The sequence below is a fragment of the Streptomyces sp. genome (assembly GCF_035644915.1).
Classification (GTDB): Bacteria; Actinomycetota; Actinomycetes; order Streptomycetales; family Streptomycetaceae; genus Streptomyces.
Genome location: NZ_DASQNP010000183.1, coordinates 1 through 57,068 on the forward strand (window position 1 = coordinate 1; position 57,068 = coordinate 57,068).

Genomic DNA, 57,068 nt, shown 5'->3' on the forward strand with positions numbered 1-57,068 from the left:
CGTGTGGACCGTGGTGACGTGCGGGGACACACTGGCGTCGGCCATCAGGCGGTCGACGGCACGGCGCTGGTCGGGCAGGACGAGGGTGACGACGCTGCCGGACTCGCCGGCGCGGGCCGTACGGCCGCCGCGGTGCAGGTAGTCCTTGTGGTCGGCGGGCGGGTCCACGTTGACGACCAGGTCGAGGCCGTCGATGTGGATGCCGCGGGCGGCCACGTCGGTGGCCACCAGGGTGGTGGCGTGCCCGGCCTTGAACTGCTCCAGCGTGCGGTTGCGCTGGGCCTGGGACTTCCCGCCGTGCAGCGCGGCGGCCCGTACGCCGCCGGCCAGCAGGCGCCGGGTCAGGCGGTCGGCGGAGCGCTTGGTGTGCACGAACATGATCACGCGACCGTCGCGTGCGGCGATGCGCGCGGTGGTGGAGTGCTTGTCCTCGGCGGTCACCCGCAGGATGTGGTGCTCCATCGTGGTGACGGCGCCCGCCGGGGGGTCCACCGAGTGGACCACCGGGTCGGACAGGAACCGCCGTACCAGCCGGTCCACGTCACGGTCCAAGGTGGCGGAGAACAGCATCCGCTGCCCGTCGGCGCGCACCCGCGCCAGCAGGGCGGTGACCTGCGGCAGGAATCCCATGTCGGCCATCCGGTCGGCCTCGTCCAGCACGGTGGTGCGCACCCGGTCCAGCCGGCAGTGGCGGCGTTCGACCAGGTCCTCGAGCCGCCCGGGGGTTGCGACGACCACCTCGGCGCCGTCCCGGAGGGCGGCGGCCTGGCGGCCGATGGACAGGCCGCCCACGACCGTGGCCAGCCGCAGGCGTACGGCCCGGGCGTAGGGAGCGAGGGCGTCGGTGACCTGCTGGGCCAGCTCCCGGGTGGGCACGAGCACCAGGGCCAGGGGGCGGCCCGGTTCGGCGCGGTGGCCGGCGGTACGGGCGAGCAGGGCCAGCCCGAAGGCGAGGGTCTTGCCCGATCCGGTGCGCCCGCGGCCCAGGACGTCGCGGCCGGCCAGTGAGTCGGGCAGGGTGGCCGCCTGGATGGGGAACGGCACGGTGACGCCCTCCCGGCCGAGCGCCTCCAACAGGGGAGCGGGCAGCCCCAGTTCGGCGAACGAGGTGGCCGGCGGCGCGCCCGGGGTGCCGGCCGGCGCCGTGAGCCCGTCGAGTGACGGGCCGCTTCCGCGGCCGTGGGCCGGAACGCGGGCCGGGCCCCCGGAGCGGGACGGGCGGCGGCGGGGGGAGCGGGTCGGGGAACTCATGGGGGAAAACCTTCCTCGGAGGGCACGTAACCGAGGAAGACCCCGCGGGCGCAGCCGGGTGGGGAATCGTGGGAACGAGCCGGTGAAAAGACGCGGGTGCCGCCACCGCGGTGCGGTGGGGAAAACGCGCGGCCGACGGACGGCCGTGGATGTCGCGCCGCGGTGGGCGGATGCGGTGACAGGGCGAAAGGATGACAGCGGGAAAGGGTGCCGGGGCGACAGAACGGGCCGGGGCCCGCACCCCTGGGTGCGGGCCCCGGCCTGTGTGGTGCTCCGTGGCGCTGTGCGCCCGGGACCGTCGCGGCGTCAGGCCGGGACGATGTTCTCCGCCTGCGGGCCCTTCTGGCCCTGCGTGACGTCGAAGCTCACCTTCTGGCCCTCCTGGAGCTCGCGGAAGCCCTGGGTGGCGATGTTCGAGTAGTGGGCGAAGACGTCGGCGCCGCCGCCGTCCTGCTCGATGAAGCCGAAGCCCTTTTCGCTGTTGAACCACTTCACGGTGCCAGTAGCCATGTTTCTCTCCTCCATACAGGGGCAGTACCGGAAATCCGCACTGTGCGGATTTCCACGTCGCCGCAATGAGACCCCACCGGAAGAGCCGGACAAACAAAAGGCGCCTGAAGGTCACAAACCGTCAGGCGCACACAAAGTTCATGGGTACCAAAACTGCAACTGGAACTACCGTAACACACCTGTCGTCCCGGCGGACGGTCCGGGAGGATCGAGGAGGCAGCGGCCCCGTGCCCTCCGGTCGGGGCCGGTGTGTGCCATGCTGGCCGTACCGGGCACCACTCCTTCTCATCCCGTCGAGGTCCCATGCGCTGTGTCATCGCCGGCTATCCCTTCGATCTGACCGCGAGTGAGGTGGAGCAGGCGATGAGCGGCGTCGCGCCCGAGGCCGTCACGGGCCAGTCCGTCCGCATCGCCCGGCGCACCTATCCCGCCAAGCAGGTGGGCGCGGTGCTCACCGGCCAGGACCGGCGCGACTTCACCGCCGCCGAGGTCGTCCGCGCGATGAGGCGCCTCGGCTTCACCTGCAACCCGGAGTCCGCGTCCGGTCGGACCTGACCGGACGCGGACGCGTCCGCCGCGGCCCGGGTCACCACCGGGGGATCGTGGGGTCGTAGCCGGGGTCGAGGCGGCACCGGTAGCCGGTGTCGTCGCGCCGCTCGCGACCGGACTCCAGGTACGCCTGGTGGCGCTCCGCCAGTGCCTCACGGTCCAGTTCGACGCCCAGTCCCGGCCCGTCGGGCACCGGGACGCTGCCGTCCACGAAGCGCAGTGCGCCGGGGACGACCACGTCGTCCTCGTGGTTCCACGGGTAGTGGGTGTCGCAGGCGTAGGTGAGGTTCGGGGTGGCGGCCGCGACATGGGTCATGGCCGCCAGGCTGATGCCCAGGTGGGAGTTGGAGTGCATGGACATCCCCAGCCCGAACGCCTCGCAGACGGCGCCCAGTTCGCGGGTGCGGCGCAGCCCGCCCCAGTAGTGGTGGTCGGAGAGGATCACCTGCACCGCGTTGCGTTCCACGGCGGGCCGGACGGTCTCGAAGGAGACGACGCACATGTTGGTGGCCAGCGGCATGTTCGCGGTCGCGGCGACGGACGCCAGGCCGTCGAACCCGGGCGTGGGGTCCTCCAGGTACTCCAGGACGCCGTCCAGTTCCCGCGCGACGCGGCGCGAGGTCTCCGGCGTCCAGGCGTAGTTGGGGTCGATCCGCAGCGGCCGGCCGGGGAACGCCTCGGCGAGCGCCCGGATGGCGGCGATCTCCTCGTCGGGCGGGAAGACGCCGGCCTTGAGTTTCAGGGAGCGGAAGCCGTACAGGTCCACCATCCGCCGGGCCTGGGCGACGATGCCCTCGGGGTCCAGGGCCTCCCCCCACTCGTCGGGGACGGGGCCGCGGCCGTCCTGCGCCGGGTGCTCGGCCCACTTGTAGAACAGGTACGCGCTGTAGGGCACGGCGTCGCGGACGGCCCCGCCCAGCAGGTCGCAGACCGGCCGTCCGGTGATCTTCCCCTGGGCGTCCAGGCAGGCGACCTCGATCGCGGAGAAGACCCCGGCCCGGGCGGTGGTGGGCACCGGCCCGCCGGGGCCGCCGAGCGCGGCGTCGACGGCCCGGCCGATGGCGGTGGTGGCGAAGACGTCCATGCCCAGGACGGCCTCGCGGGCCACCGCCAGCCGTTCCAGGTGCTCCTTGTCGCCGGGGCTCTCGCCGAGGCCGATCACGCCGTCGTCGGTCACCAGCTCCAGCACGCACCGCAGCGCCAGCGGCTCGTGCACCCCGGTGGAGTTGAGCAGGGGCGGGTCCCGGAAGGCGATCGGGGTGATGATCAGGTCGCGTATCGTCATGCGGTCACCGTCCTCGGGCCGTGGTCCACCAGTTCCTCCTGTCCGTCCGGAGCTCCGGCGGGCGTCGGGGCCGGCCGGCGAGGACCTCGCGGCCGTCCGCTCCGCGGGTCCCGGTTCCCCGGGCAACCGCCGCATGGGCGCCGTCTTCACGTACATGAACGTGCTTCAGCTTCGTAAACGCTGGCGGGAACCCTAGGAGGGGCGGCGGGGAGCGTCAAGACAGCGCAACGGCCGGTCCTCTGCGGCTCCTGCCGGGTGCTCCGGAGGACCGGCGGGTTCACACATGCGGACTTCCATGCGGCGTCCCGGCGTGGTGTCGCCGGCGCGGGACATGCGAGCCGGGCATGCGAAGGGGCCGCCCGGCCGGTGCCGGGCGGCCCCTTCCCGCGTACGCGCCCCCAGGGACAGCCTCACGCGGTGTCACGCGGTGTCAGGCGGTGTGCAGTCGCAGGCCGTACACCGACAGGATCTCGTTGACCGGCTGGAACCAGGTCTCGCCGCCGCTGGAGCAGTTGCCCCAGCCGCCGGAGGTCACGCCCTGGGCCTGGTCACCGCTGATGAACGAGCCGCCCGAGTCGCCGGGCTCGGCGCAGACGCTGGTCTTGGTCATCTGGTGGACGGCGCCCTGGCTGTAGTTGACCGTCTCGTTCTTGGCCAGCACCTGGCCGCAGTGCCACTGGGTGGTGGAGCCGGAGCGGCAGATCGAGGCGCCGACCGGGGCCTCGGCCGAGCCGCGCACCAGCACGTCGGGCGTCTTGCCCCAGCCCAGCACCACCGGGACGGTCCACCAGCCGTGGCCGGTGCTCACGAAGGCGTAGTCGTTGCCGGGGAAGGACGAGCCCTGGAACTGCCCCATCTGCGAGCCGTCCCAGCCGCGCACCGAGTCCCCGGTCCGGCCGCAGTGACCGGCGGTGACGAAGCCGCCGTGCACCGAGAAGCCGATGGAGCAGCGGGCGTTGCCGGTGTAGTACGGGTCGCCGCCGACGACGCCCGCGGCGAAGGTGGACGGCGCCTCGGCGGCCGTCTCGCGCACCGTCACCGGTCCGGCCTGCCGCGCGTCGTCCAGGAAGGAGCGCACGGCACCGTCGCGCTCGGTGCCCTTGACGAGGTTGACCACCACGCTGTTGGTGCGGGGGTCGACGTGCCAGCTGCTCACCCCGGCCGGGGCGTCCTTCCGCTCGGCCCGGGCGTCCAGCCGGGCCTTGGCGGCGTCCAGCTCCTTCGCGCTGTGCTCGACGATCCGGGTGGCGGCGCCCGTCGCCCGGACGGCCGCGGCCTTCTCCCGGCTGGTCACGCCGACGACCAGCTTGCCGGTCTTGGCGTCGAACCAGGAACCGCCGAAGGTGCTGCCCGCGGCCCGCTTGGCCCGCGGCGCCACCTCGGTGGCCGTCGCCTCCTGCCGCAGCCGCTCGCGGGCCTGGCTCTCGGTCAGTCCCAGGTCGCGCTCCATGGCGTCCACCAGGGCCTGGGCGGGGGCGGGTGCGTCACCGGTGGGGGCGGGGCTCGCCATGGCCGAGGAGATCCCGGTTCCCGCGGCTGTCAGGGTGCCCAGTACGAGCAGCGCGGACAGGCCCGCGCGCACACCGATCTTGCGTGGCATGACGGTGGTGTTCTCCTTACTGTCGCTCGCCCCGGTGGGAGCGAGGTGGGGTCGGCAGTGGAGACATGAGAACGCTCTCAGGTCTAGTCCAGGGACTCTAAAGGTCTCCCGTCGCCATGTCCATACCAATGAAGACGCTTGATCGCGGACTCCCCGGGCCGCCCTTCCGTCCGGCACGTCCGGCACGTCCGGCACGGTCGGCGCGGCCGGACGGCCCGGGGACGGGTGCCCTCAGCCGTCGGTGCGCACCTCGGAGCGGTCCCCGCCCCAGAGGGTGTGGTACGTCCCCTCCCGGTCGGTGCGCCGGTAGGTGTGGGCGCCGAAGTAGTCGCGCTGGGCCTGGGTGAGGGCGGCGGGCAGCCGCTCGGCCCGCAGGGCGTCGTACGAGGCCAGCGCGGCGGAGAAGCCGGGGGCGGGGACGCCGTACCGGGCGGCGGTGGCCACCACCGTCCGCCACGCCGACTGCGCCTCGCCGATCTCCTTGGCGAACTCCGCGTCGGCCAGCAGGGTGGGCAGCCCGGGGTCGGCGGCGTAGGCGGCGCGGACGCGGTCCAGGAACGCGGCCCGGATGATGCAGCCGCCGCGCCAGATGGCGGCCACGGCCCCCAGGTCGATGCCCCAGCCGTACTCCTGGCTCGCCGCCTGCATCATGTTCCAGCCCTGGGCGTAGGAAGTGATCTTCGACGCGTACAGCGCGTGCTCGACCTGCTCGGCGAAGCGCACGGCGTCCCGTTCGTCGAGTTCCTGGTGGCGCGGCCCCGGCAGCGCCCCGGCGGCCCCGCGCAGCTCGGTGTGGCCGGACAGGGAACGGGCGAAGACCGCCTCGGCGATGCCGGAGACCGGCACGCCCAGGTCCAGGGCGGTCTGGACGGTCCAGCGGCCGGTGCCCTTCTGCTCCGCCCGGTCGGCGACGACGTCGACGAAGGGCCGCCCGGTGGCCGCGTCGGTGTGGGCCAGGACCTCGGCGGTGATCTGGATCAGGTAGGAGTCCAGGCGGCCGGTGTTCCAGGTGCGGAAGGTCTCCGCGATGCGGGCCGGCTCGTACCCGGCGACCTCGCGCAGCAGGTGGTACGCCTCGGCGATGAGCTGCATGTCGGCGTACTCGATGCCGTTGTGCACCATCTTCACGAAGTGCCCCGCGCCGTCGGGCCCGATGTGCGTGGTGCAGGGCGTGCCGTCGGCGGCCTTCGCGGCGATGCTCTCCAGCAGCGGGCGGAGCGCGGCGTAGGACTCGGCCGACCCGCCGGGCATGATGCTCGGCCCGTTCAGGGCGCCCTCCTCACCGCCGGAGATGCCCGCGCCGACGAAGTGGATGCCGCGTTCGCGCAGGTCACGCTCGCGTCGGCGGGTGTCGGCGAAGTGGGCGTTGCCGCCGTCGACGATGATGTCGCCCTCCTCCAGCAGCGGGGCGAACTCCTCGATGACGGCGTCGGTCGGCCCGCCCGCCTTGACCATCACCACCAGGCGGCGGGGCCGCTCCAGGGCGGCCACGAACTCCTCCGCCGTCTCGGCGGGGACGAAGGAGCCCTCGTGGCCGAACCGCTCCACCAGGGCCCGCGTCCTGGCGGTGGTGCGGTTGTGCACGGCGACGGTGTAGCCGCGGCGGGCGAAGTTGCGGGCCAGATTGCTGCCCATGACGGCCAGACCGGTGACGCCGATCCGGGCCGGCTGTGCCGGGTTGCTCATGGCGTGACTCCTGGGAACGGGAGAAGGGGGAACGGGGGAACGTCGGTCGTCCGGTTGTACGGCCGTGATCTCCGATGCTCTCTCGTTCCGGCGCTTCCCGGGAGCGCGAACCGCCCGCCGGCCCGGGGCGTACGTCATCGGCGGGGGACGTCCGCCGCCACCCGGGGGCCGGACCCCGGGCGGCGGGAGGGCCGTCTCCCGCCCCGGAACCGACACCCGCCCGGCCCCGGCCCCGGCGGGTGTGGCCGCCCGCCGCCCCGGGAAGACGGCAACGGCGACCAGGCCGACCGGCGGGAGGGAGCGGGCGTGTTCGACGGCTTCGCACTGGAGCACATCGACGTGGGGGAGGCGACCTTGAGGGTGCGGCACGGCGGCTCGGGACCGCCCCTGCTGCTGCTCCACGGCCATCCGCGCACCCACGCCACCTGGCACCGCGTCGCGCCCCTGCTCGCCGGCGAGCACACCGTGGTCTGCCCCGACCTGCGCGGCTACGGGCAGTCCTCCAAGCCGCCCACCACCGAGGACCACGCGCCGTACGCCAAACGCGCCATGGCCCGCGACTGCCTGGCCCTGATGCGGCACCTGGGGCACGAGCGCTTCGCCGTCTTCGGGCACGACCGCGGCTCCTGCGTCGCCTACCGGCTCGCGCTGGACGCACCCGAAGCGGTGACCCGGCTCGCGGTGGGCGACTGCATCCCCGTCAGCGAACACCTGGCCCGCTGCGACGAGCGCTTCGCCCGCGCCTGGTACCACTGGTTCTTCTTCGCCGTCCCCGACAAGCCCGAGCGGGCGATCCTCGCCGACCCCGCCGCCTGGTACGGCGGCTCGGCGGAGAAGATGGGCGCCGAGGCGTGGGAGGACTACCAGAAGGCCATCCACGACCCGGCGACGGTGCGCGCCATGCTGGAGGACTACCGGGCCGGCCTGACGGTGGACCGCCGCCACGAGGAGGCCGACCGGGCGGCGGGCCGCCGGATCACCTGCCCGACGCTGGTGCTGTGGTCGGAGCGGGACGACCTGGGCGACCTGTACCCGGACATCCCCGGGATCTGGAGCGCCTGGGCGGACGACGTGACCTGCGGCACGATCGACAGCGGCCACCACATGGCCGAGGAGGCCCCCGAGCAGCTCGCCGGGGCGCTGCGGGACTTCCTCGCCCCGGAGCGCGCGGGCCGGGCCTGAGCAGCCCGGACGCCCCGCCCGCGGCGCCTCACTTCGCGTCCGCGTAGCACTCGACCACGGACGTGGTGAACGGGAAGCGCACCGGCGTCTCGCCGAAGGCGGTACGTCCCGCGCGGTCGCCCGCCGCGCGGACCGCCGCCACCACCGCGTCCGCCTCTCCGGCCGGGCAGTGCACGATCACCTCGTCGTGCTGGAAGAACGCCAGTTCGGCCCGCAGGCCGGCCAGGGACTGGCGCAGCGCCGCCAGCACCAGCAGCATCCAGTCGGCCCCGCTGCCCTGCACCACGAAGTTGCGGGTGAAACGGCCCCGGGCCCGGGCGCGGGCCGCCGCGCCGGCCCTCGCGCCCCCCTCGGCCGCGTCCGCCCCCTCCGGGGCGATCCCGCCGTCCTCCCCGGCCCCGCCGTCCGCGTCCGGCGCGGCGGCCGGCGGGCAGGTGCGCCCCAGCCAGGTGCGCACCAGACGGCCCTCCTCGCCGGCCCGCGCCGCCTCGTCCACGTACGCCACCGCCGCCGGGAAGCGGCGCCGCAGATCCGCCAGGTGCCGCAGGCCGTCGCCCGAGGTCTGCCCGTACACCGCGCCCAGCAGCGCCAGCTTGGCCCGCTGCCGGTCGCCGCCGAACGCCCGGTCGGAGAGCACCGAGTACAGGTCCCGGCCGCTGCCGGCCACCTCCATCAGCCCCCGGTCGCGGGAGATCGCGGCCAGCACCCGCGGCTCCATCTGGTCGGCGTCGGCGACCACCAGCCGCCACCCCGGATCGGCCACCACCGCGCGCCGCACCACCTTGGGGATCTGCAGCGCGCCCCCGCCGTTGCTGGTCCAGCGGCCCGAGACCGTGCCGCCGGGCACGTACTCGGGGTGGAAGCGCCCGTCGCGCACCCACGAGCGCAGCCAGGACCAGCCGTGCGCGGTGTACAGCCGGTACAGCGTCTTGTAGCGCAGCAGCGGGGCGACGGCCGGATGGTCGATCTTCCGCAACTCCCACGCCCGGGTCGAGGACAGCCGGATCCCGGCCCGGGCGAACGCCCTGATGACGTCCGCGGGCAGCTCGGGCCGCACCCGCACCCCCGGCCCGAAGGCGCGCGAGACCTCCTCGGCCAGCTCCGCCAGCCGCCGGGGCTCCCCGCCGCCCGGATACCGCTCGCCGAGCAGCTCGTCCAGCAGCTCGCGGTGCACGTCGGCGCGCCAGGGCACCCCCGCCCGGCCCATCTCCACCGCCACCAGCGTCCCCGCCGACTCCGCCGCCAGCAGCAGCCGCATCCGCTCCGGGTGCTCGGCCGCCTCTGTGCGCCTGACCTGCTCGGCGTAGACCTCCAGCAGCGCCCGGAGCGGGTCCGTCCCCGACGGCAGCGGCACCGGGCCCGGCGCGAACAGCGAGGGCTGGGGGTCGGCCGCGGGCAGCGGCGGATCGGCCGGCACCGGCCGCCGGTGCAGCCGCGCCCACGCCGCGGCCAGCGACCGCGGTTCGCCCCACCGCCCCTCGTGCCCCAGCAGCAGCGCCTCGGCCGCCTCGACGTCGTGGCACCGCTCCACCCGCACCCCGGCGTCCAGCAGCCGCGGATACACCTCGGCCGTCGACCGCCACACCCACCGGGTGACCTCCGGCCGTGCCCCGACGGCCCGCGCCAGGTCCGGTTCGGTCACCACCGGCCCGGCCGCGCGGCCCCGCTCGTCCAGCGGGCACAGCCGGGCCGCGCCCTCGGCGGTCACCGCCACCGCCCACCGCACGGGGCGGCCCCGCTCCCGATCCCGAACACCCCGCATGGGGCGAGTGTCGCAGCGGGCACCGACAACCGCGGACGGACACGGCCGGGCCACCGGGAGTGACCCGCGTCCGGCCCGGCCCTCCCACCTGCCCTCCCGCCGGTCTCACACCGTGACGCCGGGCCGCAGATCGGGCATACTCCAATCGCCACAGTCGCTGGTCAGCCGCCCTCGTGACCCGAGGAGGCCGCGTCGGCTGGGCGACCACACTCCGGCGGCGCCGCCCCAACCCGGCCGCCCGCCGCCGCAGCGCCCGACAGGGGTGCCCGAGAGGGAGGAGAGCGTCGCGATGTCCGAATACGGCCCCCAGCCGGTGGAACGCCGGATGCCCACCGAGGAGGCACGGGACCTCCTCGCCTTGGTGCGCGAACTGGCCCAGCGCGAGATCCGGCCGACGGCGGCCGAAGAGGAGGAGGCCGGCCGCTTCCCCCGCGAGATCTTCACCCTCCTGTCGGAGTCCGGGCTGCTCTCGCTGCCCTACAGCGAGGAGTTCGGCGGCGGCGACCAGCCGTACGAGGTGTACCTGCAGGTCCTGGAGGAGCTGGCCGCGGCCCGCCTCACCGTGGGGCTCGGCGTCAGCGTCCACACCCTCGCCTGCCACGCCCTGGCCCACTTCGGCTCCAAGGAGCAGTGCGTCGAGCACCTGCCGGGCATGTTCTCCGGCGGGCTGCTGGGCGCCTACTGCCTGTCCGAGCCCTCCTCCGGCTCCGACGCCGCCTCGCTGCGCACCCGGGCCGTGCGGGACGGGGACCACTGGATCATCGACGGCACCAAGGCGTGGATCACCCACGGGGGCGTCGCCGACTTCTACACCGTCATGGCCCGCACCGGCGGCGAGGGCCCCCGGGGCATCACCGCCTTCCTCGTCCCCGGCGACGCCGAGGGGCTGAGCGCCGCCGCCCCCGAGCGCAAGATGGGCCTGAACGGCTCGCCGACCGCCCAGGTCCACCTCGACGGGGTCCGCGTCCCCGACAGCCGCCGCATCGGCGAGGAGGGGCAGGGCTTCGCCATCGCCCTGGACGCGCTCAACTCCGGCCGCCTGGGCATCGCCGCCTGCGCCATCGGGGTCGCCCAGGCCGCCCTGGACGAGGCCCTGGCCTACACCGCCGGACGCGAGCAGTTCGGCCGTCCCGTCGCCGACTTCCAGGGCGTGCGCTTCATGCTCGCCGACATGGCCACCCAGATCGAGGCCGGCCGCGCCCTGTACCTGGCCGCGGCCCGGCTGCGCGACGCCGGGCAGCCGTTCGCCCGGCAGGCCGCGATGGCCAAGATGTTCTGCACGGACACCGCCATGCGGGTCACCACCGACGCGGTCCAGCTCCTGGGCGGCTACGGCTACACCCGCGACTACCCGGTCGAGCGCCTGATGCGGGAGGCGAAGGTGCTGCAGATCGTGGAGGGCACCAACCAGATCCAGCGGATGGTCGTCGCCCGCCACCTGGTGGGGCCCGAGAGCCGCTGAACGGCCCCGGACGCGGCGGCTCCCCGTGCGGGGGAGTCGCCGCGCCGCGCACCGGGCCTAAGCCCCCGCCCGCACCATCCGCGGCACAGGCGCGGCACACCCTCCGTACGGGCGGGGGTCAGGGCCCGGCGTTTTCCGGGGGAGGGAGGGCCGGGCCGGGGCCTCAGCCCGTCTTCACCTTCTTGCCGTCCTCGGTCACGGCGTGCCAGACGCCGCCCTGTCCGTGCCCGTTGGTGTCGCCCGGCTCGGTGTCGCCGGTGAACCAGTACAGCGGCCAGCAGTCGATGGCGAGCTGCTCGGTGCCGTCGGGACGCTCGTAGGTGCTGAGCAGCTCGGGATCGACGCCCTCGACCAGGGCCTTGTCGACGGGCTTGGCGGGCTTCCACGTCTCCAGGCACTCGCCGGTGCAGTTGGACTTCATCGGCCAGGCGGAGTCCTTGTCGAACCGGTAGAGCGTCCTGCCCCGGGCGTCCACCAGGATCCCGCCGAGCCGCGGATCGTCGGCGACCGAGAGCTGGGCGCCGTTCGTGCCGCCACTCCCGGCCGGGTCCTGCGCCTCGCCGGCTTCGGCACCGTCCTGGCCGGCCTTCCCGCCGTCGGCGGCCAGGGCGTGCCAGGTGCCGCCGATGCCGTGGCCCTTGGTGTCGCCGGGCTCGGCGTCCTTCGCGTAGCGGTACACCGGCCGGCCGCCCAGGGTGAGCTGGGTGCTGCCGTCGGAGCGCTCGACCGAGCCCAGCAGCTCGGGGTCGATCCCGGTGGTGGCCGCGACGTCGTCGGCCGGCACCGGCGGCCAGGCCGTGGCGCAGTCGCCGTCGCAGGCGGACGTGGGCGGGTCGGCGGAGTCCTCGTCGAACCGGTAGAGCGTCCAGCCCTTGCCGTCGGTGACGACCTCGCCCAGCCCGGGGTCCTCGCGCAGGGCCAGCGTCCCGGCCGGGCCGCCGCGGTCCGCGCTCCGGCCGGCCTGCTCGGTGCCGCCGCTGCCGCCGTCCCCGTAGCCGCCGGTGTACCCCGGCGCGGCCGGCGAGTTGTCGCCCGCGGGCTGGACCGTGCCGTCCTGCTGCGAGGAGGCCTGGCCGCTGCCGCAGCCCGACGCCACCAGCACCACCGCGACCACCGCGCCCGCCGCCGCGTACCGCCGATTCCTCATGACCACTCCTTCGCATCGGTCCGGCGGCCTTCCGCCGTTGTCGCGGGGAGGTACGGGAAGCGGTCGGGCGGCACTCAGAACCCGCGGAAATTGTCATCCCGGGACAAACCCGGGACGGGGCCGGCCCTCAGCCTTCCGTGTCCTCCGCGCGCTCCCGGGGACCGCGCCCCAGGCGGTCGATGCGGGCGAGGACGTCGGCGAAGTGGCCGTCGATCGCCTCGGCGGCGCGGTCGGGGTCGCGGGCGCGCAGCGCCTCCACCACCCGGCGGTGCTGCCGCACCACCTGGTCGTGGTCGGTCTCGGGCTTGCCGAGTTCGTGCTCGAGCTGCCGGTAGACGTCCCAGAAGAGGGCGATGAGCTGGAGGACCACGGCGTTCCCCAGCGGCTCGTACAGCAGCTCGTGGAAACGGCGGTCGTGTCCGGCCCGGCCCTCGGCCCCGTCGGCGGCGAGCGCCGCCAGTTCGAGGTCCAGCCGGTCCAGGTGGGCCTCGGTCAGTTCGGCCGCGGCACGGCGTATCAGCCCGCCCTCCAGCAGGGCGCGCACCTCCACGATGTCGCGCAGGGCCTGGTGGTCCCGGCGCTTGACGGCCAGCCGGGTGTGGAAGAGCAGGCCGGGCGCCAGCGACCGCAGCTCGGGGGTGCCCACGTAGGTGCCGTAGCCGTGGCGGATGTCGACGATCCCGAGCGCCTGGAGGCCCTTGAGCGCCTCGCGCACCGAGTTGCGGCTGACGCCGAGCGCGCGCATCAGCTCCTGCTCGGCGGGGAGCGCGTCGCCCGCGTCGAGGTCCAGGGCCATGATCAGCTCGACGAGCTGGTCCTGCACCGTCGGCCGGCGCTCGCGGCGCACCGTGAGCAGGGGGTTGTGGGGCGAGGGCATGGGGTCTATGTTACGCCTGCCCCTAGGACGTCCTACGTCCTACGTCCTGCCTCTGCCGCGCCGCTCGGAGGAGAGCCGCATGACCCCGCCGAACACCCCGCCGGGCACCCCCTCGGACACCCCGCCGGACGCCGCGCCGGACGCCGCGCCGCGCCGGTGGCGCGAGGAGCTGTCCGCGCAGGACTGGAAGGCGTTCACCGCCGCGTGGCTCGGCTACGCCATGGACGGCTTCGACTTCGTCCTCATCACCCTGGTGCTGACCGAGATCGCGCAGGACTTCGGCCTGTCTCCCGTCGCCGCCGCCACGCTGGTCTCGGCGGCCTTCGTCTCCCGCTGGTTCGGCGGCCTGGCCATCGGCGCCCTCGGCGACCGCCTGGGCCGCCGTCCGGCCATGGTGCTGAGCATCACCCTGTACGCCGTCGGTTCCGCGCTGTGCGGGTTCGCCTGGGACTACTGGTCGCTGTTCGTGTTCCGCATGGTCGTCGGCCTGGGGATGGCCGGCGAGTACACCGCCAGCGCCACCTATGTGATCGAGAGCTGGCCGCGGCGGCTGCGCAACACCGCCAGCGGCCTGCTGCTGTCCGGCTATCCGCTCGGCACCGTGCTCGCGGCCGAGTGCTACGCCTGGGTGGTCCCGCACACCAACTGGCGGGTGTTGTTCTGGATCGGCATCGTCCCCGTCGTCCTCGCCGTCTACCTGCGCAAACGGCTCCCCGAGGCGAAGGACTGGCAGGAGGCGTACGGCGCGGGGGAGCGGCCGGTCGGCGCCACCGGCCTGCTGTTCTCCGGCCGTCGGGCCGCCTGGAACCTGCCGCTGTGCGGGGTGGCCGCGCTCGGCGTCTTCCTGGTGCTGCGCGACCAGTCGGTGGCCGTCACGCTGCTGCTGGTCGCCGTCGTCGCGGCGTGCTTCGTGGCGCTGGCGGTGCAGTTCGCCGGGCGGCTGTGGCCGGTGCTGGTGGCCCTGATGGTCACCGTCTTCTGCGCCTTCCTCTACTCGTGGCCGCTGCAGTCGCTGCTGCCCACCTACCTCAAGACCGAACTGCACTACGACCCCGGCGAGGTCTCCGACGCCCTGCTGTACGCGGGGGTCGGCTACGCCGCGGGCAGCGTGCTCGCCGGCCTGCTCGGCGACCGCTTCGGCACCCGCCGCGCCTACGCCGGCATGCTGGTCGCCTCGCTGGTGGTGGTCTGGCCGGTGTTCGCGCTCGACGGGGACGACACCCTGGCGCTGTGGGTGCTGCTGTTCCTGCTGCTGGCCACCGGCCAGGGCGCCTCGGGCATCCTGCCGAAGTACGTCTCCGAGCACTACCCGATCCGGTTCCGCGCCGCGGGGCTGGGCTTCAGCTACAACGTCGGCGCGCTGGGCGGTGCCGCCGCGCCCGTGCTGGGCACCCGGCTCGCCGAGCCGCTCGGCCTCGGCACGGCGATCGCGGTCCTGGCGCTCGGCCTGACCGCCGTGGTGGTGCTGCTGGTGGGCCTGGACGTGCCCGCCCGCATCCAGCGCCGGGCCGACGCCCGCCGCGCCGGGCCGCCGCCCCGTTCGTCCCGGCCGCCGGAACCGAGGAATCCGGAACCGGGGGACCCGGAACCGAGGGAGAAGGTCTGATGTTCCGCGGAGTCATCCCTCCCCTGTGCACCCCGCTGACCGACGACGGCGAGGTCGACACCGCCTCGCTGGAGCGCCTGTGCGGCTTCCTGCTGGACGCGGGGGTCCACGGCCTGTTCGTGTGCGGCTCCACCGGGGAGGTCTCCCAGCTCACCGACCAGGCCCGGGCCACCGCCGTACGCACCGTCGTGGGCACCGCCGCCGGCCAGGTCCCCGTCCTGGCCGGCGCCATCGACACCGCCACCGAACGCGTCCTGGCCCACGCGCGCGCCGCCCAGGCCCTGGGCGCCGACGCGGTGGTGGCCACCGCCCCCTTCTACGTGGGCGTCACCGCACCCGAGGTGCGCGCCCACTACCGCCGGCTGGCCGCGGCCCTGGACGTCCCCCTGGTCGCCTACGACATCCCCGCCAACGTCGGACGCAAGCTGCCCGTCGAGGTACTGGCCGAACTCGCCCACGACGCGGCCATCGGCGCCGTCAAGGACTCCAGCGGCGACCTGGAGTCCTTCCAGCGCCTCCTGGACGCCACCCGCGGGACCGGCGTCGACTGCCTGACCGGCTCGGAGAACCTCGCGGACCTGGCCCTGCTGCGCGGTGCCCACGGCGTCGTCCCCGGCCTGGGCAACGTCGACCCCCACGGCTACCTGCGCCTGCACCGGGCGGCGCGGGCCGGTGACTGGGCCGCCGCACGCGACGAACAGCGGCGGCTGGTCCGGCTGTTCGCCATCACCACCGTCGCCGACCCCGCCCGCGTCGGCCCCATCTCGGCGGCCCTGGGCGCCTTCAAGACGGCCCTCGTCCTGCGCGGCGTCATCGACCGCCCCCACACCCTGCCCCCGCTGCTGCCCCTGACCGGGGCCGAGACCGAACGGATCGCCGCCCACCTCGCCACCGCCGGCCTCCTGCCGGATGCGCGGGCGCAGGCGGAGGCGGAGACACCGAGCTGACCCGCGCGGCGCGCGGAGACGCCCCCCACGGAGGAGGACCGACCATGCCCGTCCACCGACGGCACTTCGCCGCCCTGCCGCTGGCCGCGGCCGGCGCGGCGCTCACCGCCCGTACCGCACACGCCGCCGGACCGGGCCGGGGACGGGAGGAGGGCACCGTCGCCCCGTCCTCCGTCCCCTTCGTCTCCGGCACCGAGGGGTACGACACCTTCCGCATCCCGGCCGTCGTGCGCACCCGGCGCGGCACCCTGGTCGCCTTCGCCGAGGGCCGTGCGGCCTCCGGCGGCGACACCGGCGAGATCGACGTCGTCGCCAGGCGCTCCACCGACGGCGGTCGCACTTGGGGGCCGCTGTACGTGGTGAAGGGGGGCGACGGCGACACCCACGGCAACCCCGCCCCGGTCGTGGACCCGCGCACCGGCCGCATCACCCTGCTGACCTGCCGCAACGCCGCCGCCGTCACCGAGCGGCAGATCATGGCCGGCGAGGCGACGGCCGAGCAGACCCGGCGGGTGTTCGTCCAGCACAGCGACGACGACGGCCGCACCTGGTCGGCGCCCGCCGAGATCACCGCCGACGTCAAGCGGCCCGACTGGCGCTGGTACGCGACCGGCCCCGGCCACGCCCTGGCGCTGACCGCCGGTCCGTACCGGGGCCGTCTGGTCGTCCCCGCCAACCACTCCGCCGCGCCGCCGCCCGGCTCGCCCGACACCGGCACCGAGGCCAGGTACTACGGCGGGCACTGCTGCTACAGCGACGACGGCGGCCGCACCTGGCGCATCGGCTTCGTCGACGGCACACCGGACGGGGAGGTCAACGCCAACGAGAGCACCGCCGCCCAACTGCCGGACGGCCGGGTCTACTTCAACGCCCGCGACCAGAACGGCACCGCGGAGGGCACGCGCTGCGACGCCCACAGCACCGACGGCGGCCGCACCCTGACCGGCCCCTACCGGCCGCAGCCCGCCCTCGTCGGCCCCGTCGTCCAGGGCAGCGTCCTGCAGCCGGCGGGCGGGCCGCTGCTCTACGCCGGCCCCGCCGACCCCGCCGCCCGCGCCCGGATGACGATCCGGGCCAGCACCGACGGCGGCGTCCACTGGACCGCCGTCCACGAGGTGTCGGCGCTGCCCGCCGCCTACAGCGACCTGGTGCAGGTCGACCGGCACACGGTCGGCCTGCTCTACGAGACCGGCGAGGCCAGGCCGTACGAGACCATCGGCTTCGTCCGCGTCCCGCTGCGCGCGCTGCGGCCGGCCGGCTGACGGGCCGCGGCGCGCGGTGCCGCCGTCAGTCCTGGATGCGCAGCGCCAGGGCGGGGCAGCGGCGCACCGCGCGCAGCGCCTGCTGCCGCAGGTGCCCGGGCACGGGGGAGGCGGCCTTCGCCGGGTAGCCGTCGGAGCCCAGCCGGATCACGTCGGGCACGATGTCGGCGCAGAGCCCGTGCCCCTGGCACAGCGTCCAGTCCACGACCAGCTTCTCCGGGCTCTCCTCCGGCTCCGGCCGGGAGGCCCCGCCGCCCCCGGGGGGAAGGGCGGGGAGCGGAAGGGAGCCGGTCTCCGGCGGCAGCGGCAGCACGCCGGCCACCGGCCGCCCGCAGCCCCGGCCGAGCGCGTGGTCGCCGAACTCCTCGGGGAAGGCGTCCAGTGCCGACTTCACGAAGCGGCCGGTGCCGTCGGGGTGGCTGCACGCGCCGCGCCCGGCGACGGTGGCGATGCGCGACCGCACGGCGTCCAGCGCGGCCGGGCCGCCGCCGTTCGCCACCTCGGTGAGGGCGTCGGCGAGCGAGGGCAGCCCCAGGAAGCAGGGCCCGCACTGGCCGGCGGACTCCCGCGCCATCCAGTGCGCCACCCGCGCCGTCTCGCCGACCGGGCAGGTGGTCTCGGGCAGCGGCAGCACCGCGCCCGCGCCGAGCACCGCGCCGAAGGAGGCCAGGGACTCCCGGGAGACCGTCACCGACCAGGCGGCCTCCGGCCCCAGCCAGGTGCCGTGGTAGCCGCCGACGAGCACGCCCTGGCCGACGTCCAGGCCGCACAGCCGCAGGACGTAGGGCAGGGGCACGCCGGTCGGCGTCTCCACGACCACGGACCCGGCCACCGTCAGCAGGACGGTGCCGGGCTCGGCGGGCAGCCCGGCCGAGCGGTACTCCAGCGCGCCGAGGCGGGCGGCGACGGCGAGCTGGGCGAAGGTCTCGGTGTTGGAGAACAGGGTGGGCAGACCGCCCAGCCCGCTGTCGCTGGAGCGGATCCGGCGGCCCGAGGGCAGGGCGGAGCCCTGGCCGATGCCGCTGATCATGGCGCTGCTCTCCCCGGTGACGAACCGCTCGGGCAGCAGGGAGACCCGCACCCTGGGGGAGGCGGGGCCGCGTTCGTCGACGGCCGCCTGGACCGACCGCCGGACGTCCGTCCGCGTCACCCCGATCCACACGCCCTCCGCGTCCAGGGCCGTGGCGGCCAGGACGGCGCCGTCGACGACCAGGTGCGGGGCCTGGAGGAGCAGCGCGGTGTCCTTCAGGCAACTGGGCTCCCCCTCGCTGCCGTTGACCACGACGACCGAGCGGCCGTCCCGGCGCCGGGCGGACTCGACGACGGCCCGCAGCTTGCGGGCGAAGGGGAAGCCCGCCCCGCCGCGTCCGCGCAGGTCGATGTTCTCGGCGAGCTCCACCAGCTCCTGGGCGCGCATCCGCGGCAGCGAGCCGTGCTGGGTCAGGTGCGCGACGCGGTCCAGCCGGGCCGCCTCGTGCAGCCCCGCCAGCAGACGCGGCGGTCCCACCGAGGCGAGCGCGGCGACCGGTCCGGTCACGTCTCCCTCCCGTCCCTCCCGCGGACGGCGGCCGTGGTGGCGCTCCGCGGTCCCACCAGCCGCAGCGCGAGCGCGACCCCGGTACCGGCCAGGGCCAGCAGGTAGCCCGCGACCGCCCAGTCGGCGGCCGCCCGCCCGGAGCGCAGGCCGTGCACCAGCGCCGCGCACCAGGCCAGGTAGGCGCACATGTGCAGGGCGCGCCACCAGCGCGAACGGCCGCGCGAGGCGAAGGCGCTGCGCACCGCGCCGGTGATCGCGGCGACCAGGAACAGATAGCCGGCCAGGGTGCCGAGCCCGATCAGCAGCGGCTTGCCCACGTCGGTGAACGGTACGAGCGCGGCCGTGGCGCTCGTCCGCCCCTCGGCGACCTTCACCCAGATGTGCAGGCCCAGGAAGCCCAGTCCGCCGACGGCCGTCCCCCGGTGCACGGCCTGGGCGAGCAGCCGGTGGCCGGAGTCCAGCAGCATCCGGTCGGTGGCGGCCAGGCCCCACAGCACCGTCGCGGTGAGCGACACCAGCGCCAGCACTCCGGCGCCGAAGTCCAGGAACTCCCGGATCCGCTGGAGCGCGCCCGCGTTGGCCGCGACGATCAGGGCCAGCAGGCCGGCCAGCCCCAGACCGCGCAGCGCGTTGGGCCGCGGCCCCTCGGCGCGCCGCCGTCCGGAGGTCTGCGCGCGCTGGGCGCGGGGCGTGCCCGGCGGACGCGGGGGGCGCTGGGCCCTGCGGGAGCGGGGCGGTGGCATCACGGTGGTCGGGGGCGGGGGTGGCGGGGACAAACGGAACCTCCCGAGCGGGCGGTGACCGACACGTTCCGACGTGTTCGGTCCTTCTCCGGTCGTGAACCGCAAAGGGTGACCGGTCCGTCGGCCGGTCACGTCCGGTGCCGCGGTCTCTACTTTGCGCGACCAAAGAAGTGATGGCCGGGATGCAGAAGCATCCACGAGCTTCGCGGGATCTTCATAGGATTTATCGTGCTGTGACAAATTCCCGCACGTGCGTCGCAGCCGCCCCGACGGCTGAGAATGATGCCGAACCAGGCGAACCGAGCCGTGCCCCACAGACGGCCCGGAACAGTGCGCCCTCCACCCGGGAGGGCGCTGGAGGGCCCTCAACACCCTTGCCGTGACGGGGAAACGGCAAGGGATCTCCCTCCGCGAGCTCGTCCCACCCCACGAGGGGCGGGCTCCCACCCCGGCAGGAACGAGGTAGAGATGTGTGAACTTCTGAACCGCATCTGGTCGCGCCCCCGTGGCGAGTGGACCCGCGTTCTGAGAAAGGAACTCCCCGCGATCGCCGGCCAGGTGGTCGAGGAACTGCAGCACGACCACCGGCTTTCCGCCGGATTTGCGGATATCAAGCGCGAAGACGCACGGGAGGCGGTGGAGCAGGCGCTCCTGACGGCCCTCGGCTACCGGAAGGGCACGGAAGGGAAAACGGAGGAGAAGGCGGAGCAGAGGACGGAGGAGAAGGCGGGGCAGACGGCGGGACAGAGGGAAGAAGGCCGGGCAGGGGGCGGCGAGGGCACTCGGAACGAGTCCCTCGCCGCCCCCGTTCCGATCGACCGGGCGCGCCGCCACCTCTTCGCGGCCCTCACCAGCGACCCGTGCGAACCCGAGAGCTCCCTGGCCGAACTGGCCCGTTCCGCCCGCTGGCCGCTGCCCGAGGCGGTCCGCGTCGTCGTCCTCGCCGCGCCGGCCGAGGCGCTCCAACTGGCGACGGTGCTCGGGGACGTCCTGATCAGCATCGCCGACGGCGAGCCCTGCCTGATCGTCCCGGACCGGGGCGCCGCCACCCGGACCGCCCTGGAGGGCGCCCTGCGCGGTCGCCGGGCCGCGGTCGGCCACCCCGTACCGCCCGGCGACACGCTGTCCTCGCTGCGCTGGGCGCGGCGCCTGCTGCCGCTCGTTCCCGCGCGCGGCGGCGCCGAGCCCGTCCCGGCCTTCGTGGACGACCACCTGTCGATGCTCCTGCTGCTGCAGGACGAGTCCCTCACCCGCGCGCTCTCCGCGCGCTGGCTGCACCCGCTGGACGACCTGACCCCGCGGCAGAGCGAGCGGCTGGAGATGACCCTGCTGGCCTGGCTGGAGGGCGGAGGGGCCCCGGAGGCGGCCAGGACGCTCCAGGTGCACCCGCAGACGGTGCGGTACCGGCTGCGCCAGATAGAGAAGCTGTTCGGACCGGCGCTGAGGGATCCGCGCACCCGGTTCGAGCTGGAGATGACCCTGCGCAGCCGCCGCCTGATGGCGCAGGTGCGGCGCAGGAACCCCCGTGCGGGACGCGGCGGCCGCGCCGTGGCGGCGGGCCTCCGCCCCCTGGCGGGCGCCGCACGGCAGGCCCGCGTCAACGGCCTGTGACCACCGGGCGGTCCGTCCGTTCGTACGCCCCCCGCGAACGGCCCCCGCATCCGGTGACCCGCGCGCCGGTACGGACGGCGCGCGCCGCGAGGCCCCGCACGACCGGCGGCCCCGGACCGAGGGGATCGGTCCGGGGCCGCCGTCCGTCCGGTGCCCTCCGGGGCGCTCAGTGCGCCGCGCCCCCGCGCTCCCCGTGCGCCGGTGCCAGGGCCAGGGGAGGCGCGCCGGTCCGCCCGGCGCCGGGGGCGTCGCCCGCGAGCGCCTCGAAGTCCACCAGCCCGGTGTCCTCCAGCACCGTGATGTGGTCCAGGACGACGTCGTTGGCGCGCGTGGCCAGGGAGCGCACCATCGAGTTGCGGGTCTGCGCCCGCACCTGTGCCACCAGGGCGAAGACCTTGCCGTGGGCGCGGCGCAGCAGGTTGGCGAAGAGCCGGTCGTACTCGTCGCCCCGCGCGGCGTCCATCTGGGACAGCCACTGCCGCTGCTGTTCGCTGGGCTGGTTGGCCAGCTCGATGCCGAGCGCGCGGCCCGTCTCGACGGAGAGCTGGTCCAACTCGGTGTGTCCCTCGATCAGGTGCTCGCCCGCGGTCCTGACCTCCTCCCGCGAACTGCGCTCCTGGGCCTGGCGGCCCGAGGGCAGCTCCCACAGTCCGGCGAGCCGGACCTTGCGGACGAAGTCGCGGTCCATGGGTGTCAGGGGTCCGTAGGGCGTGCTCACCGTCCCGCGGCCGTCGTCCTCCCAGCCCTGCGCCGCGGCCGCGGCCGCGGGGCGGCTGCCGCCGAACAGGTGCACCGGGAGCAGCAGCGCCGTGAGCGTCGCCGCGAGCGCGCCGATGACCAGGACCGTGCCGATCGTCCGCCCGGATGCGGCGGACCGGCCGATGACGGACCGCATGGCAGCCTCCTCGTACTCGTGCGTACATCCCCTCCTGGAGTGCCACCGGACGCTAATGCCGCGGTGGGGGAGGGTGCTGAGGCTTCGTCATCAACCGACAAAGAACGGCCCGCGGCGGCGGGCCGCTGCTAGGTTGCCGCGCGGACCGCACCGCCCCCGGGCGGTGCGCCGGGGCCGGCGCCGCGGCGCACGGACCTCCGCCGTGCACCGCCGGGCGTGCGGCGGGCCGTCAGTGGCGGGGGTGCCGCCCCTGCCGGACGCGCATCGGGTGCGTGCCCGGGCCGCCCACGTGGGAGAACGGCTGCATCCGCCAGTCCAGGCCCTCGGGCAGGGTGAGCAGCGTCGCGGCGTCCTGCTCCTGCGCCCCGTGCGGGGAGCCCTCGGGCGTGGCGTCGTCCACGGAGCGCCCCGATCCCTGACACACCGTCAGGACGAAGGGATTCCACGGAGTCGGGCACAGGGCGTGCTCGGGAAGCGTCTCCTCATCGGCCAGCAGCGCGATCGGCTGCGAGCAGTCCGGGCAGACCACCCGGAAGATCTCGTACGTCTCGTACGCCTCGTAGTCCTCGTCACCCTCCTCGTGGAGTTCGGTGTCCGGGTGACCGGCGTGGAGTGACTTCACAGTGCGCATGCAATCCCCCTTGGACGGGCCGCCGGGCGTCCATGTCCTGGGAGCCCGGGCCACAGCAAGGATTTCCCTGCAGGTCCCGCGCGTAATCGCCGCACCCCCGTGGACAGAGGGGCGTTGATGTGGTGTTCGTCACACGTTCGCGCCCGGGGGGCGCCGACAGCACGTCCGGTGTGCCGGGGTGCGCCCGGCACAGTAGGTTGCCTGGTGTGGAGGAGCTGGATCGTCGCATCGTGGAATTGCTCGTCAAGGACGGGCGGATGAGCTACACCGACCTGGGCAAGGCCACCGGCCTGTCCACCTCGGCGGTGCACCAGCGCGTCCGCCGCCTGGAGCAGCGCGGTGTCATCCGCGGTTACGCGGCCATCGTCGACCCCGAGGCCGTCGGACTGCCGATGACCGCCTTCATCTCGGTCAAACCGTTCGACCCCAGTGCGCCGGACGACATCGCCGACCGGCTCGCCGACGTCCCCGAGATCGAGGCGTGCCACAGCGTCGCGGGCGACGAGAACTACATCCTCAAGGTCCGGGTCGCCTCCCCCATCGAGCTGGAGCACCTGCTGGCCCGCATCCGCTCCCTCGCCGGCGTCTCCACCCGCACCACCGTCGTCCTCTCCACCCCGTACGAGGCCCGGCCGCCCCGCATCTGAGGCCCGGCGCGCGGGGACGCCGCGGCGGGGGACGCCCGGCCCGCCTCCGGACGACCCCGGGCGGCCGTGCGCGGCGGGGGCGGGGGAGACTGGCAGCCATGAGCGACAGCACGGCCCCCCTCGACCGGCCCCGCACCGTCCTGCTGCGCGGCGGCACGGTCCACAGCCCCGCCGACCCCTTCGCCACCGCCATGGTCGTCGAGGGCGACAGCATCGCCTGGATCGGTTCGGAAGGGGCGGCGGACTCCTTCGCCGACGGCGTCGACGAGGTGGTCCACCTCGACGGCGCGCTCGTCACCCCGGCCTTCACCGACGCCCACGTCCACACCACCGCGACCGGCCTGGCGCTCACCGGCCTCGACCTGACCGGCGCGCGCTCCCTGGCCGACGCCCTCGCCCGCGTCCGGGCCCACGCCGAGGCCCGCCCCGCCGACCGGATCCTGCTCGGCCACGGCTGGGACGCCACCGCCTGGCCCGAGGGACGGCCCCCCACCCGCGCCGAACTCGACGAGGCCACCGGCCACCGGCCGCTCTACCTCACCCGCGTCGACGTCCACTCCGCGCTGGCCACCACCGCCCTGCTCGACCTCGTCCCCGGCATCACGTCCCGGTCCGGCTACGCCCCCGACGCGCCCCTGACCGGCGACGCCCACCACGCGGTGCGCGCCGTCGCCCACGCCGCGATCACCCCCGGCCAGCGCACCGAGGCCCAGCGCGCCGCCCGGCGCCACGCCGCCGCCCGGGGCATCGGCACCCTCCACGAGTGCGCGGGCCCGGAGATCTCCGGCGAGGACGACCTCACCGGCCTGCTGCGCCTGGCCGCCGACGAACCCGGCCCCCGGGTCTTCGGCTACTGGGCCGAGCAGGTCACCTCCGCCGAGGACGCCGGACGGGTGCGGGAGTTGGGCGCCGTCGGCGCCGCGGGCGACCTCTTCGCCGACGGCTCCCTCGGCTCCCACACCGCCCACCTGCACGAGCCCTACGCCGACGCCGACCACCGCGGCACCGGCCACCTCGACGCCGACGCCGTCGCGGCCCACGTCGCCGCCTGCACCGAGGCCGGGATCCAGGCCGGGTTCCACGCCATCGGCGACGCCGCCCTCACGGCCGTCACCGACGGCGTACGGGCCGCCGCCGAGCGGGTCGGCGCGGCCCGGGTGCGGGCCGCCCGGCACCGCGTGGAGCACGCCGAGATGCTGACCGAGGCGACCATCGCGGCCTTCGCCGAGTACGCCCTCACCGCCTCCGTGCAGCCCGCCTTCGACGCCGCCTGGGGCGGCGAGGACGGCATGTACGCCCGCCGCCTGGGCCCCGAGCGCGCCCGCACCCTCAACCCGTACGCCGCCCTGCTGCGCGCCGGCGTGCCCCTCGCCCTCGGCTCCGACAGCCCCGTCACCCCGCTCGACCCCTGGGGCACCTTGCGGGCCGCGGCCTTCCACCGCACCCCCGAGCACCGGATCTCCGTCCGCGCCGCCTTCACCGCCCACACCCGGGGCGGCTGGCGGGCGCTCGGCCGCGACGACGCCGGCGTCCTCGTCCCCGGGGCCCCGGCCGACTACGCGGTCTGGCGCGTCGAGGACCTGGTGGTGCAGGTCCCCGACGCCCGGGTCGCCGCCTGGTCCACCGACCCGCGCTCCGGCACCCCGGGCCTGCCCGACCTCACCCCCGGCCGTGACCTGCCCGTCTGCCTGCGCACGGTGGTCGCCGGGCGGACGGTGTACGAGCACCCGGACGGGTGACGGGGGATCGCGCATACCGCCGAACGACGTGCCCCCGCCCGGCCGGCTCCCGGTCCCGCGCTCGTCACTGACCTGCTGGTTTGATGCAACGCCGCAGGTCATGCGGCTGTTGACAGATGGCGGCCGTCGGCGGGTAGGTTCGGCCGGGTCCACCACAGGACGTTCGACCGGGGATCCTCCGCGCGCAGTCGTCGAACGAGCTGGGTCACGGGCGGTGCGTCGCACCGGCGTACGGCCGGCAGCCAGGTCCAGCGCCCGCGGCACGGGAACGGTAGGGGTCCGGCCGGTCGGCAGGTGCGACCCGGGCGGGGGCCCGGACGCTCAGTAGACAACGACTCCCGGTCGACCGCAGCCGGCGGATCGCGGGGTCGGCCCGAAGGGCACCGGGCCCCGCTCCCGCGGGAGGCTCCCACCCCACCCCGTCCCCACGGGGGCGCGCGGGCGTTGTACGGTCGGGCTCGTCACCGCACGATCTGCAAGGAAGGCCGCGACCGTGCCATCGGGCCCCGACACCACCGCCGAAGCCGACACCGGCGGCCCGGCCGCCAGGCGGCCGAGCGAACAGCTGCGCCCTCCGGCGGACTGTGCGTCCGGCGCCGCCGACGCGTCCGGGCCCGCCCCGCGCCCCGGCCGCCGCCGTCTGCCGGCCCGGGCGGCGCGCCTGGCGTACCGCGGGGCCCGCCGCTCGGCGCCGGCCGCCGTCGCCGGCCTCGCCCTGGCCGCCGCCTTCCCGCCGTACGACCTGTGGCCGCTGTCGATCGCCGCCGTCGCCGCGCTGAGCCTCCTCACCCGGGGCCGCACCGCCCGCCAGGGGGCGTGGCTCGGCTTCGCGGCGGGCCTGGCGTTCTTCTGCGCGCTGCTCAGGTGGCTCCACGTCGTCGGCTGGGACGCGGTGTTCGGCCTGGCCCTCGTCGAGGCGCTGTTCTTCGTGCCGCTGGGCGCCGGACTGGCCGTCACCTCGCGGCTGCCGCTGTGGCCGCTGTGGGGGGCCTGCCTGTGGGTCGCCCAGGAGTGGGCGCGCGACCGCGTCCCCTTCGGGGGCTTCCCCTGGGGGCGGCTGGCCTTCGCCAGCACCGACTCGCCGCTGCTGCCGCTGGCCGCCCTGGGCGGCGCGCCCCTGGTCACCTTCGCCGCCGCGCTGGCCGGCACCCTGCTCGCGGCGGCGGTCCTGGCCGCCGGGCGGCTGCGCCGGGCGGGGGAGAGCCGCGCGGGAGGGGGCCGCGCGGGAGGGGGCCGTCCGGGCCCGGCGCGCGCCGCGCTCCCGGCGGTGGGTGCGACCGCTCTCGCCGCGGCCGTCGTCACCGCCGGGTACGCCGTGCCGGTCCCCACCGGGGCCGCCGACACCGTCCGCGTCGCCGTCGTCCAGGGCAACGTCCAGCAGCCCGGCATGGACTTCCTCGGCCGCCCGATGCTGATCCTCGACAACCACGCCGAGGCCACCCTGGAGCTGGCGGAGGACGTGGCGGCGGGCCGGGCGGAGCGGCCCGACCTGGTCCTCTGGCCGGAGAACGCCTCCGACCTGGACCCCTACCGGTACCCGGAGGCGTACGCGGCCATCGACCGGGCCGCCCGGGCCGTCGGCGTCCCGATCCTCGTCGGCGCCCTCGTCGACCACCCCACCCGCGAGGGGTACGTCGAGAACCGGGGCATCGTCTGGGACCCGCAGGCCGGCCCCGGCGCCTCGTACACCAAGCAGCACCCGGTGCCCTTCGGCGAGTACGTGCCCTACCGCGAGCAGCTCAGCAAGGTCATCACCCGCCTCCAGCGCGTCCCGCGGGACTTCTGGCCCGGCGAGCGCACCGGCGTGCTGCAGGTCGGCCCCGCCCGGCTCGGCGACGTCATCTGCTTCGAGGTCGCCTACGACGAGATCGTGCGCGACACCGTCAACGACGGCGCCCGCGCCCTGGTCGTCCAGACCAACAACGCCACCTACGGCCGCACCGGCCAGCCCGAGCAGCAGCTCGCCATGTCCCGGCTGCGGGCCGTCGAGCACGGGCGGGCCGTGGTCACCGCCGCCACCAGCGGCATCAGTGCGATCGTGGCCCCCGACGGCACGGTCGGGCAGCGGACGGAGGAGTTCACCCGGGACGTGCTCCTCGCCGACCTCCCCCTGCGGGACGAGACCACCCTTTCCGACCGATTCGGCCCCGCGCCGGAATGGGTGCTCGCTATGGTGGGCCTCCTGTCCTGTGCCGCGGCATACGTCCTCGGCCGACAGGGGGGACAGGCGGGGTGGAACAGGACAGAGGGGAAGAGGCAGTAGCAGTGAACGACGCCCGACAGAGCCGGAGGGGTCCGCTCGGCCGGATCCTCGTGATCATCCCGACCTACAACGAGGTCGACAACATCCGGTCGGTCGTCACCAGAGTGCGCGAGGCCGTCCCCGAGGCCCACGTCCTCGTCGCCGACGACAACAGCCCCGACGGGACCGGCAAGGTCGCCGACGAGCTGGCGGCCGACGACGAGCAGGTCAAGGTCCTGCACCGCAAGGGCAAGGAGGGGCTCGGCGCCGCCTACCTGGCCGGTTTCCGCTGGGGCATCGACAACGGCTACGACGTCCTGGTCGAGATGGACGCCGACGGCTCCCACCAGCCCGAGGAGCTGCCCCGGCTGCTCACCGCCCTGAAGAACGCCGACCTGGTGCTCGGCTCGCGCTGGGTGCCGGGCGGGCGCGTGGTCAACTGGCCCAGGTCGCGGGAGTTCATCTCGCGCGGCGGCAGCATGTACTCCCGGCTGCTGCTGGGCATGCCGCTGCGGGACATCACCGGCGGCTACCGGGCCTTCCGCAAGGAGACCCTGCTGGGCCTGGGCATGGACGACGTGGCCTCCCAGGGCTACTGCTTCCAGGTCGACCTCGCCCACCGCGCCGTGCGCGCCGGATACCAGGTGGTGGAGGTCCCCATCACCTTCGTCGAGCGCCAGCGCGGCGACAGCAAGATGAGCCGCGACATCCTGGTGGAGGCCCTGTGGCGGGTCACCGCCTGGGGCGTGCAGTCCCGTGTGAACCGGGTCCTGGGGCGCGACGGGCACACTGGATGACATGACGACCCGCGCACCGTACCCGTACCGGCCCCCGCGGCAGCGGCCCGGCGCCGCACCGCGCGCCGAGGGCGCCCCGCCCCGGCGACGGCGCCCGCGGAGCGCCGTCCCGCTGGGCATCGCCGCCTTCGCGGTGCTGGAGGTGTGGCTGCTGACCCTGCTCGCGGACGCCACCAGCGGGCTGGTCGTCCTGGCCGTCCTCGTCGTGGGGGCCGTGGCCGGCGCCGCGGTCGTCAAGCGTGCGGGACGGCGGGCCTGGCGCGGCCTGGTCGAGACCGTCGAGGGCCTCCAGCCGGGCGCCGACCCGTCGGCGCGTACGGCCGCGGACGCCGGACGGCGCGGGGGCCATGGGCTCGCCATGCTCGGCGGCCTGCTGCTGATGCTGCCCGGCCTGGTCTCCGACGCCGCCGGCCTGCTGTGCCTCTTCCCGCCGACCGCGGCCCTGCTGCGCCGGGGCGTCGAGCGCCGGCTCGGCCGGCGCGCCGGCCTCGCCCCCGGCTCCCTCGGCGACGCGCTCCGGCAGGCCCGCGCGGCGGAGGAGCAACTGCGCATCCACCGCCCCGACGGCAAGGTCGTCCAGGGCGAGGTCGTGCGCGAGGAGCCCGGGGAGCGCGGGGAGGCCGTCCGTGACGAGGACGGCGGACGGCGTGGCGGCGGGCACCCCGGACAGCCCGGCCGCTGAGGGCACGCGTGAGGGCCCGGTCACCCCAGGGGTGACCGGGCCCTCACGCGTGCCGGGTCGCGGGCCCTGACGCGTGGCGCCGCCGTCAGGCGGACTTCCGCTTGCTGTCCCGCGGGTGCACGGCGATGTTCATGGTGCCGGAGCGCAGAACCGCCAGCCTCTCGGCCAGCACCTCCTCCAGCTCCTCGCGGGTGCGCCGCTCCATGAGCATGTCCCAGTGCGTACGCGCGGGCTTGCTCTTCTTCTCCTCAGGCCCCTCGCCGTTCACCAGGAGCGCCTGGGTACCGCAGACCTTGCACTCCCACTCCGGCGGAATCTCGGCCTCGACCGAGAACGGCATCTCGAACCGATGGCCGTTCCGGCATGCGTACTCCACGGCCTGGCGGGGTGCCAAGTCGATACCGCGGTCGGTCTCGTAGCTGGTCACCACGAGTCGCGTGCCGCGAAGAGCTCGCTCACTCATGAATCGTGCCTCCCGGGCTTGTCGCCCACAGGACAGGTGTCGCTGTCGTCGTCATCCGGTCAACGTCCGGTCGGCGGTGAAGATTCCCGATCCGGGACATGCGTCGTCCGTCGTGCCGCTGCCTCGTCGAATATGCGGTACCCGCCGGTGCCCGCTTTGTCACATCTGACAGGGGACGCAACTTAACGTTCGCCTATCCATGGCGTGCAGTAACGGTCCATCCGGCGAGCCGAAGGCGTACACTACCCGCCCTTCGTCCAATGGCCTAAATCCGGTCCGGCGTGCTGGCGCTCACCGCCGCCACGGCTCGTTCCACCGGTACCCGCCGTGACGGGACGAAACCCAGGACGGGGAAGATCGCCGAGGAGAAGACCGCCAGGAGGACGATCGCGCCCCGGCGGCCTCCGGCGGGCCGGGCCGCCGGCGCCGCTCAGGCCCAGGCGCCCCGCTCGGCCAGCACCGTGCGCAGCGTCCCGAGGCGATCGGTCACGATGCCGTCCACCCCCAGGTCCAGCAGCGCCCGCATCCGCTCCGGGTCGTTGACCGTCCACACGTGCACCTGCAGACCCCTGCCGTGGGCGTGGCGCACGAACGCCCGGTCCACCACCCGCACCCCGCCGCGCCGCGCGGGGACCTGCGCACACAGCGCGCCGCGGCTCACCGCGCCCGGCAGGCGGTACGAGCGCAGCCGCAGGCCCAGTACGCCGCGCGTGCCCAGCGAGGTGGCCAGGCGCGGGCCCGCCAGCCTCCGGGCCCGGGCCACCCGTCCCTCGTCGAAGGCTCCCACGCACACCCGGTCCCAGGCGCCGGCCTCGTCCAGGACCGCCAGCAGCGGGGCCAGTGCCGCGTCCGCCTTGACGTCGATGTTCCAGCGGGCGCGGGGGAAGGCGCGCAGCAGCTCGGCGAGGAGCGGCACCGGCTCGCTGCCGCCCACCCTCGCCCGTCTCACCTCCGCCCACGGCAGCGCGGCGATCGGTCCGCTGCCGTCCGTCACCCGGTCCAGCGTGGCGTCGTGGAAGGCGACCAGGCGCCCGTCCGCCGTGGCGCGCACGTCGGTCTCCAGGTAGCGGTACCCCAGCCCCACCGCCCGCGCGAAGGCGCCGTGGGTGTTCTCCAGGCCCGCCGCGGCCCCGCCCCGGTGGGCGAAGGCCAGGGGAGCGGGGTGGTCGAAGAAGGGGTGGGCGGGACGCGGGGGCGGCGGGGCGGCGGGCGGTGTCACGGACGCAGTATCGCGTTCCCGCGCCCCCGCGCCACGGTGCCGGCGCCGGTCTCCGTGCTGGTTTCCGTGTCGGTCTCCGTGCCGGATCCGGTGACGACGGTGGAGCGCCCGCCGTCGGGGGCGGGCACGGCGAACACCCGCAGGAAGAGCTGGGACAGCGGCCCGATCGCCAGGGCGTAGGCCACCGTGCCCACCCCCACCGTCCCGCCCAGCAGGAAGCCGGTGGCCAGCACCGTCAGCTCGATGCCCGTCCGCACCAGCCGGATCGACCGCCCGGTGACCCGGTGCAGGCCGGTCATCAGGCCGTCGCGCGGTCCCGGCCCGAAGCGGGCCGCGATGTACAGGCCGGTCGCCATCCCGTTCAGCACGATCGCGGCGGCCAGCAGCGGCACCCGCACCGCCATGGCGCGCGGCTCCGGCAGCAGGGCCAGGGCGGCGTCCATGGCGAGCCCGATCACGAACACGTTGGAGACGGTGCCCAGCCCCGGACGCTGGCGCAGCGGTATCCACAGCAGCAGCACCGCCGCCCCCGTGATGATCAGCACGGTGCCGATCGACAGCCCGGCGCGCTCCGCCACGCCCTGGTGGAAGACGTCCCACGGGTCGAGACCGAGCCCGGCCCGCACCATCAGCGCCGCGCTCGCGCCGTAGAGCACCAGCCCGGCGTAGAGCTGGACGAGACGGCGGGGGAGACGGTCGGCGGTACCTCTGAAGATGGACAAGGCCCCTTCCTTTCTGGCGCGGTGGACCGATGCGTGACACTCTGTGGCCTGTCAGCGGACCTCGGCCATGGCCAATTCCAAGAAGGTGGACTCAAACGATGGCTCAGTGGACCTCGGCGATTGGAGCGTCTCAGCTCGCCCGCCTCCTGGCCCCCCAGCGTGCCGCCGGGTCCGCCGGCGGACCCGGCGGCACCCGGCGCGTGCCCGCCTACCGCGCGCTCGCCGACGGGGTGCGCCTGCTGGTCCTGGAAGGCCGCATCCCCGTCGCCACCCGGCTGCCCGCCGAACGCGAGCTGGCCGCCGCCCTCGCCGTCAGCCGCACCACCGTCGCCGCCGCCTACGAGTCGCTGCGCGCCGACGGGTTCCTCGCCTCCCGGCGTGGGGCGGGGAGCTGGACGGCCCTGCCCGCCGGGAACCCGCTGCCCTCGGGCGGTCTGGAGCCCCTGCCGCCCGAGGCCGCCGGCACCATGATCGACCTGGGATGCGCCGCGCTCCCCGCCCCGGAGCCCTGGCTCACCCGCGCCTTCCAGGGCGCGCTGGCCGATCTGCCGCCGTACGCCCACACCCACGGCGACTACCCCGCGGGACTGCCCGCCCTGCGGCAGGCCCTCGCCGACCGGTACACCGCCCGCGGGGTCCCGACCATGCCCGAGCAGATCATGATCACCACCGGCGCCATGGGCGCGGTGGCCGCCATCCGCGGCCTGTTCGTCCCGCGCGGCGAGCGCGTCGCCGTCGAGCACCCCTCGTACGCCAACGTCCTGCAACTGCTGCGCGAGGCGGGCGCCCGGCTGGTGCCCGTGGCGATGGGCGAGGGACTGTCCGGCTGGGACCTGCCCGCCTGGCGCCGGGTGCTGCGCGACGCCGCGCCCCGGATGGCCTACGTCATCGCCGACTACCACAACCCCACCGGCGCCCTGGCGGACGAGGAACAGCGCCGCGAACTGGTCGCCGCCGCCCGCGCCGCGGGCACCGTGCTCGTGGCGGACGAGACCATGTCCGGCCTCGACCTCGACGCCGTGCCCGGCGAGCGCCCGCCCCGGCCGGTGGCGGCGTTCGACCCGGGCGGCTCGACGGTCGTCACCGTCGGCTCGGCCAGCAAGGCCATCTGGGCCGGGCTGCGCATCGGCTGGGTCCGCGCGGCCCCCGAGACGATCCGCAGCCTGGTGGCCGCCCGCGTGTACGCCGACCTCGGCAGCCCCGTACTGGAACAGCTCGCCGTCGCCTGGCTGCTGACGGGCGGCGGCGGGAGCGGCGGGGAGAACGGCTGGGACCGGGCGATGGCGGTCCGCCGCGAGCGGGCCCGGGAGAACCGCGAGGCCCTCGTCGAGGCCGTCCGGCGGCACCTGCCCGACTGGGAGTTCACCGTCCCGCGCGGCGGTCTCACCCTGTGGGTGCGCACCGGCGGCCTGTCCGGCTCGCGGATCGCCGAGGCGGGGGAGCGGCTGGGCGTCCGCGTGCCCTCCGGGCCGCGCTTCGGCGTGGACGGCGCCTTCGAGGGCTATGTGCGGCTGCCGTTCACGGTCTCCGGGCCGGTCGCCACCGAGGCCGCGACCCGGCTGGCCGCCGCCGCGCGCCTGGTGCTCACGGGGCGGAGCGCGGGTGCCGACACCCCCCGCTCCTTCGTCGCCTGACCGGCCCCGCCGGGCCGCAGGCCGTCACCGGCCGACCCGGCGTCCCGCCCCGGCCACCGGCTCCGTCAGCAGCTCCAGGACCGCCCGCCGCTGCGACTCGCCCGACTCCTCGTCGTACGGGTTGGGGGTGGCGGGCACCTGGAGGCGGTGCACCGGTCCCGAGCCGAGCCGGGCGTAGCCGCGTCCCGGCGGCACCTCGGGCGGCGGCGTGGTGGCCGGGGCCTCGCCGAGCACCGCCCGCACCTGCTCCGGCGTCGCCGCGCCGAGCACCACCCGCGCCCGGGTGTACGCCCGCACGGCCTGGGTCAGGCTCTCCGCGCCCTCGAACCGGTCGGCGAGCACCACGGTCACCCGCACCGCGCGCCCGTACCGCAGGGGCACCTGGAGCAGGTCCTGCGGATCGCGCTGTCCCTCGGAGCGCGCCAGGTGGCTGAGCACCGAGGGCCGGTCCACCAGCACCCACAGCGGGCGGCAGATCTCCTCGGGCGCGTCCCGGCCGGTCTGCCGGGCCCGGTTGGCGGCCAGCAGCCTGCGCTCGGTCTCCCGCGTCACCCACTCCAGCGACGACAGGGCGCCGGCCAGGGTGGGCTCCACCGACAGCACCCTGCCGCGTCCCGCCAGGAACGCGTACTCGCCGGCGCCGCCGCCGTCCACGATCAGGACCTCGCCGTGCCGGAGGGCCTGGAGGGCGATCGACCGCAGCAGCGTGGTGGTTCCCGCGCCGGGCCGGCCCAGTGCCAGCAGGTGCGGCTCGGCGGACCGCGGGCCCGTCCGCCACATCACCGGGGGCAGCTCCCGCGGCTCGCCGCCGTCCTCGACCACCGGCAGCGTGCGCCGGACGGTGTGGGGATCGGTGAAGCCCAGCACGGTCTCGCCCGGCGCGGTGGCGAAGCGCTGCGCGCAGACGCCGGTGGACAGCGGCGGCAGCGCCGTCACGGCCAGCTCTCCCAGCTCCTCGTTCCAGACGAAGTGGTACTCCCGGCCCTGTCCGGCCTTGGCGCACAGCAGCCGCTGGATGCGTTCCCGGGACTCCTTCTCCCCGTCGCCGAAGTGCGGCGGGTAGCGCAGCCGCAGGTGGGCCAGCCGGCCCTCCTCGGTGAACGCGAAGGCGGTGAACGCCCGCCGCCAGTCGCCGTCGTGGGCGTACAGCGGGCGCGGCCGGGGGTCGTCGGGGAGGGCCAGGTGGGGCACCAGCGCCTCGTAGAGGGTCTGCAGCCGCGCGCGTTCCGCCTCGCCCGGTCCGTCCTCGGCCGCGTCCGGGGACCGGTCGCGGCCCTGCCAGGCCAGGGCGCCCGCCAGCGCGACCGCCCCGATCAGCGATCCGTACGGCGTCAGCCACAGGGCCAGCAGGCAGACGGCGACCGCGAACAGCACCGGGTTGCGCCGCTCCCGGGGGGTGCGCTCCCACCACCGCCGCGCCGTCAGGGCGCAGCGGCCCAGGCCGTGGGCGGCCACGGCCAGCGGGCGCAGGACGCCGGGGTTGCGGCCCGCCGCCGGCGACGGGCCCGGCACGGGCACGGGCGGAACGCCGGTGCCCGGCGCGCGGTGGGGGAGGGAGAACTGCGGTGAGGGGAGTGTGCTGGGGAAGGGGCGCCAGGCCACGCCGATCTCCTGCCGTCCGGAGCCCTGGGGCTCGAAGGTGTGGGAACTGTTCCGAGGGGCTAGAGGGTGAGGTCCTCGATGAGGTGGGCGAGGGTCGCGCCGCCCGCCTGGATCCCGGGTGCGATCGCCGATCCCGCGAGGTAGAACCCGAACAACGCGCACACGATGGCGTGGGAGAGCTTGAGGTTGTCCTTGCGGAAGAACAGGAAGACGATCACTCCGAACAGCAGGACACCGGAGATCGACAGCACCATGGGTACTCCCTGTGTGGCGATGGGATGGTCACCGAGTGTGCTTCAAGCTTCACAGAGGGTCCGGTGTGTCGAAAGCGGCGAAAGGGTGATTTAGCACATTTCTTCTGCTCCCGTCGGGGGTCCGGCGGATTGGGTCCGCGGGGACGCGGCATCCTCCGGGTGATGTGTGACGGGCCGTCGGATTCCCGGCCCGATCCGGACCGCGGGGGCGGGTCGCCGGATGCGGCGCATGCCGCCGGGGGCCGGTCGGCGCACTGCCGGGCGCATGCGGGAGTGGAAAGCGAAAGGGAATTGAAAAAGGCGGCAGCCATTCGCTATATTCGCGAGTTCGCGCCTTTCGGAAAACAATTCCGGACAAGCAAATTCTAGCGAATGGGGAGCCTTTTTGTCAAGGCAGGAAATCGACAGCGAACAGCTTCACCTCACCCGCCTCTACCGCCGTCTCGACGAACTCCGCGAGCAGGAGGCCGAGCGGCTCGCGCAGGCCCTTTCGCAGGTCGGCACCGGCCATCAGGCCCTGCTGGAGCGGGATGTGACGGCGGCTCGCTGCCAGGAGAGGATCAGCCGCCTGGACGCCGCGGAAAACGGTCTCTGCTTCGGCCGGCTCGATCTGCTCGACGGCGGGCGCCGATATGTCGGACGGCTCGGCATCCCCGACGAGGACGCGGACCGGGAACCGCTGCTGATCGACTGGCGGGCTCCCGCCGCGCGCCCCTTCTACCTCGCCACGGGATTCTCTCCGCAGGGGGTCCGGCGGCGCCGGCACATCCGGACCAGCGGCCGGAAGGTGACCGGCGTCCACGACGAACTGCTCGACCCGGACGCCGCCGACGACCCCCGGGGACTCACGGGGGAGGCCGCCCTGCTGGCCGCGCTGAACGCCGACCGGACCGGCCGGATGAAGGACATCGTGGAGACCGTCCAGGCCGAGCAGGACCGGGTCATCCGCTCCCCGCGCGCCGGCGTGCTGGTCGTGCAGGGCGGCCCCGGCACCGGGAAGACCGCCGTCGCCCTGCACCGGGCCGCGTACCTGCTCTACCACGACCGGCAGCGGCTGGCCAGGAGCGTGGTGCTGGTCGTCGGCCCGAACCCGCTCTTCCTGCGGTACGTCGGCGAGGTGCTGCCCTCCCTCGGCGAGACCAGCGTGCTGTCGGCGACCGTGGGGGAGCTGTACCCCGGGGTCACCGCGGACGGCACCGAGCCGCCCGCCGCCGCCGAGGTCAAGGGCCGGGCGGTGATGGCGGAGGTCGTCGCCGCCGCCGTACGCGACCGGCAGCGGGTCCCCGACGAGGGCCTGGAGGTCGTCCACGAGGGGGAGACCGTCCGGCTCGACCGGGACGCCTGCCTGCGGGCGCGGGAGCGCGCCCGCGCCACGGGACTGCCGCACAACCGGGCCCGGCCGGTGTTCGTCCGGCTCGTCCTCGACGCCCTCGCCCGCCGGATCGCCGAACGGATCACGGCCGCGGTGCTCGACGGCGTGCCGGACGACCTGCCCGACGACGTCTTCGACGGTGTGCCCGGCGGTGTGCCCGTCGATGGCCCGGACACCCTGCTCGACGAGGGCGAGGTCGAGGACATCCGCCGCGAGCTGAGCACGGACCCCGCGGTGCGCGCGGCGATCGACGAACTGTGGCCGCCGCTCACCCCGCAGCGCCTGCTGGCGGACCTGTACGCCTCGCCCGAGCGGCTGGCGTCCGCCGCCCCCGGCCTGACCCCGGCCGAATGCGCGCTGCTGCTGCGCGCCCCGGGGCGGCCGTGGACCCCGTCGGACGTCCCGCTGCTGGACGAGGCCGCCGAACTGCTGGGGGAGGACGACCGGGCGCGGCGCGCCGCGGCCGAGGCCGAGCGCCGCAGGCGGACCGCCCTCGCCCAGGAGGCGCTGGACATCTCCTACGGCTCCCGCTCCACCGACGCGGAGACCGAGGAGGAGGCGGAGATCCTCTCCGCCCACGACCTGGTGGACGCGGAGCGGCTGGCCGAGCGGCACGAGGAGGCGGACCACCGCACCCCGGCCGAGCGCGCGGCGGCCGACCGCACCTGGGCCTTCGGACACGTCGTCGTGGACGAGGCGCAGGAGCTGTCCCCGATGGACTGGCGGCTGCTGATGCGGCGCTGCCCGGGCCGGTCGATGACGCTGGTCGGGGACATCGCCCAGACCGGCGCCCCGGGCGGCGCCTCCTCCTGGCGGGAGGTGCTCGCGCCGTACGTGGGGGACCGGTGGCGGCTGGAGCGGCTGGACGTCAACTACCGCACCCCCGCGGAGATCGCCGAGGTCGCCGCCGACGTGCTGGCCGCGTCCGGCGCCGCGTGCGACCCGCCGCGGCCGGTGCGCTCCACCGGCACCGTGCCGTGGCGGACGCGGGTGCCGTCCGGCGCCCTGGCCGCCTCCCTGGCCGCCCTGGTGGCCGAGGAGGCGGCCGAGGTGGGGGAGGGCCGCCTCGCCGTGATCGTGCCCGCGACCCGACTGGAGGAGCTGGGCCGCGCGGTCGCGGCGGCCGTGCCGGAGGCGGAGGCCGGTCCCGCCGCGCGGCTGGAGAGCACGGTGGTGGTGCTGGACGTCGGGCGGGCCAAGGGCCTGGAGTTCGACTCGGTCCTGGTGGTCGAGCCGGAGCGCATCCTGGCCGACTCGCCGCGCGGTCCGAACGACCTCTACGTCGCCCTCACCCGGGCCACCCGGCGGCTGGGCGTCGTGCACACGGGCGACCTCCCGGCGGCGCTGGCCCGGCTGCGCCCCCGCCCGGGGTCAGCGGTGAGGCGGGTGCGCCGGGCGGTGACGCGCTCCGGCAGCCCGGCCCCGGCCCCGGCCCGGGGACCACCGGGGCGTACGGGTGCGGGGCCGGCAGGCCGTCGAACCCCACGCCGGCCGGTCGGCGGCGGCCTGCGCGGAGGCTGGCCCCGGGCCGTCCGCAGGCCGCGGTCGATCAGCGGACCGGCGGCGCCCAGGGGCCGAGCGCCTCCGGGGTACGGGCGGCCGGCGGGAGGAAGCCCGCTCCCGCGGCGGCGCGGGCGGCGGCCAGGGCCGGGCCGGTGGGGCCGGCGCCGACGACCACGGCGTCGGTCCGGGCACGGCGTCGGTCCGGGCACGGCGTCGGACCGGGCACGGGCCCGGGAGCTACGGGCGCTCCGCCGTCAGATAGCGCTGGACGGTCGGGCCCAGCCAGGCGACGACCTCCGCGCGCGGCATCCCGACCGCGGGCGGCAGGCGCAGGACGTACCGGCTCACCGCCATGCCCAGGATCTGCGACGACACCAGGGCCGCACGGGTGCCCGCCTGCGCCGGATCGGGGCAGACGGCCGCCGCCACGGGGCCCACCTGCTCCTGGAAGACCGCCCGCATGCGCTCGGCGCCCGCGGCGTTGGTGACCCCGACCCGCAGCAGCGCGGTCAGCGTCTCGTCCTGCTCCCAGCGGTCCAGGAAGTGCGCCACGAGGGCGGCGCCGACCTCCTGGCGGGGCAGGGCGGTCAGGTCGGGCAGGCGGAGGTCGAACTCGCTGGCCGCGGCGAACAGCCCCTCCTTGTTGCCGTAGTAGCGCATCACCATCGAGGGGTCGATGCCCGCGTCCCGGGCGATGGCGCGGATGGTGGCGCGTTCGTAGCCGTCGGCGGCGAAACGCTCCCGGGCCGCCTCCAGGATGGCGGCCCGGGTGGTGTCGGAGCGGCGCGGGCGGCGGCCGGGGGCGGCGTCGGTCGGCTGCATGGCGGCAAGTTTAGGCCAACGCCCGTTGGCCGGCCGGTGCCCGCGAGCCGGTCAGGACGGGGTGGAGGCCGGCCGCGACGGGCCCCGGCCGCGCACCTCCAGCTCGCCGAGCAGTTGCCGGGTCGCCTCGGCCACCGCGTCGACGGCCTGCTCGAACGCGGTGCGGTTGTGGGCGGCGGGCGCGCGGAAGCCCGAGACCTTGCGGACGTACTGCAAGGCCGCCGCCCGGATGTCCTCGTCGTCCACCTCGGGCGTCATGGGCGGTCGGAGTGTCTTGATGCTGCGGCACATGCCCCCAGTGTGGCGCGGGGAGCCGGAATGCGGGGGCGAACGGCGGAGCCGGGCCGTGCGGCGCCGCGACCGGCCCGGAAAACCCTGGTGGACCGTGCGCCGGGCGCCGTAGGCTTGCGGGCATGAGCCAACGACATTGATTCCCGTCGAAGTCCCCCCGTCCCGGGCCGGCGCGCGGGCTCTACGCCTACGCCTTCCTCGACGAGTTCGTCCTGCTGTACCCGGTCTACGCGGTGCTGTTCGCCGACACCGGGCTGTCCGGCGCGGAGATCTCCTCGCTGTTCGTCATCTGGTCGGTCACCTCGGTCGTGCTGGAAGTGCCCTCGGGCGTGTGGGCCGACGCCTTCTCCCGCAGGCGGCTGCTGGTGCTCGCCCCGCTGCCGAACGCCGTGGGCTTCGCGCTGTGGACGTACCTGCCCTCCTATCCCGCGTTCGCCGCCGGTTTCGTGCTCTGGGGGACGAGCACCGCCCTGGCCTCGGGCACCCTCCAGGCGCTGGTCTACGAGGAGTTGGCGCGTACGGGCGCGGCCGGCGACTACGAGCGGCTGATGGGCCGTGCGGAGGCGCTGCGCACCACGGCGGTCGTGCTCGCCACCGCCCTGGCCGCGCCGGTCCTCGCCGCGGGCGGCTACCGGGCAGTGGGGGCCGCCAGCGTGGCCGCGTGCCTGCTGACGGCGCTCGCGGGCCGGTCGCTGCCGGAGACCCGCGGTGCCCGCCGGGGAACGCCCCCGGAGCCGGTGCGGTCCGAAGTGCCGGCCGGCCGCGCCGGGCCGTTCCGCGAGGGTCTGGCCGAAGTGCGACGGAAGCCCGCCGTCCGGCGCCGCCTGCTGCTGGCGGCGGTGCTGTCGGGCGCCACGGCGCTGGACGAGTACGTCCCCCTGCTCGCGGACTCCACCGGGGTCGGCGGCTCCACCGTGCCCCTGCTGGTGCTGCTGGTCAGCGCGGGCACCGCGCTGGGCGGCTGGTGCGCCGGGCTCGGCACCCGCCGGCTCGCGCCCGTGCTGGCCGCCGGCGCCGGTGCCCTGGCCGCCGGGGCGGCCGGCGGCCACCCCGCGGGGATGGTGTTCGTCGCCGCCGCGTTCGGGGTCTTCCAGTGGGCCATGGTCGCGGCCGACGCCCGGCTCCAGGAGTGCGTGGGGGACCGGGCCAGGGCCACGGTCACCTCGATGGCGGGGGTCGGCTCCGAGGTGGTGGCCGTCCTGGTCTTCGCCGGCTACGGCCTGGGCTCGGCCCGCCTGGCGCCGGGTCCGCTGGTCGCGCTGGCCGCCGTCCCGTACCTGGCTGTGGCCCTGGCCCTGGCCCTGGGACCGCGGCGGGGGCGGTGGGGTGACGGCCGGGCACCAGGTGGCCGGGAGGAGCCGGACGACCGGTGAGGGGCGCGTGGCCGCCCGGTGCCGGGGTATCCGCGGGAGACGTCCGTCGATCCCCCTCCCCGCGCCTGGAGTGGATGTGCGAGCACTGACCGTGGCCCCCGAGCGGAAGAACTCCCTGCGGCTCGACACCTTTCCCGACCCCGTGCCGGGGGAGGGCGAGCTGCTGGTGGACGGTCTGGCGGTCGGGGTGTGCGGCACCGACCGGGAGATCGTGGAGGGGAGCTACGGAACCCCGCCCCAGGGGAGGGAGCGCCTGGTCATCGGGCACGAGTCCCTGGGCCGGGTGCGCCAGGCGCCGCCCGGCAGCGGCTGGGTGCCGGGCGATCTGGTGGTCGGCGTCGTCCGCCGGCCCGATCCCGTGCCCTGCGGGGCCTGCGCCCACGGCTACTTCGACATGTGCCGCAACGGTCGCTTCACCGAACGCGGCATCAAGGAGCGCGACGGCTACGCCGCCACCTCCTGGACGGTCGAGGCCGACTTCGCCGTCCGCCTCGACCCGGCGCTGGAGCACGTCGGGGTGCTCATGGAGCCCACCACCGTGGTGGCCAAGGCCTGGGACCAGATCGAGCGGATCGGCGGCCGGTCCTGGTTCGCCCCGCACTCGGTGCTCGTCACCGGGGCGGGGCCGATCGGCCTGCTCGCCGCGCTGCTCGGCAGGCAGCGCGGCCTGGAGGTCCACGTCCTGGACCGGGTCGAGGGAGGCGTCAAGCCCGAACTGGTGCGCCGGCTGGACGCCGAGTACCACTGCGCGGACGTGGAGGAGGTCATGGCGCGGGTGCGCCCGGACGTGGTGATCGAGGCGACCGGTGCCGCGCCGGTCGTCTTCGGGATCATGGCGACCCTGGAGCCCTACGGGATGCTCTGCCTGACCGGGGTCTCCTCCGCCGGACGCAGGCTGGAGGTGGACGCCGGGTACATCAACCGCGAGCTGGTGCTGGACAACTCCGTGGTGGTGGGCACGGTCAACGCCAACCGGCAGCACTACGCCGCCGCGGCCGACGCCCTCGCCCGGGCCGACCGGGGCTGGCTGGACGCGCTGATCACCCGCCGGGTGCCCCTGGAGTCCTTCCAGGAGGCGTTCGAACGGCGGCCCGGCGACGTCAAGACGGTCATCGAACTGCGCCACGGCTGAGCCGGGTCCGGGGTCCGGGTCCGGGAAGGAGGCACGCAGGGCCGGGCGTCACTCCTCCCGCCCGCCGTGCCCGGCCCGTCCGGCGGCAAAGCGGCGCCGGGTCGGGCCCCGCCCGCCGGCCAGGTTCTGCGCGGTGCTGACCAGCGGGATGTGGGAGAGGGCCTGCGGGAAGTTGCCGATCAGCCGCCGGTGGCCGGTGTCGTACGCCTCCGAGAGCAGGCCGAGGTCGTTGCGCAGCTCCAGCAGCCGTTCGAACAGCTCCCTCCCCTCCCGCACGCGGCCCTGCAGGACGTAGTTGTCCGCCAGCCAGAACGTGCAGGGCAGGAAGGCCCCCTCGCCCCCGGGCAGCCCGTCCACGGCCCCGGTGCGGCCGGTCGTCGGGTAGCGCTGGACGAGGCCGTCCTGGACCAGTTCCCGCTCGACGGCGGCCACGGTGCCCCGCACCCGCGGATCGTGCGCGGGCAGGAAGCCCACGGACGGGACGAGCAGCAGGGAGGCGTCCAGGTCCGGGGAGCCGTAGTACTGGGTGAAGGCCCCGCGGCCGGCGTCGTAGCCGTACGCGCAGACCTCCTGGTGGATCTCCCGCCGCAGCCGCCTCCACCGGCCGGCGGGACCCTCCAGGCCGAAGCCCTCCACCGCCTTGACCGCCCGGTCGGCGGCGACCCAGGCCATGACCTTGGAGTGGGTGAAGTCCCGGTGCGGGCCGCGCACCTCCCAGATGCCGTTGTCGGGGTCGCGCCAGTGGGACTCCAGGAAGTCCATCAGCACGCGCTGGACGCGCCAGGCGTCCGGGTCCGGCGGCACCCCCCGGACCCTGGCCTGGTGCAGGGCGTCCATGAGTTCCCCGTGGACGTCCAACTGGCGCTGGCCGGAGGCGGCGTTGCCGATGCGCACGGGGCGGGAGCGCCCGTACCCCGGAAGCCAGGGCAGCTCCGTCTCGGTGAGCAGGCGTTCGCCCTCGATGCCGTACACGATCTGCATGCGCCGCGGGTCCCCGGCCAGCGCGCGCAGCAGCCACTCGCGCCAGGCGACCGCCTCCTGCTCGTACCCGGCGTCCAGCAGCGCCAGCAGGGTGAAGGTGGCGTCGCGCAGCCAGCAGTAGCGGTGGTCCCAGTTGCGCACGCCGCCGAGTTCCTCGGGCAGCGAGGTGGTGGGGGCGGCGACGATGCCGCCGCTGGGGGAGTAGCTCAGCGCCTTGAGGACGACCAGCGACCGCACCACCGCCTCGCGGTACTCCCCGGCGTAGGCGCAGCGGCCGGCCCATTCCCGCCACCACCGCTCGGTGGCCGCCGCGGCGTCCGCCGCCCGTGCCGCGCCGAAGGGGCCGGGCTCCCCGCCGCGCGGTCCGCTCCAGGCCGTCCGGAAGGCCACCCGGTCGCCCTCGCGGACGAAGAAGTCGGCCGTGCAGTCGCCGTCCCGCACCGCGAAGTCCACCCCGGAGTCGAGGACGACCGCGTCCGGTCCGGCGCAGGCGCGCAGCCGGCGCCCCTCCGGACGCAGCCACGGCGGGGTGTGGCCGTAGTCGAAGCGCAGCCGCACCTGGGAGCGCATCCGCACCCGTCCCTGGAGTCCTTCGACGATGCGCACCACCGCGGGGTGTCCGTCGTCGACGGGCATGCAGTCGACCACGCGCGCCCGGCCCTCGGCGCTGGCGTACTCGGTCTCCAGCACCAGGCTGTCGCCCCGGTAGCGGCGGGAGAGGGGGCGGGCCCGGTCGCAGGGGGCGAGCAGCCACCGGCCGTGCTCGGGGCGGCCCAGCAGCGCCGCGAAGCACGCCCCGGAGTCGAACCGGGGCAGGCACAGCCAGTCGACCGAGCCGTCGTAGCCCACCAGCGCGGCGGTGCGCGTGTCGCCCAGCAGGGCGTAGTCCTCGAGCCGCAGCGGCACGGGTCGTCTCCTTCCGGCCCCTCCGGAACCGCCCGGGTCACCGGGTGCGGAGGCGGCGCGGGTCCGGCGGTCCGCGCCGCCCGCCGCGGAGTACCCCACCGGGCCTCCCGCTACACGGCCGGAAACGGAGGGCCGGGTTGGGGCGGCGCGGCGGTGAATTTTCTCGATTCAAATAATTATTGGGCTTTTGTCTGTTTTCTTGGTTTTTCTGCATCTTTCCGGGGTTACCCGCCGCCGTGGACCGAAAGGAACCGTCAGCGAGGGGATCCCATGATCACCAAGGAGCAGATACCCGAGGTGCTGGACCACCAGGTCTACGACGCCGAGGGCAGGAAGATCGGAGAGGCCGGGCACATCTTCCTCGATGACGTGACCGGCGAGCCGGAGTGGGCCAGTGTCCGCACCGGGCTCTTCGGCACCAGTGAGACCTTCGTGCCGATCCACGACGCCGCCCTGGTGGGGGACCACCTGGAGGTCCCGTACTCGAAGGACCAGGTCAAGGACGCTCCCCACGTCGACGTGGACCAGGGCGGCCACCTGTCCGAGCAGGAGGAGCGGCGGCTGTACGAGTACTACGGCATCGAATGGGGCGGCCGCGGACAGGGCGCCGCCGGTCAGGCCGGTACGGCCGAGCGGGGCCGCGCCGCAGGCCGGGCGGAGAGGGTCGGCGGCGACGACGCGATGACGCGCTCCGAGGAGGAGATGCGCGTCGGCGTCGAGCGTCACGCGACCGGCCGGGCCCGGCTGCGCAAGTACGTGGTCACCGAGAACGTGCAGCGTACCGTCCCCGTACGCCACGAGGAGGTCCGCGTCGAGCGCGAGCCCATCACCGAGGAGAACATCGACGACGCCATGAGGGGTCCGGAGATCTCCGAGGGCGAGCACGAGGTGATCCTCCACGAGGAGCGCCCGGTGGTGGAGACCGAGGTGCGCCCCGTGGAGCGGGTGCGCCTGACCACCGACGAGCGCACCGAGGAGGAGACCGTGAGCGGGGAGGTGCGCAAGGAGCGCATCGAGGAGCAGGAGGAGACGATCGAGGACGACAAGCGGCGCCGCCGCCGCTGACCGTCCGGTCCGCACCGCCTTTCGCGGGCCGAGGGCCTGCCCGGGAACCCCGCCTTCCGGACGGGCCCTCTCCCTGCGTTCCGCCGTGCCCGCCCCCCACGGGCAAAAGACGCGCCGCGTGAATGCCGCGGCGGAGGTCGGGTACTTCGGCCGATGTACGGCATTACTCCCATAAGCCCTAAAAAGGGCATAAGCCATAGAGTAACGGGAGGCACCGGTGAGTGAATCTCCGAACGTGAGCAACGGCCCCGCCCAGCAGACGGGCCAGGCCGCGAAACAGGAGACCCGGGCCACGGCCGACCGGGCGAAGGAGGCGGCCGGCACCGTGGCCGGCAGCGCCAGGGAGCAGGTGCGCAACGTCACGGGCGAAGCCCGCCAGCAGGTCGTCAGCATGGCGGACCACCTGAGGAAGCGCGCCGCGCAGGAGGCGGACTCCCAGACCAGGAGGACGGCCGACACCATACGCCAGTGGGCCGACGACCTGTCCGGCATGGCGGAGAACACCCGGTCCGACTCCCCGGTGCGGAACCTGGTCTCCCAGGCCGCCGACGGCAGCCGCCACGCCGCCGACCTCCTGGAGGACCGGGGTGCGGGCGGCCTGGTCGAGGGACTGGAGTCGTTCGCGCGCCGCCGCCCGGGCGCCTTCCTGTTCGGCGCGGCGCTGGCCGGGTTCGCCGTCGGACGCCTGGCCAAGGCGGGCACCAAGGCCGGGTACCAGGAGTCGGGCGGCGCCGGCCCGGAGGAGTACGCGGCCCCGGCGGGGACACCGGGGGCCACCGTCGCGGGCGGCGGGGTCCGGCCGGTGCCGGGCTACGGGGAGTCCGCGTACGGCACCGACGTCCCCCGTCGTCCGGAGGTGAGCTGACATGGCCCACACCACCCGGCAGACGAGCCGCGAAGGCGTCGTGACCGGTGAGGACCGCTCGATCGGCGAACTGCTGTCCGCGGTCACCTCGGACGCCCAGAAACTGCTCCGGCAGGAGATCGAACTCGCCAAGGCCGAGGTCCGCGAGGAGGCGACCAAGGCCGGCAAGGCCGCCGGCATGTACGGCGGCGCGGGATTCGCCGGCTACATGACGGCGCTGTTCGCCTCGCTGGCGGCCGTCTTCGGCCTGGCCAACGTCATGGACTGGGGCTGGGCGGCCCTCATCATCACCGCCCTGTGGGCGGTGGCCGCCCTCGTGCTCTACACGATGGGCCGCTCCCGGATGCGCCAGGTCTCCCCCAAGCCGGAACGCACGGTCCAAACGCTCAAGGAGGATGCGGAATGGGCACGTCACCCGACGCGCTGAGGGCGCAGATCGACACCACCCGGGAGGAGTTGTCCCAGGACGTGAGCAGGCTTGCCGAGCACGCCAGTCCGCGCCAAGCGGTCCGTCGCCGCAAGGAGCGGATGCGCAACAGGATGACCGTAGTACGGGAGCGAGTCATGGGTAGCACCGCCGACAGCGCGCGGCACACCGCCGAGTCGATGCGCCAGGGCGCGGGACAGGCCATGGAGTCGGTGCGCGAGGGCGCCGGACAGACCGTGGAGTCGGTGCGCGAGGGCGCCGGACAGGCGGGCGAGGCCGTGAAGGCCGCCCCCCAGCACGCCGCGCGCCGCACCCAGGGCAATCCGCTGGCCGCCGGAGTGATCGCCTTCGGCGCCGGCCTGCTGACGGCCTCGATGGTGCGCAGCTCCCAGGCCGAGCAGCAGGCGGTCGGCCGGCTCTCGCAGCAGGCGGGCGGCATGGCCGAACCCGTCATGGGCGCGGCCAAGGAGTCCGCGGAGCGCCTGAAGGAGGAGGCCGCCCAGTCCGCGCAGCAGGCCGCCCAGCAGGTCAGGGGGACCGCCGCGGACGCCGCCCGCACCACCGCGGAGGAAGCCCGCGAACAGGCCGGACAAGTCAAGGAGCAAGCGCGCCAGTCCGGGCAGAACGTGACCGAGGAGACCCGCCGCCAGAGCCCCGGCTCACCGCACTGACCGCACTGACCGCACCGCGGACCGTCCGCACGACGACCCGGGAACGTCCGGTGGCCGCCCGTCCACCGCGAGGGCGGCCCGTCCGGGCTCCCGGCGAGGTGTCACCATGGCCAAACACAAGATCCGGCAGCACCAGCAGGAGGGGGCGGACCGGCCCCCCGAGACACCGGCCCGCCTGCCGGGGAAGTCCTGGTGGGGTGTGCTGAAGCGTACGGTCGCCGAGTTCAGGGACGACAACCTCACCGACTGGGGGGCCGCGCTCACCTACTACGGAGTCCTGTCGATCTTCCCCGCGCTGCTCGCCCTGGTGTCGGTCCTGGGAGTGATCGGCAGGTCCGCCATCCAGCCCCTGATCGACAACGTCGCCACCCTGGCCCCGGGACCGGTGCGCGACATCCTCGTGAGCATGCTGCGGCAGCTCCAGAACAACCAGGGCGGGGCCGGGATCGCGCTGGTCATCGGTGTCGCCCTGGCGGTGTGGTCCGCCTCCGGCTACGTGGCGGCCTTCATGCGCGCCTCCAACGCCGTCTACGACATCGAGGAGGGGCGGCCGATCTGGAAGAAGCTCCCGGTGCGGGTGGGCGTCACCGTCGCCCTGCTGGTGATCCTGGCGCTGAGCTCGTTCGCGGTCGTCCTCACCGGCGACCTGGCCCGGCGGGCCGGCGACCTGGTCGGCCTGGGGAACACCGCGGTGACGGTGTGGAACATCGCCAAGTGGCCGGCGCTGGTCGTCCTCGTCAGCCTGATGATCGCGCTGCTGTACTGGGCCGCGCCCAACGTCCGGCACGGCGGCTTCCGCTGGATCTCCCCCGGCAGCTTCCTCGCCGTGCTGCTGTGGATCGCCGCGTCGGCGGGCTTCGCCTTCTACGTCGCCAACTTCGGCAGCTACAACAAGACGTACGGCAGCCTGGCCGGCGTGATCATCTTCCTGATCTGGCTGTGGATCACCAACATCGTGATCCTCCTGGGCCAGGAGTTCGACGCCGAGATGCAGCGCGGCCGGGCCATCCGGGCGGGCCATCCGGCGGACGAGGAGCCCTACGTCGAACCGCGCGACACCCGCGCGTTCTCCTCCGGCTCCCCGGGCTCCCCGGACGACGGGCCCGACCGGCGGGGGTGACCGGCGGGGGCGGACCACGACGACGCCGGGCGGGCGCCCGGAGAGACGAGGAGACCATGACGACGCAGGCCACGCGGGAAGCCCAGGACCTCCACGACATCCGGGACGACGAACGGCCGAGCACGCCGAGCATGGTGCGGCAGGTCGCCGAGGCCGCGGACCGGCTGGCGCAAGAGGCGTCCGACATGCTCCACCGGCAGGTGAGGGAGGCCCGTGACGGGCTGCGGAGCACCGTGCGGCGGGTGGGTCAGAGCGGCGCGCTGCTCGGCGGCGCCGGAGTGTGCGCGCTGCTGGCGGTGGGCACCGCCCACCGGGCGGCGCTGCGGGCCCTGGAGTCCGCGCTGCCCAGGGCGCACGCGGCGGCCGTGCTGGCACTGGTGTACGCCGCGGGCGCCGGAACCCTGGCGGGCCTGGGCCGTGGCCGCCTCAGGAGCCCGAGCCGCGACCGCGCCGCGTCCGGGTGAATCAGTCCATTGCGTACGGGTACGCGCCAGGTGTCCCCGTCCACGGGGCCGAACCGAACACGAGGAGGCTCGCTGTGAAGGGTGAACGCGACAAGGAGGAGTCCTCCGCGCCCCGGCCGGTGCAGTTGCGCACCGGCGGGGAACAGCCGGTGGACCCGGAGGACCTGGTCATGCTGTCCGGCCGCGAGCCCACGCCGGAACGGGTGGAGAGGGCCAGGAAGGAACTGGAGGAGCACGGGGCCGCCGCCGTCGAGCGGTACCTCCCCTAGCAGAGGCCGGTTCCCTCCCGGGACCCGTCCGGCGGCACCGCCCGTCCGTACCCGGCGGGCGGTGCCGCCGTGCGGTGTGCGCGGGGCGCCCGGACGGGCGCCGGAACGGCGACCGGGGCCGGAACACCGCTGATCACGTTGTAAGTTGTAGCCGTGGGTGCCACCCGGCACCGTGACGCCCGGGCGGCACATGCGCCTGCGGCCTCGCCTCAGACGCATGTAACCGTCTCAGGAGCCTGTCCACGTGATCAACATCGCGCTGGGTCCCAGCTGGCTGGACCCGGAGTACCTCATCCAGACGTTCGGCCTGATCGGCATCCTCTGCATCGTCTTCGCCGAGTCGGGGCTGTTCTTCGGCTTCTTCCTGCCCGGCGACTCGCTGCTGTTCACCGCCGGCCTGCTGGTCGCCACCGACCAGTTCCTCCACTACCCGCTGTGGCTGGTGTGCACGCTGGTCGTCGTCGCCGCCATCCTCGGCGACCAGGTCGGCTACATGTTCGGCCGGAAGGTCGGTCCGGCCCTCTTCAGACGGCCGGACTCCCGGCTCTTCAAGCAGGAGAACGTGGAGAAGGCGCACGACTTCTTCGAGAAGCACGGGCCCAAGTCGCTGGTGCTGGCCCGCTTCGTGCCGATCGTGCGGACCTTCACGCCGATCGTCGCCGGCGTCAGCCGAATGCGCTACCGCTCCTTCCTCGTCTTCAACGTCATCGGCGGCGTCCTGTGGGGCGCGGGGGTGACGCTGCTCGGAGCGGCGCTCGGACAGGTGCAGTTCGTCCACGACCACATCGAGCTGATCCTGGTCGGCATCGTCCTGCTGTCGGTGCTCCCGATCGTCTTCGAGTACCTGCGCGCGCGGCGCCAGTCCCGCACCGCCGCCCCCGCTCCCGCCGTCGGCCCCGCGGGCGGTCCCGGGGCCGCCGTGACCGTGGCGGACGGTGCGCAGCCCCCGTTCCAAGAGCCCGGCCGGGGCGCACTGCTGGGTCCGGGGATGTCCCGAAGGTGTCCGGCCGCCGTGGACCCGTCGCCGGACGCGTCGCCCGCCGCCCTGATGCGCGGGGGATAAATCCGATATGATCGCTTTTGTTCGGAGTGGTAAGCGGACATCGTACGGAGGTCGGCAAAACCTCACCCGGATGGGCGTGTGAGCCGTACCGAGCTGGGTACGCGCCGTGCTGCACATGACAGGTCACAAGAGGAGGGCATGATGCGTAGCCTGAGCCCGGAGGTTCAGCTGACCAGTGGTGACGCCCTGCCGGCCCAGGAGCAGGAGACGGCCTCCCCTGATCTGCCGAGAATCGAGGACGCGGGCAAGGTCGCCCCCCGCGATGCCCGACAGCTTTCGAAGCTGTTCTTCGAGCGCCTCAGAGAACTCGAAGAGGGCACGCACGAGTACCAGTACGCGCGCAACACCCTCATCGAACTCAACCTGACACTGGTCAACTACGTCGCCTCCCGGTTCCGCCACCGCGCCGAGCCGATGGACGACATCGTCCAGGTCGGCACCATCGGGCTGATCAAGGCCATCGACCGGTTCGACCTGGACCGCGAGGTGGAGTTCACCTCGTTCGCCGTCCCCTACATCGTGGGGGAGATCAAGCGTTTCTTCCGGGACACGAGCTGGGCCGTGCGCGTCCCGCGCCGGCTCCAGGAGCTGCGCATCGAACTCGCCCGGGCCAACGAGGAGCTGGGCCGCAGGCTGGGCCGCTCCGCCACCACCGAGGAGCTGGCGGAGTTCATGGGCGTGACGGTGGAGGAGGTCATCGAGGGGCAGGTGGCCAGCAACGGCTACGTGGCCGGCTCCCTCGACCTCCCCGTGGGCGACGACGGCAAGGACAGCCCCCTGGCCGACCAGCTCGGGGACGTCGACCCGGCGCTGGAGAAGGTGGAGAACCTCCAGGCGCTCAAGCCGCTGATGGAGCAGTTGGACGAACGCGACCGGCGCATCCTGCGGATGCGCTTCGGCGGGGACATGACCCAGTCGGAGATCGGGGCCGAGCTGGGGATCTCCCAGATGCACGTCTCCCGTCTGCTGAGCCGGGCCCTGGCGCGGTTGCGCGAGGGCATGCTGGCCCAGAAGTAGGCCACCGGGCGTCCGGTGGACACGGCTGCCGGCGGCGGCCGTGTGCTGACGCGGGGTCAGGGCCCTCGGCGGGCCGTGGCCCCGCGTCGGCATTCCCGCGCCCGCCGGCGCGGCGGCGCCGTCCGGGGGAGGGCCGGACCGCCGGGTGCCGGACGGCGTTAGACGGTGGGAGCCGCGGGAACACGTTGCTGCGTCCGCCTCCGGCGGACGCGACAGCGGGTGAGCGAAAGGAAGAGACGACCATGGCACACGGCGGGGACATCATCCACGAGCTGACCACGGACCACCGGGAGGTCGAGGAGCTCTTCGGCAGGATCGAGGCGCTGCCCGCGGGGGACGAGCGGCGCAAGGAGTACGCGGACCAGGCCGTCAGGGAGCTGGTGCGGCACTCCGTCGCCGAGGAGCAGTACCTCTACCCGGCGGTGCGCGACTTCCTGCCGGACGGCGACGAGGTCGCCGACAAGGAACTCGAGGACCACGCCACGGCGGAGCGGACCATGAAGGCGCTGGAGAGCCGCGGCGCGGACGACCCCGAGTTCGACCGGCTCATCGGCGAGCTGATGCTGGAGATCCGCACCCACATCCAGGACGAGGAGGACAACCTCTTCCCGCGGCTGCGCCAGGCGGCGACCGCGGAACAGCTCAACGACCTCGGGGACAAGGCGCGCCGGGCCAAGCAGACGGCTCCGACCCGCCCCCACCCCTCGGCGCCGGACATCCCTCCGGTGAACAAGATCCTCGACGCGGGCGCGGGCATGGTCGACCGGCTCCGCGACGCCCTCACCGGCCGGGGCAGGAACGACTGAGCCGGCCCACCGCCCGCACAGGCCCCGACGACACCCCCGCGGCCACGACCCGTACCGCACGGCGGCCGCCGGATGCCGGCACCGGCACCCGGCGGCCGCCGTGCGCGTCACGGCCCGCACCGGCTACGTCGGGCCCGCCCTCCACTCCGCCGCGGCGGCGTCGGCGGCCGTGTCCCGGAGGAAGACCAGACCGCCGCCGTCCGCCACGTCGACCCGCACCCGGGTGTGCGGCCCCAGCTCGCCGCTGAGCAGCATCCGCGAGAGCTGGTTGTCCACCTCCCGCTGGATGGTGCGGCGCAGCGGCCGGGCGCCGTACTCGGGCTGGTAGCCGTGCCGGGCCAGCCAGTCGACGGCCTGCGGGGTGAAGTCGATCTCCACGTCCTGGGCGTGCACCCGCCGCCGGGTCTCGTCCAGCAGCATGTCGGTGATCCGCCTCAACTGCTCGTCGGAGAGCTGGCGGAAGACCACGATCTCGTCGATGCGGTTGAGGAACTCCGGCCGGAAGTGCTCGCGCAGCGGGCGCAGCACCCGCTCGCGGCGGGCCTCCTCGTCGGCCTCGCCGTCCGCGCCGCCGGAGGTGAAGCCCAGCGCGCCGCCGCGCCCGGTGATGGCCTCCGAGCCGAGGTTGCTGGTCATCACGATCACGGTGTTGGTGAAGTCGACCGTGCGGCCCTGGGAGTCCGTCAGCCGCCCGTCGTCGAGGATCTGCAGGAGGACGTTGAAGACGTCCGGATGGGCCTTCTCCACCTCGTCCAGGAGCAGCAGCGAGTACGGGTGGCGGCGCACCGCCTCCGTGAGCTGCCCGGCATCCTCGTGACCGACGTACCCGGGCGGGGCGCCCACCAGCCGGCTGACGGTGTGCCGCTCCTGGTACTCGCTCATGTCCAGCCGGACCATCCGGTCGTCGGTGCCGAACAGCGCCTCCGCCAGCGCGCGGGCGAGCTCGGTCTTGCCGACGCCGGTGGGGCCGAGGAAGAGGAAGCTGCCGATCGGGCGGTTGGGGCTGGACAGGCCGGCCCGGGAGCGCAGCACGGCGTCGGCGACGACGGACACGGCCTCGTCCTGGCCGACGATCCGCCGGTGCAGGTGCTCCGCCAGGCCCAGCAGCCGGGCCTTCTCCTCCTGGGTGAGGCTGCTGACGGGGATCCCGGTCTGCCGGGAGACGATGTCGGCGACGTCCTCGACGCCGACCTCGGCGATGCGGTCGCCCACCGGCTGGGGGCCGTCGCCCTCCCCGATCCTCCGCTCCAGCTCGGCCAGGCGGTCGCGCAGCTCCCTGGCCCGCTCGTAGTCCTCGTCGGCCACGGCCTGGTCCTTGTCCCGCCGGAGCTGCTCGGCCTCGCGCTCCAGCTCGCGGACGCCGGTGCCCCGGGTGGAGGAGCGCAGCCGCACCCGCGCGCCCGCCTGGTCCATCAGGTCGATGGCCTTGTCGGGCAGGAAGCGGTCGGTCAGGTAGCGGTCGGACAGCTCGACGGCGGCCAGCAGCGCCTCGTCGCTGTAGCGGACCTGGTGGTGGGCCTCGTACCGGTCGCGCAGCCCCCGCAGGATCTCCACGGCGTCGGCCGTGGTGGGCTCGGGGACCAGGACGGGCTGGAAGCGGCGGGCCAGCGCGGCGTCCTTCTCGATGTGGCGGCGGTGCTCCTCCAGCGTGGTGGCGCCGACGACGTGCAGCTCGCCGCGGGACAGGGGCGGCTTGAGCAGGTTGCCGGCGTCCATCGCACCGCTCTCGCCGCCACCGCCGACGCCCACCACCGTGTGCAGCTCGTCGATGAAGACGATCAGCTCGTCGGAGCGGGCGCGGATCTCGTCGATGATGCCGGTGAGCCGCTCCTCGAAGTCGCCCCGGTAGCGGGTCCCGGCGACCACGCTCCCGAAGTCGATCTGGACGACGCGGCGGCCCAGCAGGTTGTCCGGCACGTCGCCGTCGGCGATGCGCTGCGCCAGCCCCTCCACGATGGCGGTCTTGCCGACGCCCGCCTCGCCGATCAGCACGGGGTTGTTCTTGGTGCGCCGGGCCAGGATCTCGATGGTCTGGTCGATCTGCTCGTCGCGGCCGATCACCGGGTCGATACGGCCCTCACGGGCGAGTTCGGTCAGGTCGCGGCTGAACTTGTCGAGGTTCGGCGTGCCGCTGCCCCCGCGCCCCGGGCGGGCACCCGGGGCGGGCTGGGGCTCGCCCGGGCCCGCGCCGGGCTGGTAGTTCTCCGGGAGGCCGGCGCGCGCGTCGAAGTGGGCGGCGTTGAGGATCTGCCCGGCCGCCGAGTCCCGGTTGGCGGCCAGCGCCACCAGGATGTGCTCGGGACCGATGTAGGAGACGCCGGAGGAGCGGGCGACGTCGTGGGCGTCCATCAGCGCGCGCTTCACGGCGGGACTGACGGCGATGGAGGTCCGCGGCGGGCCGTCCCCGGCGTGCCGGTCGATCTCGGCGACGATCGTGTCGGGGTCGCCTCCGGCGCGGGAGACCATGGCGCGGGTCGGGTCGGTGGTGAGCGCCGCCCGCAGCAGGTGCTCGGTGTTGAGGTCGGTGCTGCCGTGCTGGGCCGCGTACGACGCCGCGGCGGAGACGAGCTGCCGGGCGGACTCGCTCATCAGGCGGACGAAGTCGAAGTACCGGGGCCCGGTCCGCTGGCCGCCGGACGACGCGGCGCCCAGGAAGCGCGCGAGGAAGTCTCCGAGCGGGTCCCTGCCGTAGTCCCCGGGACCCATGTACCCGCTGGTCATAGATGTCCATCCCGCCGGCCCGGGCGGGGCCGGGCCGCGCTGTGCTGTCTCGGTGCGTCTGTCTCCCGCCCCGGGTAACCCGCTCGGAGCACGGCGACACGTCCCGATGGTTCCACTTGCCCGGTGTGTCCGCATCCCGGGGCGCTCCGGGACCGTCCGCCGCGCCGCCCGGGAGGAGAGCCGTCCCGGCGGCCGGATCCGGGCGTGCCAGCAGGTGTGAGCCCGGCGGAAGGGGTTATCCGGAGCGTGCAACCCCTTCGGAGGGGCCGCGCCCGGGCCGGACGGCGAGGCCGTACGGACCGCGCGGGCGGCGAGCCCCCGGGCCCCGCTCCGGCTCCCCCCGGGTGCTGCCGGGTGTTTCGTCGGTTCGCGGTCGGAAGGGCACGGTCGATGTCGTTGCTGTCAGGTCTGCGTGTGCCGGTGCCGCCTCTGATCGGGCTGGTCCCGGACGGGGTGACGGCGGGGGCGAGGGGGGCGGTCGGCGCCGCCGGACAGCTCGCCGGGCACCTCGTCGGGCTGCCCCGGCGCTCGGTGTGGTCCCGGCCGGGACGCTGCTACATCGCCGTCCACGGGGTGAACGGCGCGGACGGACAGCGCCTCGCCCGGCGCGTGGAACGCGCCCTGGAGGAGCACCCCGGAGTGCTGTGGGCCCGGGTGAACGGGCCGTCGGGACGGGTGGTGGCGGCCCTGGCGTCGCCCCCGCCGCCCGAGCGCGAACTGGTCGCCCTGGTGGCGCGCGCCGAGGCCCAGGGCCCCTGCGAGGAGGACGAGCACGCGGAGTGGTGCATGGAGCCGCACCACCCCTGCGAGGGGCCGCGGACCCGCCAGTCGGTCACCGCCCTGGCCGCCGACGCGGTGGGACTGGGGCTGTCCACCCTCAACCGGGTGGCGCCCTGGACACCGCTGCCGCCCGAGGTGGCGGCGCTCACCGGGGCCGTCACCCGCCATCCGAAGCTGCGCGAGCTGATCGACAAGGGCCTGCACGACCCGGAGCGGGCCGAGTCGCTGCTGCCGGTGATCACCGCGCTCACCCAGGGCGTGGCCACGCGCGGCGGCGGACTCGCCCTCGACGTCGTCCAGCGCCTGGCCCAGTGGCGGGAGGCGAGCGCGCACCGCCGGGCGTGGGATGAGATGGAACCGAGGCTGGTGCGCGGACCCGAGGACGCCGCGGCCGACCCGGTCACGGTGGAGCGGTTCGGCCGCGACCCCCGCGACTCCACCGACCGCTACGCCGAGCGGTCGATGGGCCTGGGCCTGCTGGCCGGGGCGGCGACGGCGCCGTTCGCCGGGCCGCGGCGCGGACTGGCGGTGGCGCTCTCCGGCGTGCCCAAGGCCCCGGACGCGGGACGCGAGGGCTTCGCGACCGCGCTCGGCCGCGCCCTGGCGCTCAGGGGCGCCACGGTCATGGACCGGGGCGTACTGCGGCGGCTGGGCCAGATGGACACCGTCCTGCTGGACGAGGAGGCACTCACCAGCAGCCACCACGAACTGGCCGACCTGGCGCCGCTGGAGGGGGCGGACCCCCGGGAGACGGCCGAGCGGCTCTTCGCGCTCTTCGTCCCGGAGAGCGCCGGCAGGACGCGCCGCGACGAGGACGGCTGGGTGCTGGGGCCGCTGGAGGAACTGGAGCTGACCGGCCGCACGGGCGCCCAGGCCGCGCGGCGGCTGCGGCGGCAGGGCAGCGAACGCGTCCTGGGCCTGGCCCGCGGCAGGCGCCTGCAGGCCGTGGCGGGCCTGGCCCGGCAGAAGGCGCCGGGCGCCGACGCCGTGGCCGCCGCCGCGCGCCGCGCGGGGGTCCGCGTGGTGCTCGCCAGCGGCCGGCCGGAACCGGCCTTCGGCTTCGCCGACACCGTCGTCCCCGGTGGCGACCGCCTCGCGGACTCCCTGCGCGCCCTGCAGGCGGAGGGCGCGGTGGTGCTGCTGGTCTCGGGCGACCGCCGGGCGCTGGCCGCGGCCGACTGCGGCATCGGGGTGCACCGCGACGGCGAGCCCGCGCCCTGGGGCGCCCACGTCCTGGCCGGCACGGACCTGGAGGTGGTCGGGCTGGTCGTGGACGCGGTGGGCGTGGCCGCCCAAGTCGACCGGGAGAGCAGGATCCTGGCCGCGGGCGGCAGCGGCGTCGGCGCCATCGCCGCCCTCCAGGCCCCCGCGTTCCAGGCGACCGCCCGGGGCGCCGCGGCGGGCACCACCGCCGGGACCGCGGCGTTCTGCCTGGGCACCTGGCGCGCCCGGCAACTGCTGTCCCGCCCCGTCACCCCGCCGGTGGAGACCACGCCCTGGCACCTGATGCCCCCCTCCCGGGTCCTGGAGCGCCTGGGCACCACGGAACGGGGACTGAGCAGGGAGGAGGCCGGGGAGCGGGCGGCGCGGGAGACGACGTCCGAGCAGCCGGCGCGCATCAGCCTCCCGGCGGCGTTCGTCGAGGAGCTGGCCAACCCCCTCACCCCGGTGCTCGCGGCGGGCGCCGCCCTGTCGGCGGCCGTGGGCTCGCGCACCGACGCCGCGCTGGTGGCCGGGATCACCGGCGTCTCCGCCCTGGTGGGCGCCGTCCAGCGGGTGCGGACCGACCGGGCCCTGGCGGAGCTGTTCGCCCGCTCGGCGATCGGCGCCCGGGTGCGGCGGGGCGGGACCGAACGCCTGGTGGCCGCCGGGGACCTGGTGGTCGGGGACGTCGTGGTGCTGCGCTCCCAGGAAGTGGTGCCCGCGGACTGCCGGCTGCTCCAGGCCGACGGGCTGGAGGTCGACGAGTCCTCCCTGACCGGCGAGTCCCTGCCCGTGTCCAAGGACCCGGCGCCGGTGGTCGCCGCGCAGATCGCCGACCGCCGCTCCATGCTCTACGAGGGCACCACCGTCTCGGCGGGCACCGCGGTGGCCGTCGTGGTGGCCACCGGGTCCGCCACCGAGGTCGGGCGGAGCCTGGCCACCGCCCGCCAGAAGGCCCCGACGACCGGCGTGGAGTCGCGGCTGACCGCGCTGACCAAGACCAGCCTGCCCCTCGCCCTCGGCTCGGCGGGCGCGGTCGCCGGAGCCGGTCTGCTGCACGGCCGCCGCCTGGCCGACACGCTCGCCTCCGCGGTGAACCTGGCCGTCGCCTCCGTGCCGGAGGGCCTGCCGTTCCTGGTCAGCGCCGCCCAGCTCGCCGCCGCCCGCCGACTGGCCGACCACGGCGCCCTGGTGCGCAACCCGCGCACCATCGAGGCGCTCGGCCGCGCCGACGTGCTCTGCTTCGACAAGACCGGCACCCTCACCGAGGGCGACCTCCAGCTCGCCACGGTCAGCGACGGCGAGCGCGACCTGCCCGCCGCCCGGCTCGACGCCGTCTGCAAGGCGATCCTGGCCGCGGCGCTGCGCGCCACCCCGCCCGCCCGGACGTCCGAGCCCATGGAACACCAGACCGACCGCGCGGTGGTGATCGGCGCCCGGCGGGCGAAGGTGGCCATGCGCCAGGGGGCCCCGCAGTGGCGGCGCACCGACTCCCTGCCGTTCGAACCGTCCCGCGCGTACCACGCCACCGCGGGCCGCACCTCCCGCGGCACGCTGCTCAGCGTCAAGGGCGCGCCCGAGAACGTGCTGGAGCGCTGCACCCGCCGGCGCGGCGGGGGCCGGGAGGGCGGCGCGGCGGAGACCGCCCTCGACACTGCCGCCCGGAAACGGCT

47 protein-coding genes and 2 pseudogenes (1 of these 49 running past the window's edge) are annotated in these 57,068 nt (G+C 75.1%); 27 read left to right on the top strand and 22 right to left on the bottom strand.

Annotation, left to right across the window (positions count from 1 at the left end; genetic code table 11):
• Together VE546_RS20060 and VE546_RS20065 are read right to left on the bottom strand one after the other, a co-directional pair.
• A partial coding sequence (locus VE546_RS20060) for a DEAD/DEAH box helicase (RefSeq protein WP_324924286.1) occupies positions 1-1,251 on the bottom strand: 1,251 nt, incomplete at its 3' end.
• 306 nt (positions 1,252-1,557) lie between these two features.
• On the bottom strand, positions 1,558-1,761 hold the full coding sequence (locus VE546_RS20065; protein ID WP_015607926.1) for a cold-shock protein: 204 nt from the start codon (positions 1,759-1,761) through the stop codon (positions 1,558-1,560).
• Positions 1,762-2,064: 303 nt separating this feature from the next.
• Between VE546_RS20065 and VE546_RS20070 the strand changes: the two genes are divergently transcribed.
• On the top strand, positions 2,065-2,316 hold the full coding sequence (locus VE546_RS20070) for an SCO5918 family protein (protein ID WP_324924292.1): 252 nt from the start codon (positions 2,065-2,067) through the stop codon (positions 2,314-2,316).
• 31 nt (positions 2,317-2,347) lie between these two features.
• On the opposite strand, the gene VE546_RS20075 is transcribed toward VE546_RS20070, so the two are convergent.
• The 3 genes from VE546_RS20075 to gndA form a co-directional block, all read right to left on the bottom strand.
• Positions 2,348-3,595, bottom strand: a complete 1,248-nt coding sequence (locus VE546_RS20075; protein WP_324924294.1) for a glucarate dehydratase family protein — start codon at positions 3,593-3,595, stop codon at positions 2,348-2,350.
• Between the two features lie 430 nt (positions 3,596-4,025).
• A complete protein-coding gene (locus VE546_RS20080; protein WP_324924296.1) occupies positions 4,026-5,195 on the bottom strand; it encodes a S1 family peptidase in 1,170 nt (389 codons plus the stop codon).
• A 231-nt stretch (positions 5,196-5,426) separates the two neighbouring features.
• Positions 5,427-6,881, bottom strand: a complete 1,455-nt coding sequence (gndA, locus tag VE546_RS20085; protein WP_324924298.1) for an NADP-dependent phosphogluconate dehydrogenase — start codon at positions 6,879-6,881, stop codon at positions 5,427-5,429.
• A 306-nt stretch (positions 6,882-7,187) separates the two neighbouring features.
• On the opposite strand from gndA, the gene VE546_RS20090 reads away from it, so the two are divergent.
• On the top strand, positions 7,188-8,063 hold the full coding sequence (locus VE546_RS20090; RefSeq protein WP_324924300.1) for an alpha/beta hydrolase: 876 nt from the start codon (positions 7,188-7,190) through the stop codon (positions 8,061-8,063).
• A 28-nt stretch (positions 8,064-8,091) separates the two neighbouring features.
• Here the strand turns inward: VE546_RS20090 and VE546_RS20095 are convergent, their stop codons facing one another.
• Complete coding sequence (locus VE546_RS20095) at positions 8,092-9,825, bottom strand: bifunctional 3'-5' exonuclease/DNA polymerase (protein WP_324924302.1); 1,734 nt, start codon at positions 9,823-9,825, stop codon at positions 8,092-8,094.
• Positions 9,826-10,114: 289 nt separating this feature from the next.
• On the opposite strand from VE546_RS20095, the gene VE546_RS20100 reads away from it, so the two are divergent.
• Positions 10,115-11,287 (top strand): acyl-CoA dehydrogenase family protein, encoded by a 1,173-nt coding sequence (locus tag VE546_RS20100; protein ID WP_324924304.1) that lies wholly within the window; start codon positions 10,115-10,117, stop codon positions 11,285-11,287.
• A gap of 163 nt (positions 11,288-11,450) precedes the next feature.
• Here VE546_RS20100 and VE546_RS20105 read toward each other — a convergent pair whose 3' ends face one another.
• Positions 11,451-12,434, bottom strand: coding sequence for an SCO0930 family lipoprotein (locus tag VE546_RS20105; protein WP_324924306.1), 984 nt, complete (start codon positions 12,432-12,434; stop codon positions 11,451-11,453).
• 127 nt (positions 12,435-12,561) lie between these two features.
• Complete coding sequence (locus VE546_RS20110; RefSeq protein WP_324924308.1) at positions 12,562-13,311, bottom strand: FadR/GntR family transcriptional regulator; 750 nt, start codon at positions 13,309-13,311, stop codon at positions 12,562-12,564.
• A 79-nt stretch (positions 13,312-13,390) separates the two neighbouring features.
• Between VE546_RS20110 and VE546_RS20115 the strand changes: the two genes are divergently transcribed.
• The 3 genes from VE546_RS20115 to VE546_RS20125 are packed head-to-tail and all read left to right on the top strand — an operon-like array spanning position 13,391 to position 17,126.
• Entirely contained in the window at positions 13,391-14,917 is a 1,527-nt protein-coding gene (locus tag VE546_RS20115; RefSeq protein ID WP_324924310.1) for a sialate:H+ symport family MFS transporter, read from the top strand.
• Complete coding sequence (locus VE546_RS20120; protein WP_324924312.1) at positions 14,917-15,864, top strand: dihydrodipicolinate synthase family protein; 948 nt, start codon at positions 14,917-14,919, stop codon at positions 15,862-15,864. The genes VE546_RS20115 and VE546_RS20120 overlap by 1 nt, the downstream gene beginning before the upstream one ends.
• Before the next feature lie 44 nt (positions 15,865-15,908).
• Positions 15,909-17,126, top strand: a complete 1,218-nt coding sequence (locus tag VE546_RS20125; RefSeq protein ID WP_324924314.1) for a sialidase family protein — start codon at positions 15,909-15,911, stop codon at positions 17,124-17,126.
• 25 nt (positions 17,127-17,151) lie between these two features.
• On the opposite strand, the gene VE546_RS20130 is transcribed toward VE546_RS20125, so the two are convergent.
• Both VE546_RS20130 and VE546_RS20135 read right to left on the bottom strand, forming a co-directional pair.
• On the bottom strand, positions 17,152-18,663 hold the full coding sequence (locus tag VE546_RS20130) for an NADH-ubiquinone oxidoreductase-F iron-sulfur binding region domain-containing protein (RefSeq protein WP_324924315.1): 1,512 nt from the start codon (positions 18,661-18,663) through the stop codon (positions 17,152-17,154).
• The gene (locus VE546_RS20135; protein ID WP_324924317.1) at positions 18,660-19,406 is read right to left on the bottom strand and encodes a hypothetical protein; all 747 of its coding nucleotides are present in this window, start codon (positions 19,404-19,406) and stop codon (positions 18,660-18,662) included. Before VE546_RS20135 ends, VE546_RS20130 begins: the two co-directional genes overlap by 4 nt.
• Before the next feature lie 468 nt (positions 19,407-19,874).
• On the opposite strand from VE546_RS20135, the gene VE546_RS20140 reads away from it, so the two are divergent.
• Positions 19,875-21,017, top strand: coding sequence for a helix-turn-helix domain-containing protein (locus VE546_RS20140; protein WP_324924319.1), 1,143 nt, complete (start codon positions 19,875-19,877; stop codon positions 21,015-21,017).
• A 166-nt stretch (positions 21,018-21,183) separates the two neighbouring features.
• Here the strand turns inward: VE546_RS20140 and VE546_RS20145 are convergent, their stop codons facing one another.
• The gene (locus VE546_RS20145; protein ID WP_324924321.1) at positions 21,184-21,912 is read right to left on the bottom strand and encodes a DUF4142 domain-containing protein; all 729 of its coding nucleotides are present in this window, start codon (positions 21,910-21,912) and stop codon (positions 21,184-21,186) included.
• A 229-nt stretch (positions 21,913-22,141) separates the two neighbouring features.
• Positions 22,142-22,543: a hypothetical protein gene (locus VE546_RS20150; RefSeq protein ID WP_324924323.1), complete on the bottom strand. Its 402-nt coding sequence runs from the start codon at positions 22,541-22,543 to the stop codon at positions 22,142-22,144.
• Positions 22,544-22,749: 206 nt separating this feature from the next.
• On the opposite strand from VE546_RS20150, the gene VE546_RS20155 reads away from it, so the two are divergent.
• The 5 genes from VE546_RS20155 (at position 22,750) to fxsA (ending at position 28,650) form a co-directional block, all read left to right on the top strand.
• Positions 22,750-23,190, top strand: coding sequence for an Lrp/AsnC family transcriptional regulator (locus VE546_RS20155; RefSeq protein WP_324924325.1), 441 nt, complete (start codon positions 22,750-22,752; stop codon positions 23,188-23,190).
• A 98-nt stretch (positions 23,191-23,288) separates the two neighbouring features.
• On the top strand, positions 23,289-24,929 hold the full coding sequence (locus VE546_RS20160) for an amidohydrolase (protein ID WP_324924327.1): 1,641 nt from the start codon (positions 23,289-23,291) through the stop codon (positions 24,927-24,929).
• Between the two features lie 493 nt (positions 24,930-25,422).
• Positions 25,423-27,192, top strand: a complete 1,770-nt coding sequence (gene lnt, locus VE546_RS20165; protein ID WP_324924329.1) for an apolipoprotein N-acyltransferase — start codon at positions 25,423-25,425, stop codon at positions 27,190-27,192.
• Positions 27,193-27,194: 2 nt separating this feature from the next.
• On the top strand, positions 27,195-27,968 hold the full coding sequence (locus tag VE546_RS20170) for a polyprenol monophosphomannose synthase (RefSeq protein WP_324924331.1): 774 nt from the start codon (positions 27,195-27,197) through the stop codon (positions 27,966-27,968).
• A 1-nt stretch (position 27,969) separates the two neighbouring features.
• Positions 27,970-28,650, top strand: a complete 681-nt coding sequence (gene fxsA, locus VE546_RS20175; RefSeq protein ID WP_324924333.1) for an FxsA family membrane protein — start codon at positions 27,970-27,972, stop codon at positions 28,648-28,650.
• Positions 28,651-28,735: 85 nt separating this feature from the next.
• Here fxsA and VE546_RS20180 read toward each other — a convergent pair whose 3' ends face one another.
• The 3 genes from VE546_RS20180 to VE546_RS20190 form a co-directional block, all read right to left on the bottom strand.
• Positions 28,736-29,113, bottom strand: coding sequence for an RNA polymerase-binding protein RbpA (locus tag VE546_RS20180; protein WP_324924335.1), 378 nt, complete (start codon positions 29,111-29,113; stop codon positions 28,736-28,738).
• Between the two features lie 430 nt (positions 29,114-29,543).
• Positions 29,544-30,332, bottom strand: a complete 789-nt coding sequence (locus VE546_RS20185; protein ID WP_324924337.1) for a glycerophosphodiester phosphodiesterase — start codon at positions 30,330-30,332, stop codon at positions 29,544-29,546.
• A complete protein-coding gene (locus tag VE546_RS20190; protein ID WP_324924339.1) occupies positions 30,329-31,054 on the bottom strand; it encodes a hypothetical protein in 726 nt (241 codons plus the stop codon). The genes VE546_RS20185 and VE546_RS20190 overlap by 4 nt, the downstream gene beginning before the upstream one ends.
• A gap of 98 nt (positions 31,055-31,152) precedes the next feature.
• Here VE546_RS20190 and VE546_RS20195 point away from each other — a divergent pair, with 98 nt between their 5' ends.
• Positions 31,153-32,688, top strand: a complete 1,536-nt coding sequence (locus VE546_RS20195) for a PLP-dependent aminotransferase family protein (protein ID WP_324924340.1) — start codon at positions 31,153-31,155, stop codon at positions 32,686-32,688.
• 24 nt (positions 32,689-32,712) lie between these two features.
• Here VE546_RS20195 and VE546_RS20200 read toward each other — a convergent pair whose 3' ends face one another.
• Entirely contained in the window at positions 32,713-34,206 is a 1,494-nt protein-coding gene (locus VE546_RS20200; protein ID WP_414720532.1) for a hypothetical protein, read from the bottom strand.
• 143 nt (positions 34,207-34,349) lie between these two features.
• Positions 34,350-34,544, bottom strand: a complete 195-nt coding sequence (locus VE546_RS20205; RefSeq protein WP_324924342.1) for a hypothetical protein — start codon at positions 34,542-34,544, stop codon at positions 34,350-34,352.
• A 400-nt stretch (positions 34,545-34,944) separates the two neighbouring features.
• Here VE546_RS20205 and VE546_RS20210 point away from each other — a divergent pair.
• Positions 34,945-37,263 (top strand): annotated as a pseudogene (locus VE546_RS20210) (HelD family protein); the annotation flags it as partial.
• A 202-nt stretch (positions 37,264-37,465) separates the two neighbouring features.
• Here the strand turns inward: VE546_RS20210 and VE546_RS20215 are convergent.
• From VE546_RS20215 to VE546_RS20225, 3 genes are all read right to left on the bottom strand, one after another.
• Entirely contained in the window at positions 37,466-37,594 is a 129-nt protein-coding gene (locus VE546_RS20215) for a hypothetical protein (protein ID WP_324924344.1), read from the bottom strand.
• Positions 37,595-37,656: 62 nt separating this feature from the next.
• Positions 37,657-38,241, bottom strand: coding sequence for a TetR family transcriptional regulator (locus VE546_RS20220; protein WP_324924346.1), 585 nt, complete (start codon positions 38,239-38,241; stop codon positions 37,657-37,659).
• Between the two features lie 51 nt (positions 38,242-38,292).
• Positions 38,293-38,532, bottom strand: coding sequence for a DUF2277 domain-containing protein (locus VE546_RS20225; protein WP_324924348.1), 240 nt, complete (start codon positions 38,530-38,532; stop codon positions 38,293-38,295).
• A 203-nt stretch (positions 38,533-38,735) separates the two neighbouring features.
• Here VE546_RS20225 and VE546_RS20230 point away from each other — a divergent pair.
• Positions 38,736-39,905: pseudogene (locus VE546_RS20230) on the top strand (MFS transporter); the annotation flags it as partial.
• Between the two features lie 76 nt (positions 39,906-39,981).
• On the top strand, positions 39,982-41,037 hold the full coding sequence (locus VE546_RS20235) for a glucose 1-dehydrogenase (protein ID WP_324924350.1): 1,056 nt from the start codon (positions 39,982-39,984) through the stop codon (positions 41,035-41,037).
• 48 nt (positions 41,038-41,085) lie between these two features.
• On the opposite strand, the gene VE546_RS20240 is transcribed toward VE546_RS20235, so the two are convergent.
• The gene (locus VE546_RS20240) at positions 41,086-42,924 is read right to left on the bottom strand and encodes a glycoside hydrolase family 15 protein (protein ID WP_324924352.1); all 1,839 of its coding nucleotides are present in this window, start codon (positions 42,922-42,924) and stop codon (positions 41,086-41,088) included.
• Positions 42,925-43,194: 270 nt separating this feature from the next.
• Here VE546_RS20240 and VE546_RS20245 point away from each other — a divergent pair, with 270 nt between their 5' ends.
• From VE546_RS20245 to VE546_RS20290, 10 genes are all read left to right on the top strand, one after another.
• Positions 43,195-43,989 carry a PRC and DUF2382 domain-containing protein gene (locus VE546_RS20245; RefSeq protein WP_324924354.1) on the top strand — a complete coding sequence of 265 codons (795 nt, stop codon included), beginning with the start codon at positions 43,195-43,197 and terminating at the stop codon, positions 43,987-43,989.
• 217 nt (positions 43,990-44,206) lie between these two features.
• Positions 44,207-44,854: a hypothetical protein gene (locus VE546_RS20250; protein ID WP_324924356.1), complete on the top strand. Its 648-nt coding sequence runs from the start codon at positions 44,207-44,209 to the stop codon at positions 44,852-44,854.
• A 1-nt stretch (position 44,855) separates the two neighbouring features.
• Complete coding sequence (locus VE546_RS20255) at positions 44,856-45,281, top strand: phage holin family protein (RefSeq protein WP_324924358.1); 426 nt, start codon at positions 44,856-44,858, stop codon at positions 45,279-45,281.
• Positions 45,257-45,952 carry a DUF3618 domain-containing protein gene (locus tag VE546_RS20260; RefSeq protein WP_324924360.1) on the top strand — a complete coding sequence of 232 codons (696 nt, stop codon included), beginning with the start codon at positions 45,257-45,259 and terminating at the stop codon, positions 45,950-45,952. Before VE546_RS20255 ends, VE546_RS20260 begins: the two co-directional genes overlap by 25 nt.
• 106 nt (positions 45,953-46,058) lie before the next feature.
• On the top strand, positions 46,059-47,072 hold the full coding sequence (locus VE546_RS20265) for a YihY/virulence factor BrkB family protein (protein WP_324924362.1): 1,014 nt from the start codon (positions 46,059-46,061) through the stop codon (positions 47,070-47,072).
• A 56-nt stretch (positions 47,073-47,128) separates the two neighbouring features.
• On the top strand, positions 47,129-47,536 hold the full coding sequence (locus tag VE546_RS20270; RefSeq protein ID WP_324924364.1) for a phage holin family protein: 408 nt from the start codon (positions 47,129-47,131) through the stop codon (positions 47,534-47,536).
• Positions 47,537-47,610: 74 nt separating this feature from the next.
• Positions 47,611-47,805: a hypothetical protein gene (locus VE546_RS20275; protein ID WP_324924367.1), complete on the top strand. Its 195-nt coding sequence runs from the start codon at positions 47,611-47,613 to the stop codon at positions 47,803-47,805.
• 244 nt (positions 47,806-48,049) lie between these two features.
• The gene (locus VE546_RS20280; RefSeq protein ID WP_324924369.1) at positions 48,050-48,868 is read left to right on the top strand and encodes a DedA family protein; all 819 of its coding nucleotides are present in this window, start codon (positions 48,050-48,052) and stop codon (positions 48,866-48,868) included.
• A gap of 141 nt (positions 48,869-49,009) precedes the next feature.
• A complete protein-coding gene (locus VE546_RS20285; protein ID WP_414720533.1) occupies positions 49,010-49,885 on the top strand; it encodes an RNA polymerase sigma factor SigF in 876 nt (291 codons plus the stop codon).
• Positions 49,886-50,127: 242 nt separating this feature from the next.
• Positions 50,128-50,691, top strand: coding sequence for a hemerythrin domain-containing protein (locus tag VE546_RS20290; protein ID WP_324924373.1), 564 nt, complete (start codon positions 50,128-50,130; stop codon positions 50,689-50,691).
• A gap of 123 nt (positions 50,692-50,814) precedes the next feature.
• On the opposite strand, the gene VE546_RS20295 is transcribed toward VE546_RS20290, so the two are convergent.
• Positions 50,815-53,412 carry an ATP-dependent Clp protease ATP-binding subunit gene (locus tag VE546_RS20295; protein WP_324924375.1) on the bottom strand — a complete coding sequence of 866 codons (2,598 nt, stop codon included), beginning with the start codon at positions 53,410-53,412 and terminating at the stop codon, positions 50,815-50,817.
• Positions 53,413-53,826: 414 nt separating this feature from the next.
• Here VE546_RS20295 and VE546_RS20300 point away from each other — a divergent pair, with 414 nt between their 5' ends.
• Positions 53,827-57,068, top strand: partial view of a cation-translocating P-type ATPase gene (locus VE546_RS20300; RefSeq protein WP_324924378.1) — the 5' portion only. It continues 1,222 nt past the right edge of the window; 3,242 of the gene's 4,464 nt are visible here — the first part of the coding sequence; it begins with the start codon at positions 53,827-53,829; the stop codon falls past the right edge of the window.

What these genes read in the sequence shown, in the direction of transcription:
- VE546_RS20290 (WP_324924373.1), top strand. Translation starts at nt 50,128, where the DNA reads ATGGCACACGGCGGGGACATCATCCACGAGCTGACCACGGACCACCGG.
- VE546_RS20100 (WP_324924304.1), top strand. Translation starts at nt 10,115, where the DNA reads ATGTCCGAATACGGCCCCCAGCCGGTGGAACGCCGGATGCCCACCGAG.
- VE546_RS20160 (WP_324924327.1), top strand. Translation starts at nt 23,289, where the DNA reads ATGAGCGACAGCACGGCCCCCCTCGACCGGCCCCGCACCGTCCTGCTG.
- VE546_RS20180 (WP_324924335.1), bottom strand. Translation starts at nt 29,113, where the DNA reads ATGAGTGAGCGAGCTCTTCGCGGCACGCGACTCGTGGTGACCAGCTAC.
- VE546_RS20270 (WP_324924364.1), top strand. Translation starts at nt 47,129, where the DNA reads ATGACGACGCAGGCCACGCGGGAAGCCCAGGACCTCCACGACATCCGG.
- VE546_RS20285 (WP_414720533.1), top strand. Translation starts at nt 49,010, where the DNA reads ATGCGTAGCCTGAGCCCGGAGGTTCAGCTGACCAGTGGTGACGCCCTG.
- VE546_RS20255 (WP_324924358.1), top strand. Translation starts at nt 44,856, where the DNA reads ATGGCCCACACCACCCGGCAGACGAGCCGCGAAGGCGTCGTGACCGGT.
- VE546_RS20145 (WP_324924321.1), bottom strand. Translation starts at nt 21,912, where the DNA reads ATGCGGTCCGTCATCGGCCGGTCCGCCGCATCCGGGCGGACGATCGGC.
- VE546_RS20065 (WP_015607926.1), bottom strand. Translation starts at nt 1,761, where the DNA reads ATGGCTACTGGCACCGTGAAGTGGTTCAACAGCGAAAAGGGCTTCGGC.
- VE546_RS20095 (WP_324924302.1), bottom strand. Translation starts at nt 9,825, where the DNA reads ATGCGGGGTGTTCGGGATCGGGAGCGGGGCCGCCCCGTGCGGTGGGCG.
- VE546_RS20260 (WP_324924360.1), top strand. Translation starts at nt 45,257, where the DNA reads ATGGGCACGTCACCCGACGCGCTGAGGGCGCAGATCGACACCACCCGG.
- VE546_RS20140 (WP_324924319.1), top strand. Translation starts at nt 19,875, where the DNA reads ATGTGTGAACTTCTGAACCGCATCTGGTCGCGCCCCCGTGGCGAGTGG.
- VE546_RS20265 (WP_324924362.1), top strand. Translation starts at nt 46,059, where the DNA reads ATGGCCAAACACAAGATCCGGCAGCACCAGCAGGAGGGGGCGGACCGG.
- VE546_RS20105 (WP_324924306.1), bottom strand. Translation starts at nt 12,434, where the DNA reads ATGAGGAATCGGCGGTACGCGGCGGCGGGCGCGGTGGTCGCGGTGGTG.
- fxsA (WP_324924333.1), top strand. Translation starts at nt 27,970, where the DNA reads ATGACGACCCGCGCACCGTACCCGTACCGGCCCCCGCGGCAGCGGCCC.
- VE546_RS20135 (WP_324924317.1), bottom strand. Translation starts at nt 19,406, where the DNA reads ATGCCACCGCCCCGCTCCCGCAGGGCCCAGCGCCCCCCGCGTCCGCCG.
- VE546_RS20225 (WP_324924348.1), bottom strand. Translation starts at nt 38,532, where the DNA reads ATGTGCCGCAGCATCAAGACACTCCGACCGCCCATGACGCCCGAGGTG.
- VE546_RS20245 (WP_324924354.1), top strand. Translation starts at nt 43,195, where the DNA reads ATGATCACCAAGGAGCAGATACCCGAGGTGCTGGACCACCAGGTCTAC.
- VE546_RS20295 (WP_324924375.1), bottom strand. Translation starts at nt 53,412, where the DNA reads ATGACCAGCGGGTACATGGGTCCCGGGGACTACGGCAGGGACCCGCTC.
- VE546_RS20125 (WP_324924314.1), top strand. Translation starts at nt 15,909, where the DNA reads ATGCCCGTCCACCGACGGCACTTCGCCGCCCTGCCGCTGGCCGCGGCC.
- VE546_RS20070 (WP_324924292.1), top strand. Translation starts at nt 2,065, where the DNA reads ATGCGCTGTGTCATCGCCGGCTATCCCTTCGATCTGACCGCGAGTGAG.
- VE546_RS20080 (WP_324924296.1), bottom strand. Translation starts at nt 5,195, where the DNA reads ATGCCACGCAAGATCGGTGTGCGCGCGGGCCTGTCCGCGCTGCTCGTA.
- VE546_RS20075 (WP_324924294.1), bottom strand. Translation starts at nt 3,595, where the DNA reads ATGACGATACGCGACCTGATCATCACCCCGATCGCCTTCCGGGACCCG.
- VE546_RS20220 (WP_324924346.1), bottom strand. Translation starts at nt 38,241, where the DNA reads ATGCAGCCGACCGACGCCGCCCCCGGCCGCCGCCCGCGCCGCTCCGAC.
- VE546_RS20110 (WP_324924308.1), bottom strand. Translation starts at nt 13,311, where the DNA reads ATGCCCTCGCCCCACAACCCCCTGCTCACGGTGCGCCGCGAGCGCCGG.
- gndA (WP_324924298.1), bottom strand. Translation starts at nt 6,881, where the DNA reads ATGAGCAACCCGGCACAGCCGGCCCGGATCGGCGTCACCGGTCTGGCC.
- VE546_RS20115 (WP_324924310.1), top strand. Translation starts at nt 13,391, where the DNA reads ATGACCCCGCCGAACACCCCGCCGGGCACCCCCTCGGACACCCCGCCG.
- VE546_RS20120 (WP_324924312.1), top strand. Translation starts at nt 14,917, where the DNA reads ATGTTCCGCGGAGTCATCCCTCCCCTGTGCACCCCGCTGACCGACGAC.
- VE546_RS20150 (WP_324924323.1), bottom strand. Translation starts at nt 22,543, where the DNA reads ATGCGCACTGTGAAGTCACTCCACGCCGGTCACCCGGACACCGAACTC.
- VE546_RS20205 (WP_324924342.1), bottom strand. Translation starts at nt 34,544, where the DNA reads ATGGTGCTGTCGATCTCCGGTGTCCTGCTGTTCGGAGTGATCGTCTTC.
- VE546_RS20195 (WP_324924340.1), top strand. Translation starts at nt 31,153, where the DNA reads ATGGCTCAGTGGACCTCGGCGATTGGAGCGTCTCAGCTCGCCCGCCTC.